Source organism: Cryobacterium sandaracinum (genome assembly GCF_004403415.1).
GTDB classification, from domain to species: Bacteria; Actinomycetota; Actinomycetes; order Actinomycetales; family Microbacteriaceae; genus Cryobacterium; species Cryobacterium sandaracinum.
In genome coordinates this window covers 56,885-114,199 of record NZ_SOGO01000038.1, presented here as the reverse complement: position 1 = coordinate 114,199, position 57,315 = coordinate 56,885, and the positions used below count along the sequence as shown (strand labels likewise).

Sequence of the window (57,315 nt, the reverse complement as noted above, 5' to 3'; positions counted from 1 at the left end):
TCCAGCAGCCAGCCGGCCGGGAGCGCGCAGCTTCCCGCGGCGACCAGCCCGGCCACCTTCTGCGGGTGGCGCGCGGCGTACTCGATGGCGTAGTAGCCGCCGAGGGAGACGCCGACCAGCAGCACCCGGCCGCCCAGAGCAGCGACGCCCTCGTCGATGGCGGCCAGGGCGCCCGCCACGGTGAACGTTTCGTCCATGCGGGCGCCGTGCCCCGGCAGATCGATCGCGAGTGCCGGATGCCCGGCCTCGCCCAGCATGGACAGCTGTCGTCGCCACATGGTGCCCGACGTGCGGATCCCGTGCACGAAAAGAACCGGGACGGCGGGTGTCATTCATTCCTCCTGGTGAGCAGCCGCACGAGAGGGTGACGGCGATACCGATGATAGACATCAGGGAGTAGCCGCACCAGATCAGCAGTGACAGCACCCGGTTCGCGTCAATCACTTCTGGCTCTTCCGTGGGTGAGTGCTCGGCCGGGCGCTGCGTCTGTGGCCAACTCAGGACATCCGTCGCACGGGTGGCCGGGCCACCGCGGACCAGTGCGGAACCGGTGCGGATGTCCGGCCTCGCCCGGTCGGATCTCCTGAATTGGCCACACTACCCGCCGAAGAGCCACGGCAGTGGTTCACGGCAGTGGTTCGCTGCGAGCCGCCGGGCGCGGCCGTTCCCGCGCGCAAGCCTGGAACGATGCGCTCCCGCGCGCAAGCCTGGAACGATGCGCGGCAACGGCGAAACCGGGACCCAGCCACCTATGGGAGAATTGTCAGACCATGTCACCGAGACCCCTCACGGCGCTTGAACCGGCCGCCACCCCGCCCGAGTTCATCCGCAATTTCTGCATCATCGCCCACATCGACCACGGCAAGTCCACGTTGGCCGACCGGATGCTGCAGATCACCGGCGTCGTCGATGACCGTTCGATGCGCGCCCAATACCTTGACCGGATGGACATCGAGCGCGAGCGCGGCATCACCATCAAAAGCCAGGCCGTTCGTATGCCGTGGGAACTCGACGGGCAGACCTACGCCCTGAACATGATCGACACCCCCGGCCACGTGGACTTCACCTACGAGGTGTCTCGCAGCCTGGCCGCGTGCGAGGGAGCAATCCTCCTCGTCGACGCCGCCCAGGGGATCGAGGCGCAGACCCTCGCCAACCTCTACCTGGCGCTGGAGAACGACCTCACCATCATCCCGGTGCTGAACAAGATCGACCTGCCGGCTGCCGACCCCGACAAGTACGCGAAGGAGCTCGCCAGCCTGATCGGTGGCAGTCCCGACGACGTGCTCCGGGTTTCCGGCAAGACCGGTGTCGGTGTCGCCGAACTCCTCGACCGCGCCACCCGCCTCATCCCGGCTCCGGTCGGCGACCCGGCCGCCCCGGCCCGCGCGATGATCTTCGACTCGGTCTACGACAGCTACCGTGGCGTCGTCACCTATGTGCGCATGATCGACGGCAAGCTGGGCCCGCGCGAGAAGATCCAGATGATGTCGACCCGTGCCACGCACGAGATCCTCGAGATCGGCGTCACCTCGCCCGAGCCCACCACCAGCAAGGGCCTCGGCGTCGGCGAGGTCGGCTACCTGATCACGGGCGTGAAGGATGTGCGCCAGTCGAAGGTCGGCGACACGGTGACCACCGCGCTCCGCCCCGCCACCGTCGCCCTGCCGGGCTACACCGAGCCGAAGCCCATGGTCTTCTCGGGCCTCTACCCGATCGACGGCAGCGACTACCCGGCCCTCCGGGAGGCCCTCGACAAGCTCAAGCTCTCCGACGCGTCCCTCGTGTACGAGCCCGAGACATCCGTCGCCCTCGGTTTCGGTTTCCGCTGTGGTTTCCTCGGGCTGCTGCACCTGGAAATCATCACCGAGCGGCTCGACCGAGAGTTCGGCCTCGACCTGATCACCACGGCGCCCAGCGTGATCTACGAGGTCACCACCGACGACAAGAAGTCTGTCACGGTCACCAACCCGAGCGAGTTCCCGAACGGGAAGATCGCCAAGGTCGAGGAGCCGATCGTGAAGGCGGCCATCCTCGCACCCAAGGACTACGTCGGCGTGATCATGGAACTCTGCCAGAGCCGCCGCGGCACCCTGCTCGGCATGGACTACCTCGGCGAGGACCGGGTCGAGATCCGCTACACGATGCCGCTCGGTGAGATCGTGTTCGACTTCTTCGACAATCTCAAGAGCCGCACCGCCGGCTACGGCTCGCTCGACTACGAACCCATCGGCTCTCAGGAGGCCGACCTGGTCAAGGTCGACATCCTGCTGCAGGGCGAACAGGTCGACGCGTTCAGCGCGATTGTGCACCGCGACAAGGCCTACGACTACGGCGTGCTGATGACGGGAAGGCTGCGCAAGCTCATCCCGCGCCAGCAGTTCGACGTGCCCATCCAGGCCGCGATCGGCGCCCGCATCATCGCCCGCGAGTCCATCAGTGCCATCCGCAAGGATGTTCTCGCCAAGTGCTACGGCGGCGACATCTCCCGCAAGCGCAAGCTGCTGGAGAAGCAGAAGGAGGGCAAGAAGCGCATGAAGATGGTCGGCCGGGTCGAGGTTCCCCAGGAGGCGTTCATCGCCGCCCTGTCCGGTGACGAGCCCCCGAAGAAGAAGTAGACGGATGCGCCGCGCCACCTTCACCGATACCGCCGTCACCTACGCGTCCATCGGCGGCACCCTCGCCCCTGACCTGCTCCGGTTCCCACCCAAGGGCTACCGGCCCCTCGAGCGCACCGTGCGCCTTGGCAGCGGTGAGGAGCGCTTCCAGCTGGCCTCGAAGTCGCTGATGACCTGGGGCGTGCAGCGGGGGAGCGGAATGACCGTCACCGACCTGCTGGACGGCACCGGCCAGCAGTACACGGGACTCGTCTTCGACGCCGACGGCCAGGCCGCCCGCGACCAGAAGCCCGAGCCGGACGAGGCCGTCTTCGCCGAGGACGGCACGCCCTACATCGTCAACGGCATGTCCGCGCACCTCACGAGCAAGTTAGGCCCCTTCACCATCGATGCCCCCGTGCGCGTGGTCTACGTGATCGATGAACCCGACCGCCTCGGCTTCGCATACGGCACCATGGCCGGGCACCCGGCCAGCGGCGAGGAATCGTTCATCGTCGACAGACGCGAGGACGACTCGGTCTGGCTGACCATCCGCGCCTTCTCCCGCCCCGGCAACTGGTTCTACCGGCTGGGCTGGCCGTTCGTGCGGCGGCAACAGGCCAAAATCACCGCTCGGTACCTACGCGCGCTGCATCCGATCGGCGCGGTCTAACCGCATGGGCAGTGCCCTTCCCCTCGGCGACTCCGCACCCAGCGACGGACTGCTGCCGGCCTCGGCCGCCGTGGGAGCAGCCCAGCGCGATTTCGGCGTCTACCTGCACGTGCCGTTCTGCCGGGTCCGCTGCGGCTACTGCGACTTCAACACCTATACCGCCACCGAGTTGCGGGGCGCAAGCCAGCATGACTATGCCGGCCAGGCGATCACCGAGGTCCAGTCGGCTGGCCGGATCCTGACTCAGTCGGGCGTGCCGGCCCGCCAGGCGGCGACCGTCTTCTTCGGCGGCGGCACCCCCACCCTGCTCCCGGCCGACGACCTGGTGCGGATGCTGGAGGCCGTGCGCTCCACCTGGGGGATCGCACCCGGCGCCGAGGTGACCACCGAGGCGAACCCCGACTCCGTCGACGCCGCTTACCTCGGCCGCCTCGCCGACTCCGGCTTCACCCGGGTGTCCTTCGGCATGCAGTCCGCGGTACCGAGCGTGCTGGCCACCCTCGAGCGCACCCACGACCCCGAGCGGGTGCCGCTTGTGGTGCAGTGGGCGCGCGAGGCCGGCCTCGACGTGTCCCTCGACCTGATCTACGGCACACCGGGGGAGACCCTCGTCGATTGGCGCACCAGCCTCGAGCACGCCATCCGGCAGGCTCCCACCCACGTCAGCGCCTACTCGCTTATCGTCGAGGAGGGCACCAAGCTGGCCCGCCAGATCAAGCGCGGCGAACTGGCCCCTGTCGATGACGACGTTCAGGCCGAGTTCTATGAGCTGGCCGACGACCTACTGTCCTCGGCAGGCTACGGCTGGTATGAGGTCAGCAACTGGGCGACGGATGACGCGCACCGCTCGCGCCACAACCTCGCCTACTGGCGCAGCCAGGACTGGTGGGGTGTGGGGCCCGGAGCCCACAGCCACATCGGTGGGGTGCGCTGGTGGAACGTCAAGCATCCGTCGGCCTACGGCGATCGGATTCGCGCCGGCGACTCACCGGCTGCCGGGCGGGAGACCCTCGATGCGGCCACTCAGGAGGTGGAGCGGGTGCTCTTGCTCACCCGAATCCGCGAGGGTATCCCCATCGACTCGCTCAGCCCGCTCAGGCGCCACGAGGTGGCGGGACTCATCGCCGACGAACTCATCGACGCGAAAGCAGCCCTCTTCGGTTCGATCGAACTGACCCTCAGAGGACGCCTCCTGGCGGATGCCGTCGTGCGCCGCCTGCTCGCCGACTGAACTCAGTTCACGAACTTGATCGACAGCGGATACGTGTAGTACTCGCCCCGGTTTGCGGCCAAGGCGGCCATGATGCCGAACACGACCATCAGAACGGAGGCAGCCAGGAGAACGAGGTAGCCGACGAGGATGATCGTCAGGACGCCGCCGACCGCGTAGGCGATCAGGAGCGTGAGCTGGAAGTTCAGTGCGGTCGCGGTGTGTGCCCGGATGAACGGGCCGCGGTCCTTGAGCACGATGTAGCCGATCAGGGCCGGCACGAAATAGAACAGAATGCCGCCGACGTGCACGAGGGTGGCCCACAGTTTTTCGTCGGCCGGGTTCATCGGGGTGGGAGCCTGGTTCGGGTTGGGCGGCGGTGGTGGGGTGGAATTGGTCATTGGTGCTCCTTCTGAAGAAAAACCGAGTGCGCCGGGCTACTTGATCAGGCGCAGGGCGAACGGGTACCGGTAGTGGTTGCCGTCCTTCGCCTGGAGGTAGCCGAGCACCGAGAAGACAACACCGAGGATGTACAGCACCCAGGCGAGACCGCCGATGACGCCGCCGATGCCGAATGTGAGGAAGCCGATAACCGTCGCAAAAAAGTTGATCGCGAAGTAGCCGATCAGAAGCGTGATCTGAAAGTTGAGCGCTTCCTTCGCCTCGACGCTGGTCAGAGGTCCGCGGTCCTTGAAGAGCAGCCACAGCACCAGGGACGGCACGAACATGAGGATCCCGCCCAGATGTGCGAGGGACGCCCATTGGCGGTCATCCGCCTCCGTCAGGGGTGCCGACGGTCCCGGGGCGGCAGGCTGGTAGGGCGGTTGCGGCGGCCGTTGGCCCTGGTACGGATCATCGGGTCCGGGACCAGTGAAATTACTCATGATCATGCCTTTCAGTGCACCGGGGAAGAGGTGCTACATGCCTAAGTTACTGCGCCCCAACATTGGGGAGCAATGGGTAAGCCCAGCCGGTCGCGGTATGATTGGCAGTCACATACCGCGAGTGCCAATCGATGCTGCACTCGCGACGCTGGGAGGAGGCGAGCGCCATGGTGTCCGATCGCAGTCTCGAAGTCCTGCGTGTGATCGTTCAGGACTATGTAGCCTCCCGCGAACCCGTCGGTTCCAAATCTATCGTCGACCGGCATTCCTTCGGGGTCTCGGCGGCCACGATCCGCAACGACATGGCCCTGCTCGAAGAGGAAGAGTTGATCGCGGCTCCGCATACCTCGTCGGGCCGCATCCCCACCGATAAGGGCTACCGCCTGTTCGTCGACCATCTCGCCGATCTGCGCCCGCTCTCGGCGGCGCAGCGCCAAGCCATCGAGACGTTCCTCGGTCAGTCGGCCGACCTTGACGAGGTGCTGGCCCGCAGCGTGCGGCTGCTCTCGCAGCTCACCCATCAGGTCGCCCTGGTGCAGTATCCGTCGCTGTCCCGCGCGAAGGTGCGCCACATCGAACTGGTGCCCCTGTCCGAGACTCGCCTCCTGTCGGTTCTGATCACGGATGCCGGACGGGTCGAGCAACGCGTCGTCGACCTGCCCCGGCCTCTGGCTGAACCCGTTCTGATCGAACTGCGCACCCGGTTGAATTCTGCTCTGGTCGGGCTGGGCATGAGCGAGGCCGCCAGCACCCTTACCGGCAGCTCTCTCACCGCCGGCTCCGGCCTCGGCCCGCTCGAGCAGCAGGAGGCGGTGGATCTGATCACCGGCACCCTGCGGGACCAGGTCGGCGCGAACAGGCAGGACCGGCTCGTGATGGCCGGCGCCGCCAACCTCGTGCGCACCGAGGAAGACTTCACCGGCAGCATTTTCCCGGTGCTCGAGGCCATCGAGGAACAGGTCGTGCTTCTGCGGCTGTTCGGCGAGATGGCCTCTGACCAGCACGGCGTGTCCGTCAGTATCGGCCGGGAGAATGCCCCGTTCGGTCTGGCCGAGACATCCGTGCTCACCAGCGGCTACTCCTCGCAGGGCGGCAACCTGGCGCGCCTCGGCGTACTCGGCCCCACTCGGATGGACTACTCGAACAACATGGCGGCCGTCCGTGCGGTCGCCCGCTACCTTTCACGCCTTCTCGGCGAGAATTGACCAGTTCCCCTCGGCCGAGAAGCCGGCGGAACACCACATTTCAGAACAGACCTAGGAGAGCCAGCTTTGGCTGACCATTACGAAGTACTCGGCGTTGCCCGCGACGCCTCGACCGACGAGATCAAGAAGGCCTACCGCAGGCTGGCCCGGCAGCTGCACCCCGACGTGAACCCGGGCGCGGATGCATCCGAGCGCTTCAAATCCGTCACGCACGCCTACGACGTGCTCAGCGACGTCAAGCAACGCGACAACTACGACCGTGGCGGCAACGGCCGCTCGGGCGGCGGCGGAGGCGCCGGTTTCGACGGCAACTTCGGCAACTTCGGCGACATTTTCGAGACCTTCTTCGGCGGCGGGGGATCCAGCCGCGGGCCTCGGTCGCGCCGTGAGCGCGGCCAGGATGCCCTGATCCGGGTCGACCTCGACCTCGATGAGATCATCTTCGGCACGCACCGGGAGCTCGAGGTCGACACGGCCATCATGTGCGCGACCTGCAGCGGCACGTGCTGCCAGCCGGGCACCGCGCCCGTCACCTGCGACATCTGCCACGGCACCGGCACCATCCAGCGCGCCGTGCGGTCGCTGCTCGGCAATGTCATGACGAGCAGCCCCTGCGGTTCCTGCCGCGGCTACGGCACGATCATCGCCACTCCCTGCGTCACCTGCCAGGGCCAGGGCCGCGTGCGAGCGCGTCGCACGGTCCCCGTCGACATCCCGGCGGGGGTCGACACGGGCCTGCGCCTGCAGATGCCCGGCAGCGGCGAGGCCGGTCCGGCCGGCGGTCCCAACGGCGACCTCTACCTTGAGATGAAGGTGCGCCACCACGACGTGTTCAGCCGTGACGGCGACGACCTGCTCTGCACCCTCGAGGTGCCGATGACGGATGCCATCCTCGGCAGATCCGCGACCGTCAAGGCGCTCGATGGCGACATCGAGGTCGAGCTCAGGCCGGGCACGCAGAGCGCCGAGATCATCACGGTCAAGGACCGCGGCGTAACCCGTCTGCGCGGGAACGGACGCGGCGACCTGAAGGTCGGCGTGCACGTGGTCACACCGACCCGTCTCGACCACAAGGAGCGGGAGCTGATCGAGGCCTTTGCGGCCCGCCACAAGGCGCCGGTTCCTGCCCTCAGCGCCTTTCAGCAGGGACTTTTCGCCAAGCTGCGCGATCGGTTTCGCGGCTAGGCGTCGATGGCACACTTCTTCATCGATGAGGCGCTCCACGCCGCCGATTGCGTGCCGGGGGCGGTCGTCGGCATCGGTGGCGCCGAGGCCCGGCACGCGGTCACCGTCAGCCGGGTGCGCCCGGGCGAGCGCCTGCAGATCGGGAACGGGGCCGGGCTCATGCTCGCCGCCACCGTCGTTGACGCAGATGCGCGGCTGCTGACCCTGCGCGTCGAGACGGTGACCGTGACCGCGCTGCTGACGCCGCGCATCCGTCTGGTCCAGGCTCTCGCCAAGGGAGACCGGGACGAACTGGCTGTGCAGGCGGCCACGGAGCTCGGCATCGACGGGGTGATCCCGTGGGCCGCATCCCGCTCCGTGACGCGCTGGGAGGGAGCCAAAATCAAGAAGGGCCGGGATCGCTGGTCCAGCATCGTGCGCGAGGCCTCGAAACAGTCGATTCGCGCGTGGCTGCCCACGGTCGGGGAACCGGCGAGCACCAAAATGCTGGCCGAGCTGGCCGGCACTACCCGGATGCTGCTGCTGGAGCCCACCGCGAGCGAACGGTTGACCTCGCAGGCGGCGCCGACCGACGACCGGGATATCCTGCTCGTCGTCGGACCCGAGGGCGGCATCTCCCCGGCCGAGCTGACCCTGCTCGAGCAGGCAGGCGCCACCCGGGTGCGCCTGGGCGACAATGTGCTGCGCACCTCCACCGCCGGCCCGGCCGCCCTCTCCATCCTGAACGTGACGCTCGGCCGCTGGTAGCGCGTGAGCTTAAGATAGAGATATGTCTTCCACCGGCCAAGAACCGTCCATCTTCACTCGCATCGCCGCGCGCGAGGTTCCGGCGACCATCGTCGCCGAAACCGAACGGATCATCGCCTTCACCGACATCGCCCCGCAGGCGCCCGTGCATGTCGTCATCACGCCGAAAACATCCGAGTACAGCAACGTGGTCGAGCTCGCGGCCGGAGACCCCGGGCTGCTGACCGAACTCATCGAGGTGGCGGATGCTGTGGCGGCCCGGCTGTCCAACGGCCAGTTTCGGCTCGTGTTCAATACCGGCGCCAGCGTCGGGCAGACCGTTTTCCACGTCCACGCTCACCTGCTCGCTCCGCAGGCCGCCGGCGGAACCCTCGGGGAGGGAACGCTTGGTTTCCGGTGAGCCCGGGCCGGGCCAGGCCGAGGTACACATCACGGTCGACGGCATTGCCATGGTGCGCCTGCTCGGCGCCGACGACCGTCTGCTCGCCGCCGTCGAGAAGGAACACCCCGGCGTCAGCGTGCACGTGCGCGGCAACGAGGTCACCCTGATCGGTGAGACCGAGCACGTCGAGGCGGCGCGTCGCCTGATCGAGGAGCTCCTGCTCATGGTGCGCGGCGGGCGTGACCTCGCCGAGTCCGAGGTGAGCACCTCCTCACGGATGCTCGACACGGACAGCTCCACGAGCCCTTCCGAACGTCTGGGCCCGGCCATCCTCAGCTCCCGCGGCAAGAGCATCCGCCCCAAGACCATCGGGCAGAAGGAATACGTGGACGCCATCGACACCGACACCATCGTGTTCGGGATCGGGCCGGCCGGAACCGGCAAGACCTACCTGGCAATGGCCAAGGCCGTGCAGGCGCTGCAGCGCAAGGAGGTCGAACGGATCATCCTCACCCGCCCGGCCGTCGAGGCCGGGGAACGACTCGGCTTCTTGCCGGGCAGCCTCACCGAGAAGATCGACCCGTACCTGCGCCCCCTGTACGACGCCCTGAACGAGATGATGGACCCGGAACTCGTGCCCAAACTGCTCGCAGCCGGAACCATCGAGGTGGCCCCGCTCGCCTATATGCGCGGCCGCACGCTCAACTCCTCCTTTGTCGTGCTCGATGAGGCGCAGAACACCACTGCCGAACAGATGAAGATGTTCCTCACCCGGTTGGGGTTCGGCTCGAAAATGGTCGTGACCGGGGACATCACTCAGATTGACCTTCCGGCGGGCTCGAGCGGGCTGCGCTTGGTGAGCCGGGTGCTCGACGGGGTCGACGACATCCGTTTCGTGCGTCTGAGCAGTGCCGACGTCGTGCGGCACTCCCTGGTCGGCCGGATCGTCGACGCCTGGACCGCATACGACGCGCAGAAGCAGGCCGAGCGCTACGAAAGCGATCAGGCGCGGGAATTCGCAGGTCGCGGACCCGGCCGCCCCAACACTCCCCGCGACCGCCTTCCGAAACGGAGATCCTCTTGAGCATCGAAATCAACAACGAATCGACTATCCCGGTCGATGAGGCCGCCATCCTGCGTCTGGCCGCCTACGCTCTGGACTCCATGCACGTGCACTCTGACGCCGAACTGGCGATCGTCCTCGTCGACGAGGGTGCGATGGAGCAGCTGCACGTGCAATGGATGGATGAGCCGGGCCCCACCGACGTGCTCAGCTTCCCGATGGACGAATTGCGCCCGGGCACCGAAGACGCCGAGACCCCGCCGGGGCTGCTCGGCGATATCGTGCTCTGCCCGCAGGTGGCCCAGGGCCAGGCCGAGACAGCCGGGCACAGCGCCCTCGAGGAACTCCTGCTGCTCACCACGCACGGCGTGCTGCACCTGCTCGGATTTGACCACGTGGAACCCGCCGAGGAGAAGGAAATGTTCGGCATCCAGCGAGACATCCTGATCGGCTTCGCCCTGCAGGAACGCCTCCGCGACCGATGATCGGGTGGTTTCTCACGGCGGCCATCCTGTTGGTCGCCTTCGGCGGCCTGATGGCCGCGGTGGACTCCGCCGTCACGAGCCAATCCCGGGCCGACATTCTTGACCTGGCCGAGAAGTCCCGTGCCAAGGGCTCCCTGACGGCGATCGCCGCCGACACCGGGGCGCACCTGAACACGATCAATTTTGTACGGATCATCGCCGAGACCACGGCGGCCGTGCTGGTGACCCTCGTCTTCGCGACCACGATCGAGGAGTTGTGGCTGGCACTGCTACTGTCCTCCCTGCTGATGACCGCGGTCTCCTTCGTGCTCGTCGGCGCCAGCCCGCGCAGCGTGGGCCGGGCCCACCCCGTGGAGTTGCTCTCCGCGACCGCCCCGCTGGTGCACTTCCTCCGGGTGCTCCTCGGCCCCATCGCCAACGCGCTTGTCGCCCTCGGCAACCGGGTCACCCCCGGGCGCACCCGGCTGGCCACGTTCACGTCGGAGGTCCAGCTGCTCAGCATGGTCGACGAGGCCACCGAGCTCGACGTCCTCGAGGAGGACGACCGGGAACTGATCCACTCGATCTTCGAGTTCAACGAGACCGTCGTGCGCGAGGTGATGATTCCGCGCACCGACATGGTCACCATCGAAGCGGACTCATCGATCGGCGCGGCGATGGGCTTGTTCCTGAGTAAGGGCTTCTCCCGGGTGCCGGTCATCGACGGCGAAGTGGATGACGTCACGGGCATCCTGTACCTGCGCGATGTGGCCAGGCTCGTCTACGAGCGGCCGCCGAACGCGGAGAGCCTCACGGTGCGGGAGCTCGAGCGACCGGCCGTCTTCGTGCCCGAGTCGAAAAAAGCCGACGCGCTGCTCCGCCAGATGCAGCTCGAGTCAAACCACCTCGCGATGGTGGTCGACGAGTATGGTGGCATCGCCGGACTGGTCACCCTTGAAGACCTGATCGAGGAACTCGTGGGAGACATCTCCGACGAGTACGACCGCGACGTTGTGGAGGTCGAGGTACTCGGCGACGGTCGCTTCCGGGTGAGCGCGCGGCTTCCGGTCGACGAGCTCGGTGAACTGTTCGACCTGGAACTGGACGACGACGAGGTTGATTCGGTGGGTGGCCTGCTGGCCAAGGCCCTCGGGCGCTTGCCGGTGGCGGGCTCGGTCGCCAGGGCGAGCGGGTTGGTCCTCACCGCCGAACGCACCGAAGGCCGCCGCAAACGAATCAGCACCGTGCTGGTTGAACGAGACCAAGCGCTGATAGACGCGCAGAACGCATTCCTCGGAGTGTCGGACGATGAGAGAGTGAACGGTCATGACTGAAGTAGAAGGATTCCGAGCGGGGTTCGTGTCGTTCGTGGGACGCCCCAACGTGGGCAAATCCACGCTGACGAACGCGCTGGTCGGGGAGAAGGTCGCGATCACGTCGTCGAAGCCGCAGACCACCCGGCGCGCCATCCGCGGCATCGTGCACCAGAAGAACGGTCAGCTGATTCTGGTCGACACCCCGGGTATCCACAAGCCGCGCACCCTGCTGGGCGAACGACTGAACAGCCTCGTGCAGTCGACGCTGTCCGGCGTGGACGTGGTGGGCCTCTGCATTCCGGCCAACGAGCCGATCGGCCCGGGCGACCGGTTCATCAACGAGCAGCTGGACAACTTTCCGCGGGCCCGCAAGGTGGCCATCGTGACCAAGATCGACATGTCCACCAAAACCAGTGTCGCCAACCAGCTCCTCGCCGTGTCACAGCTGCGTGACTGGGAGGCGATCGTGCCGATCTCGGCGACCAGCCGCATCCAGCTCGATATCCTCAGCGCAGAGCTGCTGCGCCTGCTGCCCTTGTCGGATGCCCCGCTCTACCCGGCCGACGCGGTCACCGACGAGAGCCTCGAGTCGCGCATCTCGGAGTACATCCGGGAGGCGGCGCTCGAGGGCGTCACCGACGAGCTGCCGCACTCGATCGCCGTGACGATTGACGACATCATCGAACGCGACGACCAGGAACTGGTCGAGATCTACGCGAACCTGTTCGTCGAGCGCGACAGCCAGAAGGGCATCATCATCGGCAAATCCGGCAGCCGGTTGAAGGATGTTGGTGTGCGCGCCCGCAAACAGATCGAACCGCTGGTGGGAAAGCGGGTCTTCCTCTCGCTCCGGGTCAAGGTCGCCAAGGAGTGGCAGCGCGACCCGAAACAGCTGGGCCGCCTCGGTTTCTAGCCGGCACTCCGCCAGCACCCCGAACCGCCAGCACCCCGAACGAATTCGACGGAGATTTTGCCTGTATCGGCCACGGACAGCCGGAAAACCGGCCATTTCCCGAAATTCTCCGTCGAATTCGTTCAACGCCGGATGCGATCGGGTGGCGTGACCCGATCCGCTGCCGAGGGTGCTGCCGAGGGTGGTAGCCTGCACTTATGTTTTTCGGTGAGCTGCTTCTTCGCTGCCGCGACGAGTCCTAATCTGAGGCCTCCCTCGTCGCGGAGTTCGTCGTTGGCTACCCACCATTCGCGAGGAGATCCCAGATCATGAAAAACAATCAGACCGCATCCCAGATGCCGATTCACAAGTATCGCCCGTATCAGGAGCAGTTCACGATCGAGCTGCCCGACCGCACCTGGCCGGACAAGCACATCACCGCGGCCCCGCGCTGGTGCGCCGTCGACCTGCGGGATGGCAACCAGGCGCTGATCGATCCGATGAGCCCCGAGCGCAAGCGCATCATGTTCGACATGCTCGTGCGGATGGGCTACAAGGAGATCGAGGTCGGCTTCCCGTCGGCCAGCCAGACCGACTTCGACTTCGTGCGCAGCCTGATCGACGGAAATGCCATTCCAGACGACGTGACCATCCAGGTGCTCACCCAGGCGCGCGAGCACCTGATCCGGCGCACCTACGAGTCGATCGCGGGCGCCAGGCAGGCCATCGTCCACCTCTACAACTCCACCAGCGTGCTGCAGCGCAAGGTCGTGTTCCGCGAAGACAAGCAGGGCATCATCGACATCGCGTTGGCCGGCGCGCGTCTCTGCCGCGCCGCCGAGGCATCCGTCCCCGGCACCACGGTCTACTACGAGTACTCCCCGGAGAGCTACACCGGTACCGAGCTGGGATTCGCCGTCGACGTCTGCAACCAGGTGCTGGAGGTCCTCGAGCCCACGCCGGAGCGCAAGGTCATCATCAACCTGCCCGCGACCGTCGAGATGGCCACACCCAACGTCTACGCCGACTCCATCGAGTGGATGTCCCGCCACCTCGCCCACCGCAAGAACGTGCTCATCTCCCTGCACCCGCACAACGACCGCGGCACAGCCATCGCGGCCGCGGAATTGGGCTACCTGGCCGGGGCCGACCGCATCGAAGGCTGCCTGTTCGGCAACGGGGAGCGCACGGGCAACGTCGACCTGGTGGCGTTGGGCGTCAACCTGTTCACCCAGGGCATCGACCCGCAGATCGACTTCAGCAACATCGACGAGGTCAAGCGCACCGCGGAGTACTGCAACCAGCTGCCTGTGCCCGAGCGCAGCCCCTGGGCCGGCGACCTGGTCTTCACCGCGTTCAGCGGCTCGCACCAGGACGCCATCAAGAAGGGCTTCGAGGCCATGGCAGTGGATGCCGCCACGCAGGACTGCGGCGTCGACGACCTGCTCTGGGCGGTTCCGTACCTGCCGATCGACCCGAAGGACCTCGGACGCAGCTACGAAGCCGTGATCCGGGTCAACTCCCAATCCGGCAAGGGCGGCGTGGCCTACCTGCTCAAGACCGACCACGCCCTGGACCTGCCGCGCAAGCTGCAGATCGAATTTTCCGGCGTCGTGCAGTCCAAGACCGACCAGGAGGGCGGCGAGGTCACCAGTGAGCAGATCTGGGAGATCTTCAACGACGAGTACCTGCCGGCCAGCCACACCACGCCCGACGCCAAGTGGGGTCGGTTCGAGCTGCACGCCACGCGCACCTCGAGCGACCTCTCCGGTTCGGTCGAACTGTCCGTTGACCTGCGCGACGACACGACCGTGTCCAGCGCGGTCGGCGCGGGCAACGGCCCGATCGCGGCGTTCCTCGGCGTGATGGCCGAACGCGGCATCGCCATCACCCTCTACGACTTCGCCGAGCACGCCATGTCGGCAGGCGGCGACGCCCTCGCCGCGGCCTACGTCGAACTCGACGTCAACGGCACGCGGTTCTGGGGCGTCGGCATCGACGCGGACATCTCGACCGCCTCGCTCAAGTCGGTGGTGTCGGCGGTCAACCGCGGCATCCGCGCCGAGGCCGGCAAGCGGTCTCTGGCGGACGCGACCGCCTGACCCCGGGTAGCCTCAGCCGGCACGTGAACTCAGCCGGCACGTGAACTCAGCCGGCACGTGAACTCAGCCGGCACGTGAACTCAGCCGGCACGTGAACTCAGTCGGCGCGTGAGCAGAAAATCGTCAGCCCGGCCGAGTGCCTTCCCCGGGGGAGGCGCTCGGCCGGAGCGATGGTTCTCGGCTGCGTGCTGTCAGTCCGGCTCTAGACCCGCGCCGTGTCCTTCGTCTTCGCCCGGTGCGTCGGAGCGACGTGAGTCGGGTCGGCAGTCGCCCTGGCCGGTCGTGCCTTGGGCGCAGGGGTCAGCACCATCGTGCAGTCGTCGATCGCGCCGGCGAGCAGGTCGTAGAGCTGGCCGTCCGGGTCGGGAACGCACGCTTCCGCGATGCCCTGCACGGACACCCGGATGATGGTCTCCGCCGTGCGGTCCGTGAACTTGCTCCGAGACCAGGATCCCATCGAGGCGATGAAGTCTCGCGCCCACCGTTCGGTCGCCGGTGCCGCGTCAAACGAATTGCGGATGCGCAGGGCGACGTCGTCGGGAATGGTGCCGTTGGCCTCGGTCAGGTACCGTTCGCAGTTGAGGATCCCCACGGCAAGGGCCCGTTGGTGGTCTGCACTCGTGACCGGGAGCGCGGATGTGGCCGCCCGCAGAGCGATCAGCGGGCGCACCCGGGCGTTGTCCCCGCGCAGACCGATCACCGACGGGATCAGCGGGACCAGCCGGGCCCGGGCGGTGTCCGACGTGCAGTCGTTCACCATCCGAGCGACGGAGGCGAGTAACGGATGAGTGCAGGCAGGGTGGTCACTCCAGGCCACTCCGGCGAGATAGGAGGCGAACTCCATGAAACAGGCGCCGGAACGTGGGTTTCTGTGCTTGCCTCGGGACAGGACCGGCATCAAATCCGGCATCGAATCGGGCACGTTGCCCTTCATCATGTTCATGAGGTTCCTCCAAACGACGTGAGATCTTCTTACCAGTCTGACCCGGGACGCAATGAAAGGCGAGAGCGGAATCCGTCGTTTGTGGACCAGTTTCGGGCCCGTTCGGGGCCTCAGGCGCCGCGGTTCCTGCGCCGCCGGAAGGCGACGATATTGTCGCGCCGCCACCGGGGCCAACTGCCGATCGCGCGCTGCTGCGGCAGGCTCCAGCCGTACCGCGCGGCGAGGATCCGGATGACCGTCGTCACCACGACGCAGGCGATCCCGGCGATGGTGATGGGCACCTGCAGCATGAAGAGCACCACGAGCAGGCCGCTGCCGACCCCGGCCGCGACGGCGTAGAACGAGCCGACGTGCATCACGGCGATCGGCACGTTCAGCATCATGTCCCGCAGGGCCGACCCACCCACCGCCGTGACGACCCCGACGAACAGGGCGGGGATCTCCGGCAGGCCGGCGGCGAGTGCCTTGCTCGTGCCGAGGGCGCCGAACAGCCCGATGGTCACGGCGTCGAGGGCGATGATGAACGGGCCGAGCCGGTTGAACAGGCTCTGCAGCAGCATGCCGAGCAGAGCCGCCCCCGCGCACACCGGCAGGTACCAGTTACTCTGCAGCGCGGCCGGCACGCCGCCCAGCAGTATATCGCGGAGCAAACCGCCGCCGAGCCCCACGGTGACGCCGATCAGCGCGATGCCGAGCAGGTCGAAGCGGCGGTCGGTGAAGCGGCCGGCGAACATGGCGCCCTGCACGGCTCCGATGGCCACGGCCGTGAGGTCGAGCCAGAGCGGGATGAAGAATGAGGTGGAGGGCACCCCTAATGAAACCACTGAAACGGTGGGTATCGGCGCGCTTGACGACCCCGCGCTCCCGCCAGGTGGGAGAATTCAGGGGTGCCTGTCTACCGTGATGATGTCGTCGTGCTGCGCACCCAGAAACTGGGCGAAGCCGACCGCATCGTCACCATGCTCACGCGCCAGCACGGGAAGGTGCGCGCGGTGGCCAAGGGTGTGCGCCGCACCGCGTCGAAATTCGGGGCCCGGCTCGAACCGTTCATGGTCGCCGACGTGCAGCTTTGGGAGGGGCGGAGCCTCGACGTCATCACGCAGGCGGAGTCCATCGCTTCTTACGGAGCCCTGATCACGGCCGACTACCCGAGCTACACGGCGGCCAGCGCCATGGTCGAAACCGCCGACAAACTCACCGAGGCGGAGGGTTCGCTGCAGCAGTACCTGCTGCTCGTGGGTGCCCTCCGGTCGCTCTCCCGCCGTGAGCACGGCGCCGGCCTCACCCTCGACTCCTATCTGCTCCGAGCACTGTCGATGGCCGGCTGGGCACCCAGTTTCCAGGACTGCGCACGGTGCGGAGCCCGGGGAGCCCACTCAGCGATGGTTGTGCAGGCTGGCGGGATCGTCTGCGACGATTGCGCAGCCCCTGGTTCGCCGAGGCTCGATCCGGCCACCATCACCCTGCTCGGCTCCCTCCTGACCGGCGACTGGGAGCACACCAAATCCACCCCTCCCCAGACCAGAGCCCAGGCCACCGGGGTTGTCGCCGCCTACACGCAGTGGCACCTCGGGCGCGGCCTTCGATCGTTGGAACACGTGAGTCGATGACCCCTGCGCCCTTCCTCAATCCCTTCGGCCAGAAGCCCCTGACCCACAAGGATGCGGTGCCGTTCAAACCCTTGGACTGGACGGGCCTGTACCCGCCCGCCCTGCCGAAGCAGGCCGTTCCCGAGCACGTGGCGGTCGTGATGGACGGCAACGGCCGGTGGGCGAACGCGCGCGGGCTGCCTCGGGTGGAAGGCCACAAGGCGGGGGAGGCTGCGCTTCTCGACGTCGTCGCCGGGGCCATCCAGATCGGCGTCAAACACCTGAGCGTCTACGCGTTCTCCACCGAGAACTGGAAGCGGTCACCCGACGAGGTTCGCTTCCTGATGGGATTCAACCGGGACGTCCTGCACCGCCGGCGCGATCAGCTCAACGAATGGGGGGTGCGCGTGCGGTGGGCCGGACGCAAGCCCCGGCTGTGGGCATCCGTCATCAAGGAACTGCAGTTCGCCGAACGGCTGACCACCGGGAACGACGTGCTCACCCTCACCATGTGCGTGAACTACGGCGGGCGCACCGAGATCGCGGATGCCGTGCGCGCCTTGGCTGAGGACGTGGCCGCAGGCAGGCTGAAGCCCGCCGGGATCACCGAGAAGTCGATCCAGCGGTACCTGTACACCGCGGACCTCCCCGACGTGGACCTGTTCCTGCGCAGTTCGGGGGAGCAGCGCACCAGCAACTTTCTGCTCTGGCAGAGCGCCTACGCGGAGATGGTGTTTTTGGACACCCTCTGGCCGGACTTCGGCCGTGGGGACCTGTGGCGGGCGATCGAGCTCTACGCGGCCCGTAACCGCCGCTACGGCGGCGCCGTGGACGCGCCGACCGTCTAGGCCGGGAATACAACGTGGGGCTCCATCGGTTGACCTCACAGTGAGTGAAGCCATCAAAGTAGACATCTGGTCCGACGTTCAGTGCCCCTGGTGCTACATCGGAAAGCGCAAGTTCGAGGCCGGGGCGGCCCTGTTCGACGGGAACGTCGAGGTTGAATATCACAGCTTTGAACTCGCCCCGGATACCCCGGTCGACTTCGATGGCAGCCCCGTCGACTACCTCAGTCAGCGCAAGGGCCTGCCGGTCGCCGAGGTCGAGCAGATGCTCGAGCGCGTCACCGGCATCGCCGAGAGCGTCGGGCTGCACTACGACTACGACTCCGTGCATCAGACCAACACTGTCATCTCGCACGAGCTGCTGCACTACGCGAAGGCGCACGGCCGCCAGCTCGACATGAAAGAACGACTGCTCAAGGCCTACTTCGTCGACGGCCGCCACGTCGGCCGGATCGCCGACCTCGCCGACCTCGCCGCCGAAATCGGCCTGGACCGTGACGACGTCATCCGCGCCCTGACCGCCCACGACTTCCTCGCGGATGTCAAGGCCGACGTCGCTCAGGCCAACGCCTACGGCATCCAGGGGGTGCCCTTCTTCGTCATCGACGGCAAATACGGGATCTCCGGCGCCCAGGACCCCGACACCTTCGCCCAGGCCCTCCGCCAGGCGCACACCGAAAAATCCGAGGAGAAGAACAAATGAGCGACGCACCAGATACCACCGCCCCGGTCGCCCCCGCCGAGGCCGCGTCCGTTCCCACGATCGAACTTCTCGGCCAAGCCGCGGCCGGCGGATGCTGCGGCGGCGGCTCCTGCGGCGTCTAGCCGGGTCGTCAGGTAGGCGTCCCGGCGTGGGGGAGAATTGAACGGATGACTTCCGTAACCCAGACCAGCCCGGCGAACCTCACGATCGGCCCGCTCACGCTCGACGTGCCCGTCGTTCTCGCGCCCATGGCAGGGATTACCAACACGGCGTTCCGTCGTCTGTGCCGTGAATACGGCGCAGGCCTCTATGTCAGCGAGATGATAACCTCCCGTGCGCTGGTCGAACGCACGCCGGAGTCGATGCGACTGATCAACCATCACGAGAGCGAAAAGACCCGCTCAATCCAGCTGTACGGCGTGGACCCGAAGACCGTCGCCGAGGCGGTCACCCTGCTTGTGGCCGAGGACCGGGCCGACCACATCGACCTCAACTTCGGCTGCCCGGTTCCCAAGGTCACCCGCAAGGGCGGCGGCGCCGCCCTGCCCTGGAAGCTCGGGCTCTTCCGTCAGATCGTCGAGGGTGCCGTCACCGCGGCCGGTGACGTGCCGGTTACCGTCAAGATGCGCAAGGGCATCGACTCCGATCATCTGACCTATCTGGAGGCCGGCAAGGCGGCCGAGGGCGCCGGTGTCGCGGCCATCGCCCTGCATGCCCGCACGGCCGCCGAGTACTACTCCGGCCAGGCCGACTGGTCCGCCATCGCGACCCTCAAGAAAACCGTCACCAGCGTGCCCGTGCTCGGCAACGGTGACATCTGGTCCGCCGAGGACGCCCTGCGCATGGTCGCGGAGACCGGCTGTGACGGCGTCGTCGTCGGGCGCGGCTGCCTGGGCCGCCCCTGGCTGTTTGGTGACCTCGCCGCGGCTTTCCGCGGCGGCGAGTTCGGCGCGGCGGCTGCCAGGATCCAGCCCAACCTGGGCCAGGTCGCCGACGCCTTCCGCCGCCACGCGGTGCTCTTGACCGAATTCTTCGAGAGCGAGGAGCGAGCCTGCCGGGACATCCGCAAGCATGTGGCCTGGTATTTCAAGGGCTACCCGGTCGGGGGCGACCTGCGGGCGAGCCTGGCCTCGGTCGTCTCGCTCGCGCAGCTCGACGATCTGCTGGGCACCCTCGACGGCGATCAGGACTACCCCGGCGAGGGCGCCGAGGGGCCCCGGGGTCGGGCCGGCAGCCCGAAGAAAACCTCACTTCCTGAACACTGGCTCGACTCCCAGGAGCTGGTGTCGGCGGAACGCGCCAATCTGACCGAAGGTGAAGGGGACACAAGCGGTGGCTAATGAGACCGGATACAGCAGGCACGACGAGGAACGCTGGCTGCCTGAGGAGCACGGCTCCAGGCGCAGCGATTTCGCTCGCGACCGGGCCCGGCTTTTGCACTCGAGCGCTCTGCGCCGGTTGGCCGCGAAGACCCAGGTGCTGAGCCCGGCCGCCGGTCTCGATTTCGCGCGCAACCGACTCACCCATTCTCTCGAGGTCGCCCAGGTCGGGCGCGAACTCGCTCTGCGGCTGGGCCTCGACCCGGACATCGTCGACACCGCCTGCCTGGCGCACGACATCGGCCATCCGCCCTTCGGCCACAACGGCGAGAAGGCCCTCAACACCTGGTCCGCAGACATCGGCGGCTTCGAGGGTAACGCGCAGACGCTCCGCCTGCTCACCCGACTCGAACCCAAGGTCTTCGGCCGTCACGGCCGCAGCTATGGGCTCAATCTCACCCGGGCGAGCCTCGACGCGAGCTGCAAATACCCTTGGCCGGCCGACTCGTCGGTCGCCGATCCGAGCGGCCGCGCCAAGTACGGCTTCTACCCGGACGACAGGGAGGCCTTCGAGTGGATGCGCTCCGGCGCCGCGGAGCGCCGGCGCTGCATCGAGGCGCAGGTGATGGACCTCTCCGACGACATCGCGTATTCCGTGCACGACTTCGAGGACGCCGTCGTCAACGGCTACATCGACGTCGGCCAGCTCGGCAGCCGGACCAACCACGAGTCGCTTCTGGCCACGATGACCGAGTGGACCGGCGATGGTCTCTCCGAGGAGGACCTGGCCGACGCCTTCGACCGGCTGGACTCGCTCAACGCCTGGCTTGAGACCTGGTCGGGCAGCCGCCGCGACCAAGGCCTGCTGAAGAACTTGACCAGCCAGCTGATCGGCCGCTTCAGCGGTGCCGCCGTGCGCGCCACCCGCGACGCCAACCCGGGGGGCGACCTGATTCGGTTCGGCGCCCACGTGGTCGTGCCGCGGGAGGTCGAGGCGGAGATCGCCGTGCTCAAGGGCATCGTGGCGACCTTCGTGATGACGCGACAGACCCGCAGGCCCATCTATGTGGAGCAGAGGCAGGTGCTCACCCTGTTGGCGCGCACGCTGCACGCGACGGGGGACGAACACCTCGACGCGGGATACCGGGAGGACTGGCACGCAGCCGCCGACGCCGCAGCCCGCAAACGCGTCGTCGTCGACCAGGTCGCCAGCCTTACCGACCAGTCCGCGCTGGCCTGGTACGAACGCCTTGTAAAGCACTGACCCGCGCGAACAACAGCACGGACAGCACGGGCAGCACCGCACAGAACGACGACACCACACCGAACACCGACACGGGCAGGACTAACATTCAGCTATGGCAGGCCTGATTCGACAAAACGACATCGAAGAGGTCAAGTCCCGCACCAACATCGCCGACATCGTCGGCGACTACGTGAGTCTCAAGTCCGCCGGCGTGGGATCGATGAAGGGGCTGTGCCCCTTTCACGACGAGCGCAGCCCAAGCTTCCACGTGCGCCCACAGGTCGGTTTCTACCACTGCTTCGGTTGCGGCGAGAGCGGCGACGTCTACTCCTTTCTGCAGAAAATGGACCACGTCAGTTTCAGTGAGGCCGTCGAACGGCTCGCCGGCCGGGTCGGTATCGAGTTGCACTACGAGGGCGGCGCCGGCGAGGCTCCCGACCACACCAATCGGGCCCGCCTGTACGCCGCCAACCAGGCCGCGGCCGACTTCTTCGTGGAACGCCTCGGCAGCCCCGGCGCCCTGGTCGGGCGTACCTTCCTCGGCGAACGCGGCTTCGACTCCCTCGCGGCCGCCCGGTTCGGGGTCGGCTTCGCCCCGAAAAGCTGGGACGAGCTCACCAACCACCTGCGCGCCAGGGGGTTCTCCACCGAGGAACTCACGCTGTCCGGTCTCGTTTCCAGCGGCGACCGCGGCGTGTACGACCGGTTCCGCGGCCGCCTGGTCTGGCCGATCCGGGACATCACCGGGCAGACCATCGGCTTCGGGGCGCGTCGGCTCCTCGACGACGACAAGGGACCCAAATATCTGAATACCCCCGAAACGCCGATCTACCACAAGTCCCAGGTGCTCTACGGGCTTGACCTCGCCAAACGCGACATTTCCCGAGGCCACCAGGTCGTCGTCGTGGAGGGATACACCGACGTCATGGCCTGCCACCTTGCCGGGGTGACGACCGCGGTCGCCACCTGCGGCACATCCTTCGGGGTCGATCACATCAAGGTGCTGCGTCGCGTGCTCGGCGACGACAGCGGGGTCGGCGAGGTCGTGTTCACGTTCGATCCGGATGCCGCCGGCCAGAAGGCCGCCGTGCGCGCATTCAGCGAGGAGCAGCGTTTCTCCGCCCAGACGTACGTGGCCGTCGCGCCCGAGGGACTGGACCCGTGCGACCTGCGACTGCACCGCGGCGATGACGCCGTGCGCCGACTGATCGACTCGAAAAAGCCCATGTTCGAATTCATGATCCGGCAGTTGCTCGGCCAATACAACCTCGACACGGTGGAGGGTCGCGTCGCCGCGCTTCGCGCCGCGGCGCCGATCGTCGGCGACATCCGTGACCCGACCCTGCGACCCGGTTACACGCACGAGCTGGCGCGCATGCTCGGCATGGAGCTCGGCGAGGTCGGCAAGGCCGTCTCCGCCGCTCTGTCGCGCTCCCGGAGCACCAGTACGGCCACTCCGGGAGCTCGGCCGGGGGAGAACGAGCCGGTGCCCCGGGAGCAGCCGTTCTCCATGATCGACCTGGCGACCGACCCCGTCACCCGGCTGGAACGCGACGGCCTGATGGCCATGCTGCAGCGCCCTACCGTCGTCGGGGTGGATCTGATCCAGCGCGCCGCGGCCACGAACTTCGTGAACACCTCCCTGGCAGTGGTGCGCGACGCCATCGCGGCCACCGCGCCCCACCACGACGCCGTCGACTGGCTCGACCGCATCGTCGCCGAGGTCCCGGCCACGCTGGAAAACCTGGTCAAGGAGTTGGCGATGGCTTCCCTGCCCGAACGGTCCGAACGCGAAATCGGCCGCTACGTGCGCGACATCACCGTGGCCCTGATCGACCGGGACCTGCTTCGCCAGAAGGCCGAACTGCTCGGTCGGCTCCAGCGCGCGGATGCGACCAATCGCGACGTCTATGTGGCGCTCCAGCGGGAGCTGGTGCGAGTCGAGGCCGAGCGCCGCAACCTCCGGGAGGATTAGACCGGGCTCGTCTCGCCCGGCTCCTCCTTGGTTGCAGCTCGATAAAGATGCATCGTATTGCGCCGGGACACCGCGCATTCTGTGCTACTTCTTTTCCTACAGCAATGCTGGCCGTGCACGATTCCTGCGCCCGGCATCGGTTTTCTAGAGGAAGAGGCTCACGGCTATGGCATTCTCATCCACTTCACGCGCGAGAGGGCTCAGTGCCGCCGCGGTTGTCGCGGTCGCCGCGTTGACCCTGGCGGGCTGCTCCGCCGGCGGAACCGACGACGAGACCAGCTCGGGTGGCGAAGCCATCACGATCGGCACGACCGACAAGATCACGTCGCTTGACCCGGCCGGTTCCTACGACAACGGCTCGTTCGCGGTGCAGAACCAGGTCTTCCCATTCTTGATGAACACGCCCTACGGCAGTCCGGACGTCGAGCCCGACATCGCCACGGCCGCCGCGTTCACCAGCCCCAACGAGTACACGGTCACCCTCAAGCCCGGTCTGAAGTGGGCCAACGGCAACGAACTCACCTCCTCCGACGTCAAGTTCACCTTCGACCGCCAGCTGGCGATCGCGGACGACAACGGCCCCTCCTCGCTGCTCTACAACCTGGACAGCGTCGCGGCCCCCGATGACACCACGGTTGTCTTCACCCTCAAGCAGGCGGACGACCAGATCTTCCCGCAGATCCTGTCCAGCCCGGCTGGCCCCATCGTCGACGAGGACACCTTCTCGGCCACGAAGCTCACGCCGGACCAGGACATCGTCGACGCCAACGCGTTCGCCGGCCAGTACGTCATCACCAGCTACGACTTCAACAACCTGGTCGGCTACAAGGCCAACCCGGACTACGAGGGTCTCCTGGGCGCGGCCAAGACCGACGTCGTCAACGTGAAGTACTACGCCGACGCCTCCAATCTGAAGCTCGAAGTGCAGCAGGGTGATATCGACGTGGCGTTCCGTAGCCTGTCGGCCACCGACATCGAGGACCTGCGCGGCAACGATAAGGTCAAGGTCGTCGACGGACCCGGCGGCGAACTCCGCTACATCGTCTTCAACTTCGACACCCAGCCGTTCGGCGCCAAGACCGCCGAGGCCGACCCGGCCAAGGCCCTTGCCGTGCGCCAGGCCGTGGCCGACCTGGTCGACCGCGACGAAATCGCCGAGCAGGTCTACAAGGGCACGTACACCCCGGTGTACTCCTACGTTCCCGCCGGACTGACCGGTGCCACCGAGTCCCTCAAGGGCCTCTACGGCGACGGTGAGGGTGCCCCCGACGTCGACAAGGCCGCGGCAACCCTCAAGGCCGCCGGCGTGACCGGTCCGGTAAAGCTCAACCTCCAGTACAGTAACGACCACTACGGCCCGTCGTCCGGCGACGAGTACGCCCTGGTCAAAGACCAGCTGGAAGCCTCGGGCCTCTTCACCGTCGACCTGCAGACCACCGAGTGGGTTCAGTACTCGAAGGACCGCACGACGGATGTCTACCCCATCTACCAGCTCGGTTGGTTCCCGGACTACTCTGACGCCGACAACTACCTGACCCCGTTCTTCCTCGAAGGCGGCTTCCTCAAGAACCACTACAGCGACACGGTGGTCGACGCCCTGATCCTGAAGCAGGCCGTCACCGCCGATCCCGCCGAGCGCACGAAGCTGATCGAGGAGATCCAGGACAAGGTCGCCGCGCAGCTGTCGACCGTGCCGCTGCTCCAGGGCGCCCAGGTTGCCGTCACCGGCCCCGATGTGACCGGAACCAGCGACACGCTCGACGCGTCGTTCAAGTTCCGTTACGCGGCACTGGTCAAAGGTTAGTTCGTCAACCGGTTAGCATTTTCTAATTTGAAACCCGGGGGCATCCAGCCGCTTGCGCGCTGGGTGCCCCCGTCACGTTCTAATCGCACAGTCCTATCGTTAGGCAGGAATGACCACTGTGACCACGCGCCCCCCGTCGCCCCGCGCGACGGGACGCAAGAAACGTCCCGCAACTGACGGCGGGATCGGCCGGTACATCCTGATCCGCTTTCTGCTGATCTTTCCCACCATCTTCATCCTCGTGTCCATGGTCTTCTGGCTGATGCGCACGACCGGTGACCCGATCACGGCCGCTCTCGGCGGGCGTCTCGGGCCCGAACAGCTGGCCGAGCGCATCCAGGCCGCCGGCTACGACCGGCCCATCTTCGTGCAGTACATCGAGTACCTGGGTCAGGTGTTCACCGGCAACTTCGGCACGACCATCAGCACCAACCGTCCCGTCTCCGAGATCCTGGTCACCTATGGGCTGGCCACGTTCGAGCTCGTCTTCTACGCCCTCGTCGTCGCGTTCATCGTCGGGATTCCCCTGGGCATGGTCGCCGCCTATTGGCGGGACAAATCCGCGGACGCCTTCCTCCGGGTTTTCGCGATCCTCTGCTACGCCACGCCGGTGTTCTTCTCCGGGCTGTTGTTCAAACTCGTCTTCGCCGTCTACCTCGACGTGCTTCCCGTCTCCGGGCGGGCCTCGACCGGTTCCGAGCTGCAGATGCAGCTGTTGCCGAACCAGACCGGCCTGTACACGATCGACGCCATCCTGACCGGGGACCCGACCGTGCTCGGGGACGTTCTCGAGCATGCCGTGCTCCCCGCGCTGACGCTCGGGCTGCTCACTGCGGGGGTCTTCCTCCGCCTCGTGCGCACCAACGTGATCGGAACCCTCGGCACCGATTACGTCGACGCCGCTCGCTCGCGTGGGGTGAGCGAGTTCCGCCTGGTGCGGAAGCACGCCTACCGGCCGGCCCTGATCCCGATCATCACCGTGATCGGCCTCCAGATCGCCCTGCTGCTCGGCGGCGCCGTGCTGACCGAGACCACCTTCGAATGGAAGGGCCTGGGCTTCATGCTCTCCGAGTTCCTCAAGGCCCGGGACTTCGTGGCCGTGCAGGGGATCGTCGCCCTGCTCGCCGTGATCGTCGCCCTCTCCAACTTCGTCGTCGATATCATCGCCGCACTGATCGACCCGAGAGTGAGGTACTGAGATGAGTGACGCCACCGTGATCTCCGCCCGGCAGAAGCGCAGCGTCTGGTCCCGCCTCCCCGTCGTGCACCAGCTCAGGCAGAGCATCGGACTCCAGCGCGGGATGCTGGTCGCCGGCCTGGTGATCACCACTCTCTTCGTGCTGACCGCCATTTTCGCCCCCGTGCTCGCGCCCTACGGCTTCAGCCAACTGCGCGACGCCGACGGCGCCTTCGGAGCCCAGCAGCCGCCCGGGGGCGCGCATCCGCTGGGCACCACCGTCAGCGGCTACGACGTGCTCTCCCGGGTGCTGTGGGGTGCCCAGACCGCCCTGTTCGTGATCATTGTGGCCGTCCTACTGTCGATCTTCGCCGGGGTGTTCCTCGGACTGGTGTCGGGCTATTTCGGCGGCTGGCTCGACCGGATCCTGGTGGTCGTCTCCGACGCCGTCTACGCGTTCCCATCGCTGCTTCTCGCCATCGTGATGTCGATCGTCATCTCCGGGGGCAAGTCCAACCTGATCGGCGGTGTGCTGGCGGCGGCGATCTCGATCACCGTGGTCTTCATCCCGCAGTACTTCCGAGTGATCCGCGCCGAAACGGTGCGGATCAAGGCGGAGGCCTACGTGGAATCCGCACGCGTGCTGGGTGCCGGCAGCGGCCGGATCATGTTCCGGCACGTGTTCCGCAATGCCACCCGCACCCTTCCGCTGATCTTCACCCTGAACTCGTCGGAGGCCATCCTGACCCTCGCGGGCCTCGGCTTTCTCGGGTTCGGCATTGAACCGACGGCCGCCTCCGAGTGGGGCTACGACCTCAACAAGGCCCTCTCGGACGTCACCAGCGGCATCTGGTGGACGTCACTGTTCCCCGGCCTGGCCATCGTGCTCGTCGTGCTCGGCATTACGCTGGTCGGCGAAAGCCTCAACGACCTGGCCGATCCCCGCCTGCGCGGACGCCGCGCAGTCGGCCAGTCGGCCGGGATCGTCGCGCAGACCTCGGTCGTTCCCGGTGGCACCCTCGTCGCCGGCCCCGGCGGGCTCGACGGACTGGAAGGCGCCGCAACCCATCACACCGAAGGACTCGAGGAGCGACCATGACCGACGTGCTCACCATCACCGATCTGGGCATTTCGTTCGCGACCGACGCCGGAGCCGTTCGGGCCGTTGACGGCGTCACCCTGCGGGTCGCTCCCGGCGAGGTCCTGGCCATCGTCGGCGAGAGCGGGAGCGGCAAGACCGTCACCGCCAAGACCATCCTCGGGCTGCTGCCGGAGACGGCGACCGCCTCCGGGGCCGTCATCCTCAGCAGCAAGGACGGCTCGAGCGAGAGCAACGTCATCGCGCTCAGCACAGCCCAGCTGCGGCAGGTTCGCGGCACCGACGTCTCAATGGTGTTCCAAGAACCCTCGACCGCGCTGAACCCCGTCTTCACGGTGGGTTGGCAAATCATGGAGGGCATCCGCGCGCACGGCCAGTTCAGTCGCAAGGAAGCCCGCAAGAAGGCCATCGAGGTCCTCGGGCGGGTCGGTATCCCCGACGCGGAAACCCGCGTCGACTACTACCCGCACCAGTTCTCCGGCGGCCAGAAGCAGCGCGTCGTGATCGCCATGGCCCTGGTGCTCGACCCCGGCCTGATCGTCGCCGACGAGCCGACCACGGCGCTCGACGTGACCGTGCAGGCCGAGATCCTGGACTTACTGCGCCGCTGCCGCGATGAATTCGGCACGGCGATCGTGCTCATCACCCACAACATGGGCGTGGTCGCAGACCTCGCCGACCGGGTTGCGGTGATGTACCAGGGCAAGGTCGTCGAAGAGGCGGATGCCCAAACCCTCTTCCGCTCGCCGCAGAACGACTACACGAAGAAGCTGCTCGCCGCCGTGCCTCACGTGGGCCAGGGGGTCGTGCACGCCGCCGCCCGTGCCACGGCCCGCGCGGCCGGCTGGGAGCAGCAGGCGCCGGTCGTCGTCGCCGACCAGCTCCGAATCGAATACCCCGGCCGGCTCGGCCGGTCCGGTTTCACCGCCGTCGACGGCGTGAGCTTCCTGATCCGGCCCGGTGAGGTTCTCGGTCTGGTGGGGGAGAGCGGTTCTGGCAAGACCACGATCGGGCGGGCCATCGCCGGCCTGACCCGGGTGACCGGTGGCTCTCTGACCGTGATGGGCCACGAGATGAACGGGTTCAAGGAGCGTGCGTTCCGGAAGTTCCGCAGCGACATCGGGTTCGTCTTCCAAGACCCGGCGTCGAGTTTCAACCCGCTGCTGACCATCGCCGACTGCGTCGCTGAACCGCTGGTGGTGCACGGTCGGGCGAAGAACGCCGCCCACGCTCGCCCGCGGGTCAACGAGCTCCTCGAGGCCGTGCAGCTGCCGCGTGCCTACGGCGACCGTTACCCGCACGAGCTGAGCGGCGGCCAGCGCCAGCGCGCGAGCCTGGCGCGGGCGCTCGCCCTGGAGCCGCCACTGCTGATCGCCGACGAGCCCACCAGCGCTCTCGACGTCTCCGTGCAGGCGCGGGTGCTGGAGCTGTTCGCCGAACTCCAGCGGGAGTTCGGCTTTGCCGCGCTGTTCATCAGTCATGACCTGGCTGTCGTCGACCTCGTCGCGGACCGGATCGCGGTGCTGTACCGAGGAAAACTTGTCGAGGAGGGCACCAGCGCCGAGGTTCTCGGTGCACCCAAGGATCCCTACACCCAGCGGCTCCTGGCCTCCCTGCCCGTGCCGGACCCGGCCGAGCAGGCCCTGCGCCGGGAGGGACTGCGCCGACTGCGTGAGGCAGGATAGACACATGATCCGCGGCGCCGCACCGACAAGTCCGACAAGTCCGACAAGTCCGATCTCCACCAGTGACCTGACGGTCGAGTACCCGCCGCACGGTGCCAGCGGCGCATTCACGGCCGTGCGTGGCCTTACCCTGCAGGTCGGGGTTGGCGAGGTGCTCGGACTTCTCGGGCAGAGCGGTTCGGGCAAGAGCACGCTGGCCCGGGTTCTGTCGGGCGCCGCGTTCAGCCACGGCGGCGGGGGCACCGGCGACGTTCGACCAGAGATCACCGGGGGAGAGGCGACGGTGCTCGGGTACCGGCTCCGCGGCATCCGTCGGCGCAAGCTGGCCCGGCTCACCTTCGGGGTGGGGCACCTCGCCCAGGATGCTGCCGACACGCTGCCCTCGATTCTGACGGTGGCGGAGATCGTGGCCGAGCTCGTGCTCGACCGAGACCGGCGCTACGACCGGCACATCCTCGACGAGCAAGTGGCGACCATGGTCGACGCGGTGCGGCTTCCGTTGTCGGTGCTCACCAAATTCCCCTACGAGCTGAGCAATGGTCAGCGTCAGCGGGTGGCGCTGGCCCGGGCGCTGGTATTCGGGCCGTCGGTCCTGATCGCGGACGAGCCGACGGCCGGCGTCGATGCCACCGTCCGGGACGCCGTGGTCGACCTGATCGGCGAGCTGCAGCGCGAGCGGGCCTTCTCGGCGCTGGTGATCAGTTCCGATCTCAGCGTGCTTCGCCGGGTCGCAGACCGAATCGCCGTGCTGCACCAGGGCGTGCTGGTGGGGCTGGGCACGATCGACGAGGTGTTCGACGACCCGTGGCATCCGTATGTCGCCGGCCTGGCTGCGGCTCTGATGGGGGAGGCGCCGGACGAGGAGAACGACGACGACAACTACGATTACGAGAGTGAATCCGACGAACATGTCATCGAAAACTGAATCCGTGCAACACCAGGCCGTTCTCACCGACGAGGTCACGCCCCTTCCGGCGCACCGACGACCGGCCCCCGGTCCGATCACCATCCTGCCGCGGCCGGAACCGGCCTTCTCCCGGGCGGTCGAGGCTGCCGGGGGAACCGTGACGGAGCTCTCCGGCGAGACCCGCGGACTGATCTGGCTGGACTACGGCCGGGCCGACGAGCTGCGCGCCACCCTGCACGCGTATCCCGGCATCGGGTGGGTGCAGCTCCCCTGGGCGGGCGTCGACGCCTTCAGTGGGGTGCTTGCCGGCCTGGACCGCCCGGACCTTCTCTGGACCAGCGCGAAGGGCGCGTACGCGCAGCCCGTCGCCGAACACGCCCTGGCTCTCACCCTGGCGCTGTTGCGGGTGCTGCCGAAGCGCGCTCGGGCCGAGGGCTGGAGCACGCTGTCCGAGGGGCGCTCGCTCTACGGCCTCAACGTGACCATCATCGGCGCTGGTGGGATCGCCCGTGAGCTGATCCGCCTGCTCGCGCCGTTCGGCACCCACGTCACAGTGGTGCGCCGCAGCACCGAGCCGGTGCCCGGTGCGGCTCAGACGGTGGTGACGGACGCCCTCTCCGGCGTTCTCCAGACCAGCGACGTCGTCGTCGTGGCGGCTGCGCTCACGGGCGGCACCCGCCACCTGATCGGCCGGGCCGAACTCGAGCTGATGCGGCCCGAGACCGTGCTCGTCAACATCGCCCGCGGCCCGCTCGTCGACACGGACGCTCTGGTGGCAGCGCTGGCCGCAGGAACCATCGCCGGCGCGGCCCTCGACGTGACGGATCCGGAGCCGTTGCCGCAGGGGCATCCGCTCTGGGCCGAGGCGCGGTGCTTGATCACGCCGCATTCGGCCGACACGCCCGAGATGACCGCCCCGCTCCTGGCCGAGCGGATTCGCCTGAATGTGGGTGCCTTCCTTGCGGATGGGCGGTACGTCGGGGTCGTTGACCCTCAAATCGGCTACTGACGGTTGACGCCGATTTGGCAGATCACCAACTTTTGATAAAGTAACAGAGCTGTTCAAGCGACATTCCTCGATAGCTCAATTGGCAGAGCAGCGCACTGTTAATGCGCAGGTTCTTGGTTCGAGTCCAAGTCGGGGAGCGAAAGGCCACCAAGGGCTCCACCCCTGGTGGCCTTTTTTGTATCCCGTTCACTTCCGTGCGACGCGGTCGCAGAAAAGGCGGCATCCGTGGAGTCCTGGCTCACCGTGAGCACCGTTCTGGCCGTGCTCGTCGTCGGGCTGCTCGCCCTCTGGCTGGTCACCCTTGTCCGGGCCCGGCGCGTGGTCTTCGACCGCACGGCGGCCGAACGGCTACGCATTGACCTGCAACTGTCTCTTGCCGAACAACAGGGCCGGCTCGGCATCATCCGGGATCTTCAGGACGTGGCCGTGCTGTCCGTCGCGCGGCTGATCACCCGTGCCGAAGGTGCCCGCTACACGGCCGAGAGCGACCCGTCCAGCGCCGTGCGGGTGGCGACGGCATTGGTCGACGATGGCCGGGTGGCGCTGGCCGACATGCGCCGCGTGCTGACGATCGTGCGCGAGGGTGAATCTGTCTCCGCCGCCCAGCCGGGCCTGCAGTCGGCGAAGGACCTGTTCCGAGTCATGCGTGACGCGGGCGTCACCGTGGTCTTCACCGAGTCAGGCGAGCGGTTCCCGCTCAAGCCGGGCGCCGAACTGGCCGTCATCCGTATCCTGCAGAGCGCGCTGGCCAACACCCTCACTCATGGAGGACGAGGCACGGAGGCTCGGGTCACGATCTCGTGGACTCAGGACGGGCTGCAGCTGCTGGTCGCGGATGACGGCATCCGTGCGGTGGCTCGCCGGGACAGTGCCGACGCCGCCGACTTCGCCGCGCGCACGAAGTACACGATCGACGACGACCTCAAGGCGCTGAGTGCGAACGTAGCCGGGGCAGGCATCACCCAGATGCGCGAGCGCACCGCGATGTTCGGTGGCATCTTCAACGCCGGGACCGTGCCCGGCGTCGGGTTCACGGTCACGGCCATCTTCCCGTCATTGCGCTTCCACAACGGCATCCACGGAGTGGACCTCGACCGCGGCTGATTCTTTCGCCGGGCCAGCGGATCAGGCCGGGCCTACCTGGTCAATCTTCAAGGTTGTCGACGCCGGGCATCCAGCTGAGCCCGGGCGTGCCCCAGCCACGCTTGCGGGTCACCTTGAAGGCGATCTTGGCGTAGAAGTGCTCGAGGCGATCCACGTACAGGGTGCCGTCGAGGTGGTCGTACTCGTGCTGGAAGATGCGGGCCAGCCAGTCTTCGGCGTGAATCTCGAAGGGCTTCTGCTCAAGGTCCACCGCGCGCAGGCTGGCGGAGGGGGAGCGTAGCAGCGGGAAGCGTTCGCCCGGATAAGACAGGCAGCCCTCGACGTCCTCGTTCTCGTCGGCCTCGCCCGAGGGAACCGGGGTGATCCACAGTTCCGGGTTGATGGCCGCGCCACGCCACAGGTGGCCGTCGTCATCGAGGTAGTTGTAGGTGAAGAGCCGGAGCGGCACTCCCACCTGCGGCGCCGCCAGACCGACGCCGGGCGCGGCATCCATTGTCTCGAACATGTCCCGCACGAGTTCATGCAGATCATCGTCGAAATCAGTGACGGGAAGGGCGGGGAAGTGGAGAACGGGATCTCCTGAAATTGCTATCGAACGAACGGCCATTCTTCAAGGATAACGGGCCGGTTCTCGATAGGCTCGTTTGAGTGAACCCCGACCTGACCGACCTGGCTGCGGAAATCGCAATCAATCCACGTCAGGCATTAGGGATTCCGCTCGCCCTGGTGGGTGCCGTATTCCTGTCGTTGGGAGCTCAATTCCAGCATCGCGGCGTCACGAAGGTCGAGGCCAAAACGGCTGAGGTCACCGGGGGACTCAACCCGCGCCAGTTGATGCTGCTGCTCGGTCGGCCTTCCTGGGTCTTCGGCACGATAATGCTCGGGCTGGCGATCGTTTTCCAGCTCTCCAGTCTGGCCTTCGCCCCCATCATCATGGTTCAACCGCTCGGCGCCGTCGCCCTCGTGATCACGTCCATCCTGAACTCCCGCATCACCCGGGTCCCCGTCAACCGCGCGTCGAAGATCGCGATCGCGATGTGCGTCGGCGGCGTGGCCCTTTTCGTCACAGTGGCCGCGTTCACCGCCGTGGACAAACCAGTCACCGACGGCAACCTGATCACGATCCTGATCGTGCTCGGCGTCGTGTTGTCTCTCTTCGGCGTCGCGTTCCTCAAGCTGCGTACCCAGTTCAAGGCGATGTTCTACATTGTCGGCGCCGGGGTGCTCTACGGGTTCGTCGCGACGCTGGCCAAGGTCGTCATCAACCGAACCCAGAACGGCAACTTCGAGTGGCTGACCCTGACCTGCGTCATCGGGCTTTTGCTGGCGGCGGTGCTCGGCGCCTACTTCGTGCAAAACGCTTACGCGTCCGGCCCGCCGGACCTGGTCATCGCCGGACTCACCGTGATCGATCCGCTGATCGCCGTCGGCATCGGCATCGTCGTTCTGGGCGAGATCGAACAGGCTCCGCCGTGGGCGGCTGTCGCCTTCCTCGTCGCGGGTGTCGTCGCCATCGTCGGGGTCTTCCTGTTGGCCCGGTATCACCCTCTCGCCGACGACTGACGGCGCTCCAAGCACTCCGTTGGGCGTCCGCGTGGGCGCGCCGCCCCCGGTATGGCTGTTGCAGCACCGGATTAGAATAGGGTTCTAGAAGACTTCGTCAGCGTACGCGCCGTCGAAAACATGATTTATCGCCGGATGACGAACTCCGGCTCACTTACGTTGGGACATTGTCTTTTGTCAGATTTGACCGATTTGCCGAGCGAGTCGTGCCCCCGCGAGCCGGCGAAGAAGCCTCTCCGCATCCTGATCGCGGCGGACACCTTTGCCCCCGACGTGAACGGCGCGGCCCGGTTCGCCGAGCGTCTTGCCGCCGGGATGGTGGGCCGCGGGCACGAAGTGCACATCATGGCTCCAGCCGCGTCACGCAAGTTCGGCACGTGGACCGAGGTGCATGAAGGCCAGCCGATGGTCGTGCACCGTCTGCAGAGCTGGCGCTGGTACCCGCACGATTGGCTGCGGTACGCCCTGCCGTGGTTCATTCCGCGAGAGACCCGGAAAATCCTTGATACGGTCAAGCCGGATGTCGTCCATTTCCAGTCCCACATCAACGTGGGTCGTGCCGTCACGATCGAGGCAGCGAAGCGCGGCATCCGCATCATCGGCACGAACCACTTCATGCCAGAGAACATGCTGGAATTCACCCTTGTCCCAAAGGGCCTGCACGATCGCCTCATCAAGGCCGCCTGGCGGGCTGCGAGGCGTACCTACGGCCGGGCGGAAGCGGTCACCACACCGACCCTGCGAGCCGCCCAGTTCCTGGAGCGCTACACCGGCCTCGAGGGCGTGCTGGCGATCTCATGCGGCATCGACGCCCACAACTACTCGCCGACTTTCGCGCCACGCACCGAGAACCGCATCCTTTTCGTTGGCCGCGTGACCGGCGAGAAACAGATCGACGTGCTGCTGCAGGCCGTGGTCCTGCTCTCGCCCGACCTCAATGTGAAGGTGGAGATCGTCGGTGGCGGCGACCAGAAGCGCAACCTCGAACATCTGTCGCAGACGCTCGGACTCAGTGGTCGGGTCACGTTCACGGGTTATGTGACGGATGCCGAACTGGCGACCGCCTACACCCGCTCGACGGTGTTCGCGATGCCGTCGATCGCGGAGTTGCAGAGCATCGCGACTATGGAGGCGATGGCGTCTGGATTGCCGATCGTGGCCGCCAACGCCATGGCGCTCCCACACCTCGTGCACGATGGCCAGAACGGCTACCTGTTCGAGCCCGGAAACGCTCAGGACCTCGCCGACAAGCTCACGACAGTTCTGACAGCCGCACCCGACGACCTGAACGCGCTCAAAAACAGTTCCCTCCGGCTCATCGGTGTGCACGACATCAACCGCACCCTGAACACGTTTGAGTGCCTGTATCGCGGGGAACCGGTTATCGACGCGGTCACCTCCGACGCGGCCGCCCGCGGCGCGGAGTAGGCGGGCGAGCCCGCCTTTCGAGCCTGTATCGTTGAACCCGGTGATCCACCCGATCACCACAGAATCGGTCGCACACTCGTCAGAGCAGTTGCGTCGATTGGGGCGGTAGCTCAGCTGGTTAGAGCAGCGGACTCATAATCCGTCGGCCGTGGGTTCAAGTCCCACCCGCCCTACAAAAAAACTTCACTTGATCAGGGTGTTTAGTTTCCGCAGCAGAAGCGAGATTCAGACCCATCAACTGACTTTCCTGGATTCAAATACCGGCTGCTTCGCCCGAAGTGCCTTGTGATCAGCAAATCTTGCAGTCATTGGATGGGCGAGCACTCGAGACGGGTACCGTTTATCCACCGTTTATGCCGCCACGCTGGCCTGTTCCGGTCGCTCGTTCACAAGGTGCACGGTCCAGTTGGGATGGCCTCGAGTGTCCTCGAGAGACCACGTGATGGGCCTGGGCTCGAGCGGCTGAGCTCGGAGACGAGGGAGAATTGGGAAAGTACCGAAGCTGGCGATGACGGCTTCACGGAAGGAAACACAACATGACACAGGGACTCAATACCGCCGATGGCATCACAGATGCCGCCATAGAGAGCACCACGGGACACGTTCTCCTCGACCGGGTTTTCGATGCGGTCCTCTTCGATATGGACGGCACCCTGGTCGACTCGACGCGGGCCGCGAATCGCTCGTGGTTGCGTTGGGGTGCGGAAGCGGGCCTCGGGCCCTCGTTCACCGGCGTGGAGCACGGCGTGCCGGCACGGCAGATGGTCGCCCGCCACGTCCCAGAGGACAAAATCGAATGGTCCATCGCTCGGGTCCTCGAGCTGGAGCTCGGCGACCTCGAGGGCGTCGAGATCCTGCCCGGGGCAGCGGAGCTCATGCGGTCCCTGCCCGAAAACCGCCGGGCCATCGTCACCTCCTGCTCCCGTGCGCTGTGCCTGGCCCGGCTCGAGTCCGCGGGCTTTGCCATCCCGGCGACTGTCGTGACCATGGATGACACGCCCCGCGGCAAGCCGTTCCCCGAGCCGTTCCTCAAGGCGGCTGCACGACTGGGCGCGGATCCGCGCCGGTGCGTCGTGGTCGAAGATGCCCCCACCGGCCTCGCAGCCGGCCGTGCGGCCGGCTGCCTGACGATCGGTGTCGTCGGAACGTACACGGCCGACCAGCTTGACGCTGACCTCGTGGTGCCGAGCCTCGACCGTCTGCGCATCAGAGTGCTGGACACCGGCGTCATGTTCGAGCTGCTCCCCGAGTAGTCCCAGGGCGGATATGACGGGGGCTCGTGATCGGTCGCAAGACTTAACACTTACGTTACGGTAGAGTTTGTGGGTCGGGTTGGTTGGCATTCATAGAAGCCAACAACCTGACAATTATCAAGAAGGCTCGTTCGCGCGCTCTCCAGCGATCCACGATCGCCGACGCGCTGAGCGGTCTGCAACTTTGCAAGGAGCACAGTGAATTCAAATTCCTACGTATCAACAACCACTCGCATCGACGGGGTCGGGGGCTACGTCACCCTGGCGTTCCGTCAGACTGCGGAGGCCACCGGCTATGTCAGCCACGCCGAGCCGCGGCCCCGCGTCGGCCGCTTCATCTCTGATGCGCCGAGAGTGTCCCCGATCCGGGCTTAGAGCTCACAGGGAAAAAGACGAGTGGCCCCGCCAGCTGGCGGGGCCACTCGTCTTTGTTGGGATCGGGGCTCAGTGGCCGCCGCCGAGGTTCCCGGCCAGGCGGGTGTGCATCGTGGAGCTGGCTTCGTTCATGCCCACGATGACGACGCGCTTGCCGTGGCGCTCGTACTTGTTGGTGATCGCGTCGAGTGCGGCGACGGTGGAGGCGTCCCAGATGTGGGAGTTCGACACGTCGATCACGATGCGTTCCGGGTCGTCCGCATATTCGAACTGGGTCGTCAGGTCGTTGCTCGAGGCGAAGAACAGGGCCCCGGTGACCGTGTAGCAGGCGGTGGGTACGGTTTCACCCTCGGGCAGGGTGCGTTCCACGTTGACGAAGTGGGCGACGCGGCGGGCGAAGGCGACCATGGCGACGATGACGCCCACGATGACGCCGATGGCGAGGTTGTGGGTGAGCACGATCACGATCACGGTGGAGACCATGACGCTGGTCTCGCTCTTGGGCATGCGCTTGAGGGTGCTCCAGCGGATGCTGTGCCAGTCGAAGGTGAGGTAGGCCACGATGATCATGACGGAGACCAGGGCGGCCATCGGGACGACCGCGAGCAGGTCGCCGAGTCCGAGGACCAGGACGAGCAGGAAGATGCCGGCGAGGAAGGTGGAGATGCGGGTGCGGGCGCCGGAGGCTTTCACGTTGATCATGGTTTGGCCGATCATGGCGCAGCCGCCCATGCCGCCGAAGAATCCGGAGAGCATGTTGGAGACGCCCTGGCCCCAGGCTTCGCGGGTCTTGTGCGAGTGGGTGTCGGTGACTTCGTCGACGATCTTGGCGGCCATCAGCGATTCGAGGATGCCGACCAGGGCCATGCCGAGGGCAAATGGCGCGATGATCGTGAAGGTCTCCCAGGTGAGCGGGACGTTGGGGATGAAGAGCTGGGGCAGGCTGTCGGGCAGGTCGCCCTGGTCGCCGATGGTGGGCACGTTGATCGCGATGACCACGGTGGCGATGGTCAGCACGACGATCGACACCAGCGGCGCGGGAATGACCTTGGTGATGCGGGGCATCACGACCATGATGATGATGCCGACCGCGACCAGCGGGTAGACCATGAACGGCACATTCAGGAGCTGCGGCAGCTGGGCCGTGAAGATAAGGATGGCCAGGGCGTTCACGAAGCCGACCATGACGCTGCGCGGGATGAAGCGCATGATCTTGGCCACGCCGATCACGGCCAGGATGACCTGGAAGACGCCCGCGAGGATGACGGTGGCGATGAAGTAGTCCAGCCCGTAGTCACGGGCGACCGGGGCGATGACGAGGGCGATCGCGCCGGTGGCGGCGGTTATCATCGCGGGGCGGCCGCCGAGGAAGGAGATGGACACGGCCATGACGAACGAGGAGAACAGGCCGACGCGGGGGTCGACGCCCGCGATGATCGAGAACGCGATGGCTTCGGGGATGAGGGCCATCGCCACGACGAGGCCGGCGAGTACTTCCCGGGTGAGGATGCGCGGTGTGCGCAGCGCGGTCATCACCGTCGGTTCAGCCTGGTAGCGATTGGGCGTGGGGGTTTTTTGGAGCAGGGCCATGGGGCCTCCAGTGCGTGGGTCTCTGAAAGAAACCGGGATGGGCAGAAAAAAGGGGGAGGGGGCGCCGCGATGCGCACGCCGACACTGTCACAGGCGACAATGGGGGGTGGGCTCACACCGTAGTGTCAGCCAACACTCGCAACACTACTCTAACGTTAGGGTTGGGTGTTAGTTGATGAACGAAAGGATCCCAGATGACCGCGGATACAGCGACCGGAACGATGCACATCGGCGAGCTGGCCGAGAAGACCGGATTGTCGTTGCGAACGATTCGTCACTATGACGAAATCGGCCTGCTCAAGGCGTCCGGCCGCACTGAAGGTGGGTTCCGGCTCTATACCCAGGAAGACCTGTCGCGGCTGATTTTGATTCGCCGGATGAAGCCGCTCGGGTTCTCGCTCGAGGAAATGATCGAGCTGCTGAAGGTCATCGACATACTCCAGGGCGGCGAGTCGGGCTCGGACAACCCGGAGGTGCGCGAGGAGCTGGGCAACTTCATCCGCCTCGCAGTCGAGCGGCGCGAGAAGCTGCAGCAACAGCTGAAAATGGCAGACGAGTTCCTGGACCTGCTACGCCGCCAGTAGTCACGTAGTCACGCAGTCAGGAGTGCCGTGGCGGCTTCACGAAGAGCGCCAGGACGGCCACGCTGATCGGAATCAGCGCCAGCACCATCGCCGGTACGGTGAACCCTCCGGTCGCGTCGAATCCCAGTGAGAAGGCCACCGGCCCGAACGCCGTCGACGCCAACCCGATCGACATTGCCACCCCACGGATGCTGCCGATATGCACGGTGCCGTAGAAACGAACATAGGACGCCGCCTCCATTCCGCGCAGGCTGCCGCCGGCTGCGCCGAGCACCAGGCCGTAGACGACGGCGGTCCAGCCGGATCCCACGAGTGGCAGCATCAGGAGCGTCGCCGTCAGCGTGCCCATCGCGAACACCATGATCAGTTTCGGGTTGACCCGGTCGACGAGGCTGCCGGTGAGAACGGTGGCCAGAATTCCCGTGATCGTCTGGGGGAGGAAGTTCGCCGCGGCTTCCAGCGGGCTAAGCCCCTGCTCGCCCAGGAGGGCGATCTGGTGGAAGGCGAGTCCGGTGGTCAGCATGCCCGAGGTGGCCAGGCTGGCGGCGAGGAGCCAGAACATGCCCGTTCGGATTGCCTCGGGCAGCGTCCAGGATGGACCCTGAATGGTGATCTGGGCCGTCGATGGCAGTGGCGGCGATGCCGGCGTTGGCCCGGTTGGTACCGTGCGGCGGGTTTGCCGAGGGAACGCGAAGGCAAGGGGAATCACGATCACGGCCACCGCCGCCGCCTCCCACCGCCAGGCGTTGTGGATTCCGACCAGGGCGATGAGTCGTTCCAGGCCGATCGGGGCCAGGGAGATCCCGGCTGAACCGATGGCGCTGGTCAGACCCAGGGCCAGGCCCCGCCGGTGGTGGATGGCGCGGGCGACCGCGGTCGTCGTCGCGAGAGTCAGAGCACCCTGCCCGACCATGCGCACGCCCACGAACCCGGCGGTGAGTCCACCGATCTCACCGACGAAGCTGAGCGAGAACAGGATCAGGGCGAAGGCGGCCCCGAGGGCGATGGTCACCGGGCGGGCGCCCCACCGGTCCAGGGCTCGGCCGACCACAGGTTGGGCGCTTGCGCCCAGGAGCGTTCCGATCAGGTAGCTGACGGAGATGTCGGTGCGAGAGACCCCCAGCTCGGCAATGAGCGGATCGGTGAACACCGACAGCCCGGCCGTTTGGCCGGGCGCCGTCATGACCGAGATCAATCCGGCCGCGCCCACGAGGCTCACCCAGGTCCACGGGACCCGCCGACGAGAGCGGGACGTTCCCGCCGATGCTCTGTCGCTGAGCGGCAGGTGCGAGGCTTCGGTACTGGGGGGTGCTGCGGGAGAAGACACGAGACCTTTCACGGAAGGGGGAACGCACGTCGGCGTTGTCGAGCGTATGCGACCTATTTACCTTACTCTTACGTAAGAGGAGGGTAGACGTTGTGTTCGCTCCGGGCCGCCATCGAATACGCCACTCATCCCTTACGTTACGGTAGGGTTGAGATGTGGGGGCAACTCGCCACTCGCGCTCTGGAGAGGAGCAACTCATGTTCGTTCATCCGCTGGCCCGCACCGATCAGCACCTGATCCAGGACTTCATGCTCACCAAAATCGCTTTGCTCCTGGCCCGGCACGCCGAGCGCTCGGAGTGGATCTTCGAAATGAGAGCCATGGACGAGAAGGCGCGAGAGGGCAGCTCCGGCGGCCCGGCGTTTCTATTCGTCTATACCGTCGCGCGGTACTACATCGCCGTGACGCGCACCCAGCCCGAGGCTCCGGCTGACACCGGCCGGTTAGGCAAACCCCGTTCGACGTTTGTCGATGACTTCACGGATGCTGTCGCCGCCAACGATCCGCAACGAGCCCTGTCCCTCTGGGTGACTTCACCCTTCAGCGTTAAAACCGGTGTGGCCGCACCAGCAACCCAGGAGCTCGCTTTCGGCTTCATTGATCGGCTCACCGATTCCGAGCCGGCCGTCACCGCTAACAACGTGGCGGACTTCCTCCCGGACCCGTTCGTCCCTGTTTTCCTCGGCAACGAGAAGCCTCAGCCCTAGCCCACAGGGTCCACCCGATTTTGCTACACCCATCACCAGGCACCGCCTAATGTGGGCGGCACTGAATATCAAGACCGGCACGCTGGTATGCGCCCGGCCTCGCACCAAGAAATGAGTTACTTTGACCAAGCATCAGCTCGACCTGTCCACCCCGCCGCCTCTGCCCAAGCGAGGCCTGCGCGTCACGCCCCTCGGCGGTCTCGGTGAGATCGGTCGCAACATGACCGTCTTCGAACACCAGGGCAAGCTCCTGATCGTCGACTGCGGTGTGCTCTTCCCGGAGGAGAACCAGCCCGGCATCAACGTGATCCTGCCTGACTTCTCCTCCATCCAGGACCGGCTGCAGGACATCGAGGCGATCGTGCTCACCCACGGCCACGAAGACCACATCGGCGGGGTCCCCTACCTGCTGCGCGAGCGCAAGGACATCCCGATCATCGGGTCGGAACTGACTCTGGCCTTCATCAGCGCCAAGCTCGAAGAGCACCGCATCACGCCCCGCCTGATCGAGGTCAAGGAAGGGCAGCGCCGTAAGGCTGGCCCGTTCGACCTCGAGTTCCTGGCCGTGAACCACTCCATCCCCGACGGGCTCGCCATCGCGATCCGCACCGAGGCCGGCCTGGTGCTGCACACCGGTGACTTCAAGATGGACCAGTTCCCCCTCGATCACCGCCTCACCGACCTGCCCGGATTCGCCCGGCTCGGCACCGAGGGCGTCGACCTGTTCCTGGTCGACTCGACCAACGCCGACGTGCCCGGATTCACCACCACCGAAGGCGACATCCGCCCGGCCATCGACGCCGTGTTCCGCACGGCGCCGCGCCGCATCATCGTCTCGAGTTTTGCCAGCCACGTGCACCGCATCCAGCAGGTCATCGACGCTGCCGCCCGTCACGACCGCAAGGTGGCCTTCGTCGGCCGCTCGATGGTGCGCAACATGGGCATCGCCGCGAAGCTCGGCTTCCTCGACATCCCGCAGGGACTGCTCGTGGACGCCAAAGCCCTGGAACGGATGAAGGACAACAAGGTCGTGCTCATCTGCACCGGTTCGCAGGGGGAGCCCATGGCCGCCCTGGCCCGCATGGCCAACCGTGAGCACACCATCCGGATCGGGGAGGGCGACACGGTTCTTCTGGCGAGCTCGCTGATCCCCGGCAACGAGAACTCGATCTACCGGGTCATCAACGGCCTCACCCGCTGGGGTGCCAACGTCGTGCACAAGGGCAACGCTAAGGTGCACGTCTCCGGCCACGCCTCGGCCGGCGAGCTCACCTACTGCTACAACATCGTCAAGCCCAAGAATGTCATGCCGGTGCACGGCGAATGGCGCCACCTCACCGCCAACGCGAACCTCGCCATCCGTACCGGTATCGACGAGGAACAGGTCCTGGTCGTGGAGGACGGCGTGGTCGTCGACCTCGTCGACGGCGTCGCCAAGGTCACCGGCCGAGTCGCGGCCGACCTCGTCTTCGTGCACGGGATGACCGTGGGCGGTGAGGGGTCGGATGAGGCCCTTGCCGACCGGGTCCAGCTCTCCGAAGACGGCGCCCTGACGATCCTCGGCATCCTGGATACCCGAACGGGCCTTCTCGTCGAGCCGGTGGAGTTCATCGCCCGCGGCTTCGTGCAGGATGACGAGTGGATTCGAGGTGCAACCAAGTCGATCGACGACGCCCTCGCCGCCGCGAACAAGGTCAAGACCGTCAACGGGGCCGAACTCGAGGACATCTTCACCCAGAGCGTGACCCGGTGGATGCAGCGCAAGTACCGCCGCATTCCGGTCATCACCTCCGTCGTCGTCGACGCCTAACCGGCCCGGCGTCACCAGCACGTCGAATGGGCGGCCGCGTAATGCGGCCGCCCATCTGTGCACCCGGTGAGACGTGCGCCTAGTAGTCGGTGGGAACCGCGGTGCTGCCCGTGGCGAGATCCTCGAGTGTCAGCTCGGGGTGGTCCCTGACTGTGTTGCGCAGCCGCCACGGAGTGCTGAACAGGGCTAGGAGGGTGCCGTCGGACCGCAGCAGCACCTCGACCTGGCGGTCGTGCCCGAGGATCTCGGCGCTTTCACGATCGGTGCGCCGGGCGAGTTGGTAAGGAAGTGCTTCCAGACGGATGGCGGCGCCGAAGTCGTGAGTCATGCGGTCCTCGACGACTTCGAACTGCATCGGTCCGACGGCGCCGAGCACCGGCGCCTGGTCACCGCGCAGTTCTGAACGCATGACCTGGATGACGCCCTCGTGGTCGAGTTGGTCGATGCCGCGCCGAAACTGTTTGTGTTTGCTGCTGTCTGCCGGGTGTGCCACCCGGAAATGCTCGGGTGCGAACAGGGGCATGGGTGGGAATTCAACCGGGTCCTGGTCGTAGAGGGAGTCTCCGACGCGCAAGGATGCCGCATTGATCAGGCCGACCACGTCGCCGGGCCAGGCTTCGTCGGCCGTTTTGCGTTCCTGGCCGAACATCTGCTGGGCGTACTTGGTAGCGAACGGCCGTCCGCTGGCGGCGTGGGTGACGACCATTCCCCGGTGGAAGACTCCGGAGCAGACGCGGACGAATGCGACGTGGTCGCGATGTGCGGCGTTCATCCCGGATTGGACCTTGAACACGAATCCGGAGAACGCGGCGTTGACGGGGCGGCGGCGGCCGGCGATATCGGCTCGCGCTTCGGCCGGTGGGGCGGATTCGACCAGCGTTTCCAGAAGCTGCTGCACGCCGAAGTTCAGCACGGCCGCGCAGAACAGCACGGGTGTGGTCTCCCCGGCAAGGAATCGGGCCTCGTCATGGTCCTGGCCCTCGACTCGGAGCAGACTGGATTCCTCGGACGCTGTCACCCAGGCGTCCCCTTCTGCGGTTTCCGCGTCAGCCGGGCTGAAGCGGTCTTCGACCGCGGCCGTGGCGCCACCGGGCGTGCGGGTGTACCGCACATAGTCGCCGGACCGGCGATCGAGTACCCCGCGAAAATCTCCCGAGATGCCCACCGGCCAGGTGAGCGGCGTGGGTATGAGGCCGGTACGGGCCCGGATCTCGTCCATCAGGGCGAGGGCGTCCTCGCCGGGGCGGTCCCACTTGTTGATGACGGTGATGACGGGCAAGCCGCGCTGCCGGCACACGTCGAAGAGTTTCATCGTCTGCACCTCGAGGCCTTTGCTGGCGTCGACGAGCATGACGGCGGCATCGACGGCGGAGAGCACCCGGAACGTGTCTTCGGAGAAGTCCGCGTGGCCAGGGGTGTCCACCAGGTTGATCACCGTGTCGCGATAGTCGAACTGGATCGCGGCCGAGGTGACGGAAATGCCGCGGGCCTGCTCCATGGCCATCCAGTCGGACACTGTTCCTCGTCGGCCGGCCTTGCCATGCACCGCGCCTGCCTTGTCGATCGCGTGGGCGTGCAAGAGCAGCGCCTCCGTGAGGGTGGACTTGCCGGCGTCGGGGTGGGAGATCACCGCGAACGTGCGACGGCGGAGGGCCTCGGACAGAACGTCGAGGTTGGACACCTCTGGGGGATGGATCATTGATTCTTTCCTCGGGAAGGGACGGTGACACGGCATCTGGTGCCAGGGGAGTCAGAGGGCGCGGAGCATCTCCACGAAATCGCTTGCCAAGCCGATCCGTTCACGCAGGGCGTGTTCGCGACATTCGGCGTCGGCCAGTATTGCGGCCAGCTCCCGGCGATCGGCCGGTGTTGGTGCAGAGGAGGCGGATTCGACCCGGTCCAGTATCGCCAGGTCGTCCCGGATTTCGGTTGTGCTCAGCGACAGTGCGCGCATGGCACGGATGACCCGGGCCCGGTCCAGGTCTGCGGGAGCGTAGAAACGGTATCCGCACTCGCTACGCCCGGAGGCCTGAAGCACTTTGATCTCGTCATAGTGCCGGACGGTGCGTTGAGAGAGTCCGGTCCGGTCGGCGAATTCACCGATAAGCATGACAGCCACCTCTTTTCGTGCAGAAAGAACCGCACATATCTACTCTAACGTAAGAGTAGTGTTTGTGGTTGAGACAAAGATCTGAGGACTATGAATAGTGGAACCAAGCAACATCCGTGGTCACGTTATGTGGCTCTGGGCGATTCCTTCACCGAGGGCATCGGCGATCCGGAACCGGCCAGCCTGGGCGGGTATCGGGGCTGGGCCGACCGCATCGCGGAAGTACTCAGCGCCGGCACGGACGACTTCGCCTACGCCAATCTCGCCGTTCGCGGAAAGGTGCTCCGGCAGATTGTCGACGAGCAGATCGAGCCGGTGCTCTCGTTGCGCCCGAACCTGATCACGATTTCGGCTGGCGGGAATGACGTCATCCGGCCGCGCAGTGACCCGGACGAGGTCGCGGTCCGGTGCGAGGCCGCCATCGAACGGCTCAAGCGGGACAACGCGACGATCGTCCTGTTCACCGGTCCTGACCTCGGCTTCTCCCCGGTATTTCGCGGCGTTCGCGGCAGGATCGCCATCTACAACGAGAATTTGCGGGCCATCGCGGTCAGACAGGAGTGCGTTGTCGCTGACCTGTGGGCCCTGACCGAGATTCAGGATCCCCGCATGTGGGCGCCCGACCGGCTGCACTTGAATGCCCTCGGACATCACGCGGTGGCCCGCAGCGTGCTCTCGGCTCTCAATGTCGCGAATGTACTCCAGGCCTATGACCCCGAACCGATGCCGGACGGTACCTGGCGAGGCGCCCGCACCGATGATCTCGTGTGGGCTCGCACCTATCTGGCGCCCTGGCTGCTTCGACGGGCCAGGCGGCAGTCCTCGGGTGACAATCTGCTCCCCAAACGGCCCACTGCCCTGTCCCTGAACGGGCCTCGGGCCTGAGCTGCAGTCGTCGCGGCGGTGGCCTCTAGAGCTCGAGCGCCCCGATGACCTCGCTGTAGCGGGTCTGGCCGACGTCGGTGAATCCGACGCGGTGGAAGAAGGCCTCCGGCCCGGCGGCCCCGGGTTCCCAGATCACGGTGACGCGATGGAGTCCTCGGTGGCGGGCTTCGTCGGCGAGGGCGGCGACGGCGAACGTCCCGACGCCCTGACCCTGGGCGTCCGCGTGCACGCTGATGCGCCAGAGGCACGCCCGGAATTCTTCCTCTTCGGCGTCGGGGTCGAAGTTGCCATGGATGAATCCGACGACTTGGTCTTCGTGCAACACCACTCGTTGCCAGGAAACGGTCGGATTTGTCGCTGCTGCTGCCACCGAATATGAAACGGGGGTGATGAATTGCTCCTGCCCCGGCTTCAGACTCAGGTTGTTGGCCGCAACTACGTTGCTGGCGGACAGTACTTCCAATCGCAGCTCAGTCATACGAATCGATTAGCCTTTCTGGTCTTCGTTCTCTGGTCTTCGTTCTCTGGTCTTCGTTCGCTGGTGGAACAACGGCGGTCGCATCGATGCGGGCGATGCGGCCGCCGCTGGTCGGGTGGGCGGCGTCAGCCGAGTGCCGCCATCAGATGGGTCAGGTTCGTTTCCGGTGTCGGCAGGGTCAATGTGATGACGGGGAGTCCCTGGTCCAGGAGATCCTGGGTGTCACCGGCGGCCTGGGCGGCCAGAAGCTGCTCGAACGTGAACGGGCGACCCGGGATGAAGAGATCCGTGGATCCGGTTGTTGTGATCTGCAGGAACACACCCTTCGCCGAGCCTCCTTCTTGGTAGAGGCCGGTGGAGTGCAGGAATCGAGGACCCCAGCCCAAGGTCACCGGTCGGCGTGCCTTGGTGGCCAGGCTGTCACGCAGATCTTCCAGTTGGGGGAAGGCCAGGCGGTCGGCATAGACCTGCACGGCCACATAGCCGTCGTCGCCGAGGAATGACAGCAGGGAGTCCACGGCCTCCTTCAGCGTGTGGGAGTCGTTGACGATGTCGGCGGAGCCGCGCACCTCGATTCGCTCCGAGGTCAGTGCGGGGGGCACGGGTTGAGATCCCACTTGGACAAGTGCGCGCGTCGCCATATCCGACGCGTCGATGTCGGGCTGTGCGAACGGGTTGATGCCCAGAATCCGTCCGGCCACCACGCTCGCGTACTCCCACAGGAGAACCAGGCCGCCCAGGGAACCGCTGACGATGATGTCTCCCGGCCGGGAGTCCTCGTAGCAGTCGGCGTCATCGACCAGGCGCACGATCTGCAGATCGGGCAGGTGCATGGCCTCCCGGGCGTCGAGTTCCGGTGCGTTCGGGGCGAGCGTGAACGGGAAGAGGCCTCCCGCTCGCTTGCCGATGGACTCGGTGATCAGCTGTTCGGCCCAGAGGTCAAAGCCGACGGCTCTGGTCCCGGTGACGATGAAGCCGAGTTTGTCCCTCAACGGGTTGGTGGCCGCGATTGCGGCACCGAGAATGAACCCGGGATTCTCGATCGCGTCCACGGCCAGATCTGGGGTGATCGCCTCCGCCTCGTCGAGGAGCTGCTGGATATCGGCACCGGCCAGGCCGGCCGGAACCAGCCCGATGGCCGTCAGTGCCGAGTATCGGCCGCTGACACGGGGGTCAGTGAGGAAAACGCGGTAACCCGCGCGGCGCGCGCTGCCTTCGAGCGGGGTGCCCGGGTCGGTGACGACGATGATGCGTCCTCGAGGATCGATGCCGGCATCGACAAAGGCCTTCTCGTAGGCGCGGAGTTGGCTGTCTGTTTCGATGGTTTCGCCGGACTTCGAGCAGATGACGAGGGCCGTGCTGCTCAGGCGGTCGTGGAGGGCGGCGTGCACTCGGTCGGGATCGGTGGTGTCCGGAACGGTGAGCTCGACCCCGGCGGTGCGGGCGATCATCTCCGATGCCAGGGCGGATCCGCCCATCCCGCCCAGCACGATGTGGCTGATCCCCGCGGCGGCGAGTTCATCGCGCAGGGCGAGGATCTCAGGAATGAGGGGCCGGGCGGCGGCGACTGCCGGTGTCCAGCCGAGACTGATTCGGGCGGTCGCCCCCGTGGCGGCTCCCCACAGGGTTGCATCCTGGGCGCAGAGGCGCGTGGCGACCCTATCCGCGACGAGCAGTGGGACTGCGCGTCGGACAGCCGATTCCGTGTCGCGGCTGCGGCGAATCGTGACGCTCATTTGGCTGCCTCCAGGGCCAGGCGGACGGTTTGGAGGAGGTCGTTCCAGGACGCCCTGAATTTGTTCAGGCCCTCCGCCTCGAGGTAGTCGGTCACTCCGGCATAGGAGATGCCGATGGCAGCGATCCTGTCCAGGATCTTCACGGCGGCCGGGTATGAGCCGGTGATCGTGTCACCCCGAACACTGGCATGGTCGTGGGTGGCCTCGAGTGTTCGTTCGGGCATCGTGTTCACGACATCACTGGCGGCGAGCTCGACGACGTACATCGTGTCGGGCCTGGTCGGGTCTTTGACGCCGGTTGACGCCCAGAGCGGCCGTTGTTCGTTGGCTCCGGCCGCGATCAGTCCCTGTGCGCGCTGGTCAGTGAACGATTCCTGGTAGACCTCGTATGCGAGCCTCGCGTTGGCGATTCCTGCTTGTCCCCGCAGGGCGTGGGCCTCGTCCGTGCCAATGGCGTCCAGTCGGCGGTCGATTTCCGTGTCCAGTCTGGACACGAAGAAGGATGCAACGGAGTGGATGCTGGACAGGTCCAGTCCGGCTCTCTTCGCCCTCTCCAGCCCTGCCAGGTACGCTGCGATCACCTCGCGGTAGCGGTCCAGACTGAAGATGAGGGTCACGTTGACGCTGATCCCGGCACCGATGACCGCCGTGATGGCCTCCAGCCCTGCAGCGGTAGCGGGAATCTTGATCATCACGTTGTGCCGGTCGATTCGGGACCAGAGGGCCTTTGCTTCGGCAATCGTGGCATCGGCCCGATGGGCGTTCACGGGCGCACACTCGATCGAGACCCGTCCGTCGAACCCCTGGGTCTGCACGAAGATGGGCCGGAGAATATCCGACGCCAAGGCAACATCCGTGGTCGTGATTTCAAAGACCGCATCAGCCGCGCTTGTGCCTGTGCCCGCCAAATCCTTGATCTGCTCGGCGTAAGACTCACCGTGGGCGAGGGCCGCCGCGAAGATCGTCGGGTTGGTTGTGACCCCGACCACATTGCGGGTCTTGATGAGTTCTTTCAAACTCCCGGACTGGATTCGCTCCCGCGACAGGTCATCAAGCCAGATGCTGACTCCCGCATCGGAGAGCCTTTGCGTGGGAGTCATTGTGGACGTGTGGGTCATAGCTGTTATCTCCTTGACGCTGGCAATAGTCAAGGCCAGCTGGTTTCGTCGCGGTGATCACGGCAAGGTCGTTGCCTGTTGCAAACGTGGGGGAGGGTTCAGCTTCTATCGCTACCGGATCACAGCACCCCAACTCTACACTTACGTAAGAGTATGTTTCGAAGATCAGGTCGTGGTGACGTAGACGGTGTTGGTCGACGCGCCGCCGGTGAGGGGGTTGTCGAAGGAGATGACGTGGGCGGTGGACGTCACGAATACGCTGCCCAGGCTCGCCAGGAAATCGTCGTCGGGCGGATCGTCGGACCACAGCGCGAAGATGCCCCCGACCTGGAGGTGACGCGCGAGCGCCTGCAGACCCGAGACGGTGTAGAGATCGGCATGACTGGGATCCAGCTGGTGGCGCGGCGAGTGATCGATGTCGACCAGGATCGCGTCGTAGCGTGGGGAATCGGGCGTCGGCTCAGCGCGCATCAGTGCGAAGAAGTCGTCGGCCTGCAGTCTGGTGCGTGCGTCGCCGGTGAGGGCGCTTGACGTGGGAAGCAGCCCTCGCTGGTGCCAGTCGATCACGGTGGGAAGGGCGTCGACGACGGTGAGGGCGTGCACGCGCGGGTCGGCCAGGGCCGCCAGTGCGGTGTAGCCCAGTCCGAGTCCGCCGACGAGCACGGCCAGTTCGTCGCCCTCGGTTGCGGCGAGGCCCAGGTGTGCCAGCTCTTCTTCAGCGACGGTGAAGAGGCTGGACATGAGGAACTCCTCGCCCAGCTTCACCTCGAAGACCTCGACCCCCAGCGTGGGCTCGATCCGACGCCGAAGAGTCAGGTCGCCCATCGGCGTCGGCTGCCAGTCCAGTTCCTCGAATCTCACGATCATCGGCGGCCTCTCTCTTTCGCCATGTTGTTCCCGTGCACGGTTACTCGCCGCCGAGGTTTCCGGCGAGGCGGGTGTGGATGAGGGTGCTGGCGTCGTTCAGGCCGACGAGGATCACCCGTTTGCCGTGGCGTTCGTACTTGTTGGTGATCGCGTCGAGTGCGGCGACGGTCGAGGCGTCCCAGATGTGGGAGCGGGTCATGTCGATCACGATGCGGTCGGGGTCGTCCGCGTACTCGAACTGGGTGGTGAGGTCGTTGCTGGAGGCGAAGAAGAGCTCGCCGGTGACCGTGTAGAACGCGGTGGGCACAGGCTCACCCTCGGGCAGGGTCCGCTCGACGTTGACGAAGTGGGCGACCCGGCGGGCGAAGGCGACCATGGCCACGAGCACCCCCACGATCACGCCGATCGCGAGGTTGTGGGTGAGCACGACGACCACGACGGTGGCGACCATGACCGTCGTCTCGCTCTTCGGCATCCGTTTCAGGGTGGACCAACGGATGCTGTGCCAGTCGAAGGTCAGCACGGCCACGATGATCATCACGGCGACCAGGGCGGCCATTGGGATGATCGCGACCAGGTCGCCGAGGCCGACGACGAGGATCAGCAGGAACACTCCGGCGAGGAATGTGGAGATGCGGGTGCGGGCGCCGGAGGCCTTGACGTTGATCATGGTCTGGCCGATCATGGCGCAGCCGCCCATGCCGCCGAAGATGCCCGACAGCATGTTGGCGACGCCCTGGCCCCAGGCCTCGCGGGTCTTGCGGGAGTGGGTGTCGGTGATCTCGTCGACGAGTTTCGCGGTCATCAGGGACTCGAGCAGGCCCACGAGCGCCATTGCGATGGCGTAGGGGGCGATGATCGTGAAGGTGTCCCAGGTGAGTGGAACGTTGGGGATGAATAGTTCGGGCAGGCTTTTCGGCAGTTCGCCCTGGTCGCCGACGGTGGGCACGTTGATCGCGGTGACGACGACGACCACGGTGAGCAGCACGATCGCCACGAGCGGGGCGGGAACGATCTTGGTGAGGCGGGGCATCACCACCATGATCAGCAGTCCCACGGCGACCAGCGGGTAGACCATGAACGGCACTCCGAGAAGGTGGGGGAGCTGGGCCATGAAGATCAGGATCGCGAGAGCGTTGACGAAGCCGACCATCACGCTGCGGGGGATGAACCGCATCACCTTGGCCACGCCGAGCACCCCGAGAACCACCTGGAAGACCCCGGCCAGGATGACCGTGGCGATGAAGTAGTCCATCCCGTACTCGCGGGCGACGGGGGCGATCACCAGTGCGATCGCGCCGGTCGCCGCGGTGATCATCGCCGGTCGACCGCCGAGGAACGCGATCGACACGGCCATCACGAACGAGGAGAACAGTCCGACCCGGGGATCGACGCCGGCGATGATCGAGAACGAGATCGCCTCGGGAATCAGCGCCATCGCCACGACGAGGCCGGCGAGAACCTCCCGGGTGAGCAGGCGCGGAGAGCGCAGCGCGGTCAGCACCGAAGGGTCGGCCTTATAGCGAGTGGATTTGGGCGAACTCGTGAGAACAGCCATGAGGCCTTCCGGCAGGGAACGAAGCCGGACCTGGGAGGACAGCCGACAGGGAAACGCTACCCTAACGTCAGGTTAGGGGTGCTCAGGGGGGTGGCATTCCTACGCCACTAGCTGGACCTGGAACCGTCAACCTAACACATACGTTAGGGTTGAGTTGCGACGTTCGGACGTCTCTGATGCGCCTCCACGCCGCGCTCAGCCACGCCGGGATCAGTCCTGATCCGATCAGTTGACGCGATACGCATCCGGAGTGCACCTCCGCAGGAGAAACACATGACAGACACCCTTACCACCGACGAGGCAGCCGAACATCGTTACCTCGCGAAGACGCTCGAGCTTTTGGAGTCGGCGCACGCGAACATGGTCGATTCGATCGACCGCACGGCCATCTCGATCGGTCAACAGAAGCGCCAGATGTGGGAGCATCAGCGCGATATGGATCACGCGGAGAAGGCGAATGCCCGCATGGAGGTCTCAACGACGATCACGGTCGGCAATTACGCGGTCAAATTACGTGACTCTCTCGAGCGGCTGAGAAACTCGCCCTACTTCGGGCGGGTCGACTTTCTACGCACGGACACGGATGTCTCACGGCCGTATTACATCGGCGTGCACGGTTTCTGGGACCCCGAGACGCAAGACCTCCGGGTGCACGATTGGCGTGCACCGGTTTCGAGTCTCTACTACGACTACGAGACCGGTTCGGCGTCGTTCCTCGCGCCTGAGGGGGTCGCCGAGGGCGAGATCACGGGCAAGCGCCAGTACAAGATCGAGGGCGGACAGCTGCAATATCAGCTCGAGAGCTCGATCAATATCGGTGACGAGGTGCTGCAGCGCGAGCTCAGCGAGTCAGCCGATGACAAGATGCGCAACATCGTCGCGACGATCCAGCGTGAGCAGAACGCGGTGATCCGCAACGAGACGGCCACTGTGCTCATCCTGCAGGGCGTTGCGGGCTCCGGCAAGACCTCCATCGCACTGCACCGGTTGGCGTTTCTGCTCTACCGGTTCAAGGACACCCTGTCGTCCAGCAACGTCATGATCCTGTCTCCGAACAAGGTCTTCGCCGACTACATCGCCGACGTCCTCCCCGAGCTGGGCGAGGAGCAGGTCGCGGAGATCGACCTGGACCGCATCGCCGCGCGCTTCCTCACCAAGGTCGTGCAGCACCAGACTTTCAGCGAGCAGGTCAGCGGCCTCCTCGACGACGTCGACCAGGCTGCCGCCGATCGGATGCGAGCCAAAGCGACCCCGGAGTTCGTCGAGGCCCTGAACGAGTGGATCGCCGCCCGGGCAGAGGACTTCATGCCCGATGGGATTCTGCAGCATTCAGAGCGGGTGACCGCCGACTGGGTCGCAGAGACCTACGCGAGCGGACACACCTCTCCCGTTTTCACCCGACTGGATCGGGTTGCCGACAGTGCTATCCACCTGATGAAGCAGCGCGTGCTCGACCGAGACGGCAAATGGAGTGCCACCGACTCGACCGGTGTTCGCAAGCAGGTTCGCGCAATGTTCCCCTTCAGAGACGCTCTCGCGCTGTACCGGGCGTTCTTCGATCAGCCATCGCGTCTCGGACAATTCAAGATGCTCGATCGGAAGCGCATCGAGCACTCGGACGTTGCACCGTTGATCTTCACGATCATTGCGACGGCACGCCATGACAGCTACGAAGACATCCGTCACCTGCTCGTCGATGAGATGCAGGACTACACCCCCATCCAATACGCGGTCCTGCGGAAGCTGTTCGCCTGCAACATGACGATCCTCGGCGATTCCAACCAGTCCGTGAACCCGTTCAGCTCTTCGAACCTCGAGACGATTTTCAGCATCTTTCCCGAAGCCGACTGCCTCGAGCTCTGCAAGAGCTACCGCTCGACCACCGAGATCACCGAATTCGCTCAGAACATCTCCCGCAACGACAAGCTCATTCCCATTGAACGCCATGGCCAGCCGCCGCAGCTCGTCGGCTGTGACACTCCACAGGACGAGACCGCGCTCATTCTCGACATCATCGCGGCGCACGAGCGAAGCGAATACCGATCGCTCGGGATCGTCTGCAAAACTCTCGACCAGGCCGAGCAGCTCTATCGAGCCGTCGCTGCGGAGGGGATCGAACTCACCCTCCTCGATTACGACAGCAAGACCTTCACCGGTGGGATCATCATCACCTCGGCCCACATCGCCAAGGGACTCGAGTTCGACGTGGTCATCGTCCCGCACGTCAATGACGCCGTCTATGCCACCGATATCGACCGCAGCATGCTCTACATCGCGTGCACGCGCGCCATGCATCAGCTCCACCTCACTCACACCGGCACTGCATCGACGTTCCTACAATTCGAGCGTGAGCGAAGCGGATCGTACTGAACCGGTAGAGCCCTGCCCTGTCAGGACGTTCAAGTGATCGAAACTAAGCGGCAGTCGGTTTACTCTTCTCTCTGGGGCATGAAGGGCCTCATCGGCCGCCGGTAAGCGATCTCGTCCTCAAGACTCTGAGGGCACCACGGGAAGCTCGAGTCCGCAGTTCCAAAACAAAATTGCGGGCTGCTCGCGGTAAAAGCTCGACACCGACACCGACACCGACACCGATCCAGCATCCAAGGTTATCTGAGACGCGAATCGCGGGGCCATTCGCACGTACACGGCCGTGAGGATGCGCAGGAAGTGGCCATGCGCGACCAGGGCGACATCCCCGTCGGCCAACTTCCGGCACCGCGGCCAAGATCCTCTCCTCGAGCAGTGGCGGAACATCCGTGAGTCCTGTGTGTTTGCCATCCCTCGACCACTCCGTCTCGCCGTGACGAAGGAGAAGCAGCCTCCCCGACGGGTTATCCGGAGTGGGGTATTCGGTTAGTGGATCGCCAGTGAGCACACGGCATCAGTAATACCGAATCCACTCCGGGAGGGTCAAGTTCTGTTTGGTGGTGTTTCGTTGTTGGTCAGGGGGCGACCTCGAGCGCCCTCGACCTTGTTGCAGTACAATGCAACACAGGAGGACTAAGATGTCGACAACGATTGCAGACACGCGCCGGGCAGTCGGGTGGACGGTTCGTGATCTCGCTGAGAATCTGGGTGTTGCTCCCAGTACAGTCACGCGGATGGAACAGTCCGAGCGGGACGACCGGATTCAGCTCGGAACGCTCAAGCGTGCCCTGGCTGTGATGGGGCGCCGTCCTCGCATGGAGGTCGTTAACACTCGTCGTGAGGAGAGGGTGACGATGGAACTGCATCGCGTTCTCGCGAACAAGCTCAGGACCGATCCGCAGGCTGTGCTTGATGTGGTGCCGGACAACCTCGCTCGCCTTCGGGCTCGGCTTCGTTCCCCGATCGGGCAGAAGTGGGTGGATCGTTGGACCGAGCTTGTGGATGGTCCCGTGGACCTACTCATCCTGGGCATGCTCGCGGACACTCCGGAAGGGCGAGAACTCCGACAGAACTCGCCGTTCGCTGGCGCTCTCACTCAGGGCGAGCGGGTCGCAGCAATCGAGCGGGCTAACCAGGAATGAAACGCAGGGAACTCGAGGAGGCGATCCGGCAAGTGACCAGGGTCACTGAGCAACGCGAGGTACTCGTCATCGGCAGCCAGGCCATCCTCGGAGTGGTCGCAGTTTCACATGGACCACGGCTTCTACGTGCAGGGTGTCAACGTCACGACCGCGGTGCTCCCGAATGGCTGGGAGACCCGCACGGTTCAGCTGGCACCAGACGGTCCCAACGGCGCACTGGCCCGATGCCTCGATCCACACGACCTGTGTGCCGCGAAGCTGGTTCGCGGTGACGAAAAGGACCTGGAGTTTGTGGATGCGCTAGTCGAAGCCGGGCTCATCGATCCCGTCTCCCTCGTGCGGATCTGCAAGAAGCTCCCGGTCACCGATACCCGACGCAACATTACGATCCAGCGCGCGCAGGACTTCTTGTCTGGATAGTTCGTCATGGACTATAGATCCCTGAAGAATGGAGCGCCGGTGCCGAGGCCTCGTGTGCCGGCATCCCTGGACTCCGTCGCCGCCCTTATCTCAAAGATTTAGGGACGATTGATGGAAAAACCGCCCGAAGGAACCATCAACGCGGCGTTGGTCGCGATCAACCGATCGGGTAGCCCATGACGGTCACGAAGAACCACTCTGCGGTCTCCGGTTGCGGATCATCGGCAGACTTGATGCGCGCACGTTTATGCACCGTTTATTGCCTCGAGACCGGCCTAGGTGGGTCGAAGTGGGTCGATACAATTGGCTCAGAAATTGCAAGGAACTACCGGTCAGGTCGAGATCACTCGAGGTCACGACGCTCGGGTCGAGACGTTCAGCGGGGTCGTCGGAAACCGTCGGTCCTGGGTTCAAGTCCCAGCCGCCCTACTTTAAAATAACCGCTGATCGGGATTTATTTTTATTACAATGGGTCTTTCGCCTAGTCGGATTGCACCCACCTCCGCTCTAGACTCCGGTCTAGGTTTGAGCTCCGGGCAGAACTCCGTTACGCGTCCCTTCGCTTTGGGTACGCAGTGGACGTCCCGTGTCTCCGAGGCTGTCATTTTCCGTTCACGATTGCACAATGTGAGTTCACGCCTGCACAGCTCGTCCGTCTGCTGCGGAGCTGCCCGGCGGGCAACTCGTCGCGGGATACATGCGCGGCAGCACCCTTCCTGTGCGCGGCATTTGCCGCCGGTTTCACTGAGGGAGACCGCCAGGCGCAGTGGTGCTACCCAAAAAACGGCGGCTGGGGAGCTGTCGGCGGCTCGACCTAGGGTGCGCGGCATGGCAATGGCCTATGCATTCATCGATGAGCAGGGCAGACGGCACGGAGAGAGCAACCCGAAACCGCCTCACCGCACATTCGTTTACGTGCCGACTACTGGACGGTTCGCCGGCCAGGGCCTGGTTATGCACGCCTCCTCGTGGGACGGAAACGTGAGCGGTGCGTGGTTAGAAGTCGTGCATCGCGGTGGCTGCTTTGCAACCATGGAAGTTGAGGCCCTTCTAGATATGGGCCCGACTCCTGGCGAAGTCGATTACCGCGCCCGTTAGGGGATCGTCGCACCGACATTCCCCGGCGGGAACGTGTCCGGTCGGCTTTGGGCGCTCGTCCACGCAGATATTGGCCTTACCCGGTCCTTGTGCCGAGGACGGGAGAGGTGATTTGCTCTGATCACGTCTGTATCGACGTCAAGTGGTGTCGTCGAAGACATGGCAGGGGGTATTTGTAATGATCTTTGATAGGAAACGAAAAGCATGGGGTGCGGTGGCCGTCGGTTCGGCCGGCGCGCTTCTGGTACTCGGAAGCGCCTTGCCAGCGTCGGCGAGCTCCTCAACTACGGCTGCTGACCCGATCCAGACCTATGAGCCAGACACTTCACTGGTCAGCGCATCTGAGCAGGCCGAGGCAGAGAGTGTCGTTGCGGTGTTCGTCGCGGAGAATCCCGTTCCGGAGCACACGCCCGGATCGTCGGACTCAGACTTCGCGGCGTATAACGACGAGCTCGAAACCTACTGGAACACAGTGCCCTGGGAGTCGGTCATGGAGCAGTGGGGTTGTACTCTGACCGAAACCCCCACCGTAAGCGTGCAGACGACAGGGTTCGGCACAGAAACCGTTGTTCTTGAAGAGGGACACATCTGTGGCGACAATGCGATTGCAGCACCCGCTGCGGGCATTGTCGAGTCGCGTTCAGTCATCCTGGACGATGAAGGCATTGCCTTCGCCGATTCGACTCTGCCGTCTGACGGCGGAGTATCAACTCAGGGAACCGGTTACGGCACGAACGTCACACTCTTGTCAACGCCGACCGAAAACAGGACCAT

At 65.7% G+C, this 57,315-nt stretch carries 54 protein-coding genes, 2 tRNA genes and 1 pseudogene (2 of these 57 only partly in view); 40 read left to right on the top strand and 17 right to left on the bottom strand.

Features of this window, described 5'->3' with window-relative positions:
- Positions 1-332, bottom strand: partial view of an alpha/beta fold hydrolase gene (locus E3T25_RS14300; protein WP_134375026.1) — the beginning only. It extends 415 nt beyond the left edge of the window; 332 of the gene's 747 nt are visible here — the first part of the coding sequence; it begins with the start codon at positions 330-332; its stop codon lies beyond the left edge, outside the window.
- 438 nt (positions 333-770) lie between these two features.
- Between E3T25_RS14300 and lepA the strand changes: the two genes are divergently transcribed.
- The 3 genes from lepA to hemW are packed head-to-tail and all read left to right on the top strand — an operon-like array spanning position 771 to position 4,501.
- On the top strand, positions 771-2,618 hold the full coding sequence (gene lepA / locus E3T25_RS14295; RefSeq protein ID WP_104100001.1) for a translation elongation factor 4: 1,848 nt from the start codon (positions 771-773) through the stop codon (positions 2,616-2,618).
- A gap of 4 nt (positions 2,619-2,622) precedes the next feature.
- A complete protein-coding gene (locus tag E3T25_RS14290) occupies positions 2,623-3,270 on the top strand; it encodes a DUF1990 family protein (RefSeq protein WP_104100000.1) in 648 nt (215 codons plus the stop codon).
- A 4-nt stretch (positions 3,271-3,274) separates the two neighbouring features.
- Positions 3,275-4,501, top strand: a complete 1,227-nt coding sequence (gene hemW / locus E3T25_RS14285) for a radical SAM family heme chaperone HemW (protein ID WP_134375025.1) — start codon at positions 3,275-3,277, stop codon at positions 4,499-4,501.
- A 2-nt stretch (positions 4,502-4,503) separates the two neighbouring features.
- Here the strand turns inward: hemW and E3T25_RS14280 are convergent, their stop codons facing one another.
- Both E3T25_RS14280 and E3T25_RS14275 read right to left on the bottom strand, forming a co-directional pair.
- A complete protein-coding gene (locus tag E3T25_RS14280; RefSeq protein ID WP_241977423.1) occupies positions 4,504-4,881 on the bottom strand; it encodes a DUF4870 domain-containing protein in 378 nt (125 codons plus the stop codon).
- Between the two features lie 36 nt (positions 4,882-4,917).
- Positions 4,918-5,364, bottom strand: coding sequence for a DUF4870 domain-containing protein (locus E3T25_RS14275; protein WP_104169704.1), 447 nt, complete (start codon positions 5,362-5,364; stop codon positions 4,918-4,920).
- Between the two features lie 167 nt (positions 5,365-5,531).
- On the opposite strand from E3T25_RS14275, the gene hrcA reads away from it, so the two are divergent.
- From hrcA to leuA, 9 genes are all read left to right on the top strand, one after another.
- Complete coding sequence (hrcA, locus tag E3T25_RS14270; RefSeq protein WP_134375024.1) at positions 5,532-6,569, top strand: heat-inducible transcriptional repressor HrcA; 1,038 nt, start codon at positions 5,532-5,534, stop codon at positions 6,567-6,569.
- A gap of 66 nt (positions 6,570-6,635) precedes the next feature.
- A complete protein-coding gene (gene dnaJ, locus E3T25_RS14265; protein WP_104099997.1) occupies positions 6,636-7,754 on the top strand; it encodes a molecular chaperone DnaJ in 1,119 nt (372 codons plus the stop codon).
- A 6-nt stretch (positions 7,755-7,760) separates the two neighbouring features.
- Entirely contained in the window at positions 7,761-8,501 is a 741-nt protein-coding gene (locus E3T25_RS14260; protein WP_134375022.1) for a 16S rRNA (uracil(1498)-N(3))-methyltransferase, read from the top strand.
- A gap of 22 nt (positions 8,502-8,523) precedes the next feature.
- A complete protein-coding gene (locus E3T25_RS14255) occupies positions 8,524-8,901 on the top strand; it encodes an HIT domain-containing protein (protein WP_104099995.1) in 378 nt (125 codons plus the stop codon).
- A gap of 49 nt (positions 8,902-8,950) precedes the next feature.
- The gene (locus E3T25_RS14250) at positions 8,951-9,967 is read left to right on the top strand and encodes a PhoH family protein (RefSeq protein WP_104100031.1); all 1,017 of its coding nucleotides are present in this window, start codon (positions 8,951-8,953) and stop codon (positions 9,965-9,967) included.
- Positions 9,964-10,431, top strand: a complete 468-nt coding sequence (gene ybeY / locus E3T25_RS14245; RefSeq protein ID WP_104099994.1) for an rRNA maturation RNase YbeY — start codon at positions 9,964-9,966, stop codon at positions 10,429-10,431. Before E3T25_RS14250 ends, ybeY begins: the two co-directional genes overlap by 4 nt.
- Entirely contained in the window at positions 10,428-11,744 is a 1,317-nt protein-coding gene (locus E3T25_RS14240; RefSeq protein WP_134375020.1) for a hemolysin family protein, read from the top strand. Before ybeY ends, E3T25_RS14240 begins: the two co-directional genes overlap by 4 nt.
- Positions 11,737-12,639 (top strand): GTPase Era, encoded by a 903-nt coding sequence (gene era, locus E3T25_RS14235; protein WP_134375018.1) that lies wholly within the window; start codon positions 11,737-11,739, stop codon positions 12,637-12,639. Before E3T25_RS14240 ends, era begins: the two co-directional genes overlap by 8 nt.
- 308 nt (positions 12,640-12,947) lie before the next feature.
- Positions 12,948-14,720, top strand: a complete 1,773-nt coding sequence (gene leuA / locus E3T25_RS14230; RefSeq protein ID WP_134375016.1) for a 2-isopropylmalate synthase — start codon at positions 12,948-12,950, stop codon at positions 14,718-14,720.
- 202 nt (positions 14,721-14,922) lie between these two features.
- Here the strand turns inward: leuA and E3T25_RS14225 are convergent, their stop codons facing one another.
- A complete protein-coding gene (locus E3T25_RS14225; protein WP_174843955.1) occupies positions 14,923-15,663 on the bottom strand; it encodes a hypothetical protein in 741 nt (246 codons plus the stop codon).
- A gap of 110 nt (positions 15,664-15,773) precedes the next feature.
- Positions 15,774-16,472, bottom strand: coding sequence for a trimeric intracellular cation channel family protein (locus E3T25_RS14220; RefSeq protein WP_241980904.1), 699 nt, complete (start codon positions 16,470-16,472; stop codon positions 15,774-15,776).
- A 78-nt stretch (positions 16,473-16,550) separates the two neighbouring features.
- On the opposite strand from E3T25_RS14220, the gene recO reads away from it, so the two are divergent.
- The 15 genes from recO to E3T25_RS14150 all read left to right on the top strand — a co-directional run bounded on the left by recO (position 16,551) and on the right by E3T25_RS14150 (position 32,125).
- Positions 16,551-17,273, top strand: a complete 723-nt coding sequence (gene recO / locus E3T25_RS14215) for a DNA repair protein RecO (protein ID WP_104099989.1) — start codon at positions 16,551-16,553, stop codon at positions 17,271-17,273.
- Positions 17,270-18,100, top strand: a complete 831-nt coding sequence (locus tag E3T25_RS14210; RefSeq protein ID WP_104099988.1) for an isoprenyl transferase — start codon at positions 17,270-17,272, stop codon at positions 18,098-18,100. The genes recO and E3T25_RS14210 overlap by 4 nt, the downstream gene beginning before the upstream one ends.
- 40 nt (positions 18,101-18,140) lie before the next feature.
- Entirely contained in the window at positions 18,141-18,800 is a 660-nt protein-coding gene (locus E3T25_RS14205) for a DsbA family oxidoreductase (RefSeq protein ID WP_134343376.1), read from the top strand.
- A complete protein-coding gene (locus E3T25_RS17720) occupies positions 18,797-18,922 on the top strand; it encodes a hypothetical protein (RefSeq protein ID WP_255409015.1) in 126 nt (41 codons plus the stop codon). Before E3T25_RS14205 ends, E3T25_RS17720 begins: the two co-directional genes overlap by 4 nt.
- 45 nt (positions 18,923-18,967) lie before the next feature.
- On the top strand, positions 18,968-20,140 hold the full coding sequence (dusB, locus tag E3T25_RS14200; protein ID WP_104099986.1) for a tRNA dihydrouridine synthase DusB: 1,173 nt from the start codon (positions 18,968-18,970) through the stop codon (positions 20,138-20,140).
- Positions 20,133-21,383: a deoxyguanosinetriphosphate triphosphohydrolase gene (locus tag E3T25_RS14195; RefSeq protein WP_174843953.1), complete on the top strand. Its 1,251-nt coding sequence runs from the start codon at positions 20,133-20,135 to the stop codon at positions 21,381-21,383. Before dusB ends, E3T25_RS14195 begins: the two co-directional genes overlap by 8 nt.
- Before the next feature lie 94 nt (positions 21,384-21,477).
- Positions 21,478-23,340: a DNA primase gene (gene dnaG / locus E3T25_RS14190; protein WP_134375012.1), complete on the top strand. Its 1,863-nt coding sequence runs from the start codon at positions 21,478-21,480 to the stop codon at positions 23,338-23,340.
- A gap of 166 nt (positions 23,341-23,506) precedes the next feature.
- The gene (locus tag E3T25_RS14185; RefSeq protein ID WP_134343379.1) at positions 23,507-25,144 is read left to right on the top strand and encodes an ABC transporter substrate-binding protein; all 1,638 of its coding nucleotides are present in this window, start codon (positions 23,507-23,509) and stop codon (positions 25,142-25,144) included.
- 109 nt (positions 25,145-25,253) lie between these two features.
- The gene (locus tag E3T25_RS14180) at positions 25,254-26,342 is read left to right on the top strand and encodes an ABC transporter permease (RefSeq protein ID WP_104099982.1); all 1,089 of its coding nucleotides are present in this window, start codon (positions 25,254-25,256) and stop codon (positions 26,340-26,342) included.
- A gap of 1 nt (position 26,343) precedes the next feature.
- On the top strand, positions 26,344-27,420 hold the full coding sequence (locus tag E3T25_RS14175) for an ABC transporter permease (protein WP_134375010.1): 1,077 nt from the start codon (positions 26,344-26,346) through the stop codon (positions 27,418-27,420).
- Positions 27,417-29,105, top strand: a complete 1,689-nt coding sequence (locus tag E3T25_RS14170; protein WP_134375008.1) for an ABC transporter ATP-binding protein — start codon at positions 27,417-27,419, stop codon at positions 29,103-29,105. The genes E3T25_RS14175 and E3T25_RS14170 overlap by 4 nt, the downstream gene beginning before the upstream one ends.
- 4 nt (positions 29,106-29,109) lie before the next feature.
- Positions 29,110-30,030, top strand: coding sequence for an ATP-binding cassette domain-containing protein (locus E3T25_RS14165; RefSeq protein ID WP_134375006.1), 921 nt, complete (start codon positions 29,110-29,112; stop codon positions 30,028-30,030).
- A gap of 82 nt (positions 30,031-30,112) precedes the next feature.
- Positions 30,113-31,021, top strand: coding sequence for a D-isomer specific 2-hydroxyacid dehydrogenase family protein (locus E3T25_RS14160; protein ID WP_370247802.1), 909 nt, complete (start codon positions 30,113-30,115; stop codon positions 31,019-31,021).
- A gap of 64 nt (positions 31,022-31,085) precedes the next feature.
- A tRNA-Asn gene (locus tag E3T25_RS14155) sits at positions 31,086-31,158 on the top strand.
- A gap of 88 nt (positions 31,159-31,246) precedes the next feature.
- On the top strand, positions 31,247-32,125 hold the full coding sequence (locus E3T25_RS14150) for a sensor histidine kinase (protein ID WP_134343382.1): 879 nt from the start codon (positions 31,247-31,249) through the stop codon (positions 32,123-32,125).
- A 40-nt stretch (positions 32,126-32,165) separates the two neighbouring features.
- Here E3T25_RS14150 and def read toward each other — a convergent pair whose 3' ends face one another.
- Positions 32,166-32,732 (bottom strand): peptide deformylase, encoded by a 567-nt coding sequence (gene def, locus E3T25_RS14145; RefSeq protein WP_104099976.1) that lies wholly within the window; start codon positions 32,730-32,732, stop codon positions 32,166-32,168.
- Between the two features lie 41 nt (positions 32,733-32,773).
- On the opposite strand from def, the gene E3T25_RS14140 reads away from it, so the two are divergent.
- The 5 genes from E3T25_RS14140 (at position 32,774) to E3T25_RS16915 (ending at position 36,744) form a co-directional block, all read left to right on the top strand.
- On the top strand, positions 32,774-33,688 hold the full coding sequence (locus E3T25_RS14140; protein ID WP_134375004.1) for a DMT family transporter: 915 nt from the start codon (positions 32,774-32,776) through the stop codon (positions 33,686-33,688).
- 183 nt (positions 33,689-33,871) lie between these two features.
- Entirely contained in the window at positions 33,872-35,116 is a 1,245-nt protein-coding gene (locus E3T25_RS14135; RefSeq protein ID WP_420898248.1) for a glycosyltransferase, read from the top strand.
- 99 nt (positions 35,117-35,215) lie between these two features.
- Positions 35,216-35,289: transfer RNA gene (locus tag E3T25_RS14130), tRNA-Ile, on the top strand.
- A 363-nt stretch (positions 35,290-35,652) separates the two neighbouring features.
- Positions 35,653-36,369 carry an HAD family hydrolase gene (locus tag E3T25_RS14125; RefSeq protein WP_134375000.1) on the top strand — a complete coding sequence of 239 codons (717 nt, stop codon included), beginning with the start codon at positions 35,653-35,655 and terminating at the stop codon, positions 36,367-36,369.
- Between the two features lie 198 nt (positions 36,370-36,567).
- Positions 36,568-36,744 (top strand): hypothetical protein, encoded by a 177-nt coding sequence (locus tag E3T25_RS16915; RefSeq protein ID WP_166785024.1) that lies wholly within the window; start codon positions 36,568-36,570, stop codon positions 36,742-36,744.
- Positions 36,745-36,813: 69 nt separating this feature from the next.
- Here the strand turns inward: E3T25_RS16915 and E3T25_RS14120 are convergent, their stop codons facing one another.
- Complete coding sequence (locus E3T25_RS14120) at positions 36,814-38,334, bottom strand: SulP family inorganic anion transporter (RefSeq protein WP_134374998.1); 1,521 nt, start codon at positions 38,332-38,334, stop codon at positions 36,814-36,816.
- 221 nt (positions 38,335-38,555) lie between these two features.
- Here E3T25_RS14120 and E3T25_RS14115 point away from each other — a divergent pair, with 221 nt between their 5' ends.
- Positions 38,556-38,918: a MerR family transcriptional regulator gene (locus E3T25_RS14115; protein WP_241980903.1), complete on the top strand. Its 363-nt coding sequence runs from the start codon at positions 38,556-38,558 to the stop codon at positions 38,916-38,918.
- A gap of 16 nt (positions 38,919-38,934) precedes the next feature.
- On the opposite strand, the gene E3T25_RS14110 is transcribed toward E3T25_RS14115, so the two are convergent.
- Positions 38,935-40,137 (bottom strand): MFS transporter, encoded by a 1,203-nt coding sequence (locus E3T25_RS14110; protein ID WP_241980902.1) that lies wholly within the window; start codon positions 40,135-40,137, stop codon positions 38,935-38,937.
- Positions 40,138-40,442: 305 nt separating this feature from the next.
- On the opposite strand from E3T25_RS14110, the gene E3T25_RS14105 reads away from it, so the two are divergent.
- A complete protein-coding gene (locus tag E3T25_RS14105; RefSeq protein ID WP_134374994.1) occupies positions 40,443-40,952 on the top strand; it encodes a hypothetical protein in 510 nt (169 codons plus the stop codon).
- Between the two features lie 121 nt (positions 40,953-41,073).
- The gene (locus E3T25_RS14100; protein ID WP_198412885.1) at positions 41,074-42,762 is read left to right on the top strand and encodes a ribonuclease J; all 1,689 of its coding nucleotides are present in this window, start codon (positions 41,074-41,076) and stop codon (positions 42,760-42,762) included.
- A gap of 79 nt (positions 42,763-42,841) precedes the next feature.
- Here E3T25_RS14100 and E3T25_RS14095 read toward each other — a convergent pair whose 3' ends face one another.
- Both E3T25_RS14095 and E3T25_RS14090 read right to left on the bottom strand, forming a co-directional pair.
- Entirely contained in the window at positions 42,842-44,461 is a 1,620-nt protein-coding gene (locus E3T25_RS14095; RefSeq protein ID WP_134374992.1) for a peptide chain release factor 3, read from the bottom strand.
- 51 nt (positions 44,462-44,512) lie between these two features.
- Positions 44,513-44,872 carry a helix-turn-helix domain-containing protein gene (locus E3T25_RS14090; protein ID WP_134374990.1) on the bottom strand — a complete coding sequence of 120 codons (360 nt, stop codon included), beginning with the start codon at positions 44,870-44,872 and terminating at the stop codon, positions 44,513-44,515.
- 90 nt (positions 44,873-44,962) lie between these two features.
- Between E3T25_RS14090 and E3T25_RS14085 the strand changes: the two genes are divergently transcribed.
- Positions 44,963-45,757, top strand: coding sequence for an SGNH/GDSL hydrolase family protein (locus E3T25_RS14085; RefSeq protein ID WP_134374988.1), 795 nt, complete (start codon positions 44,963-44,965; stop codon positions 45,755-45,757).
- 25 nt (positions 45,758-45,782) lie between these two features.
- Here the strand turns inward: E3T25_RS14085 and E3T25_RS14080 are convergent, their stop codons facing one another.
- The 5 genes from E3T25_RS14080 to E3T25_RS14060 all read right to left on the bottom strand — a co-directional run bounded on the left by E3T25_RS14080 (position 45,783) and on the right by E3T25_RS14060 (position 51,514).
- Positions 45,783-46,235, bottom strand: coding sequence for a GNAT family N-acetyltransferase (locus E3T25_RS14080; RefSeq protein WP_134374986.1), 453 nt, complete (start codon positions 46,233-46,235; stop codon positions 45,783-45,785).
- Between the two features lie 125 nt (positions 46,236-46,360).
- Complete coding sequence (locus E3T25_RS14075) at positions 46,361-47,971, bottom strand: glucose-6-phosphate isomerase (RefSeq protein WP_134374984.1); 1,611 nt, start codon at positions 47,969-47,971, stop codon at positions 46,361-46,363.
- Complete coding sequence (gene tal, locus E3T25_RS14070) at positions 47,968-49,089, bottom strand: transaldolase (RefSeq protein WP_134374983.1); 1,122 nt, start codon at positions 49,087-49,089, stop codon at positions 47,968-47,970. Before tal ends, E3T25_RS14075 begins: the two co-directional genes overlap by 4 nt.
- 165 nt (positions 49,090-49,254) lie before the next feature.
- A complete protein-coding gene (locus E3T25_RS14065; protein WP_134374981.1) occupies positions 49,255-49,956 on the bottom strand; it encodes a spermine/spermidine synthase domain-containing protein in 702 nt (233 codons plus the stop codon).
- Positions 49,957-49,996: 40 nt separating this feature from the next.
- The gene (locus E3T25_RS14060) at positions 49,997-51,514 is read right to left on the bottom strand and encodes a SulP family inorganic anion transporter (protein ID WP_134374979.1); all 1,518 of its coding nucleotides are present in this window, start codon (positions 51,512-51,514) and stop codon (positions 49,997-49,999) included.
- Between the two features lie 273 nt (positions 51,515-51,787).
- Between E3T25_RS14060 and E3T25_RS14055 the strand changes: the two genes are divergently transcribed.
- Positions 51,788-53,884, top strand: coding sequence for a HelD family protein (locus E3T25_RS14055; RefSeq protein WP_134374977.1), 2,097 nt, complete (start codon positions 51,788-51,790; stop codon positions 53,882-53,884).
- 117 nt (positions 53,885-54,001) lie between these two features.
- Here the strand turns inward: E3T25_RS14055 and E3T25_RS17560 are convergent, their stop codons facing one another.
- A complete protein-coding gene (locus E3T25_RS17560) occupies positions 54,002-54,268 on the bottom strand; it encodes a histidine phosphatase family protein (RefSeq protein ID WP_241980906.1) in 267 nt (88 codons plus the stop codon).
- Positions 54,269-54,287: 19 nt separating this feature from the next.
- Positions 54,288-54,389 (bottom strand): annotated as a pseudogene (locus tag E3T25_RS17995) (histidine phosphatase family protein); the annotation flags it as partial.
- 109 nt (positions 54,390-54,498) lie between these two features.
- On the opposite strand from E3T25_RS17995, the gene E3T25_RS14045 reads away from it, so the two are divergent.
- The 3 genes from E3T25_RS14045 to E3T25_RS14035 form a co-directional block, all read left to right on the top strand.
- Positions 54,499-55,023 carry a helix-turn-helix domain-containing protein gene (locus E3T25_RS14045; protein ID WP_134374973.1) on the top strand — a complete coding sequence of 175 codons (525 nt, stop codon included), beginning with the start codon at positions 54,499-54,501 and terminating at the stop codon, positions 55,021-55,023.
- A 108-nt stretch (positions 55,024-55,131) separates the two neighbouring features.
- Positions 55,132-55,443 carry a hypothetical protein gene (locus tag E3T25_RS14040; protein WP_134374971.1) on the top strand — a complete coding sequence of 104 codons (312 nt, stop codon included), beginning with the start codon at positions 55,132-55,134 and terminating at the stop codon, positions 55,441-55,443.
- A gap of 1,276 nt (positions 55,444-56,719) precedes the next feature.
- Positions 56,720-57,315 carry the 5' portion of a hypothetical protein gene (locus tag E3T25_RS14035; RefSeq protein WP_166785026.1) on the top strand. Its footprint extends 13 nt past the window's final position, so 596 of the gene's 609 nt are visible here — the first part of the coding sequence; it begins with the start codon at positions 56,720-56,722; its stop codon lies off the right edge, out of view.

Excerpts from the sequence above, each read along its gene's own strand:
- E3T25_RS14280 (WP_241977423.1), bottom strand. The coding sequence starts at position 4,881 with ATGACCAATTCCACCCCACCACCGCCGCCCAACCCGAACCAGGCTCCC.
- era (WP_134375018.1), top strand. The coding sequence starts at position 11,737 with ATGACTGAAGTAGAAGGATTCCGAGCGGGGTTCGTGTCGTTCGTGGGA.
- E3T25_RS14250 (WP_104100031.1), top strand. The coding sequence starts at position 8,951 with ATGGTGCGCCTGCTCGGCGCCGACGACCGTCTGCTCGCCGCCGTCGAG.
- E3T25_RS14095 (WP_134374992.1), bottom strand. The coding sequence starts at position 44,461 with ATGATCCATCCCCCAGAGGTGTCCAACCTCGACGTTCTGTCCGAGGCC.
- E3T25_RS14170 (WP_134375008.1), top strand. The coding sequence starts at position 27,417 with ATGACCGACGTGCTCACCATCACCGATCTGGGCATTTCGTTCGCGACC.
- E3T25_RS17720 (WP_255409015.1), top strand. The coding sequence starts at position 18,797 with ATGAGCGACGCACCAGATACCACCGCCCCGGTCGCCCCCGCCGAGGCC.
- E3T25_RS14260 (WP_134375022.1), top strand. The coding sequence starts at position 7,761 with ATGGCACACTTCTTCATCGATGAGGCGCTCCACGCCGCCGATTGCGTG.
- E3T25_RS14065 (WP_134374981.1), bottom strand. The coding sequence starts at position 49,956 with ATGATCGTGAGATTCGAGGAACTGGACTGGCAGCCGACGCCGATGGGC.
- dnaG (WP_134375012.1), top strand. The coding sequence starts at position 21,478 with ATGGCAGGCCTGATTCGACAAAACGACATCGAAGAGGTCAAGTCCCGC.
- E3T25_RS14085 (WP_134374988.1), top strand. The coding sequence starts at position 44,963 with ATGAATAGTGGAACCAAGCAACATCCGTGGTCACGTTATGTGGCTCTG.
- E3T25_RS14045 (WP_134374973.1), top strand. The coding sequence starts at position 54,499 with ATGCAACACAGGAGGACTAAGATGTCGACAACGATTGCAGACACGCGC.
- E3T25_RS14185 (WP_134343379.1), top strand. The coding sequence starts at position 23,507 with ATGGCATTCTCATCCACTTCACGCGCGAGAGGGCTCAGTGCCGCCGCG.
- E3T25_RS14125 (WP_134375000.1), top strand. The coding sequence starts at position 35,653 with ATGACACAGGGACTCAATACCGCCGATGGCATCACAGATGCCGCCATA.
- E3T25_RS14175 (WP_134375010.1), top strand. The coding sequence starts at position 26,344 with ATGAGTGACGCCACCGTGATCTCCGCCCGGCAGAAGCGCAGCGTCTGG.
- E3T25_RS14055 (WP_134374977.1), top strand. The coding sequence starts at position 51,788 with ATGACAGACACCCTTACCACCGACGAGGCAGCCGAACATCGTTACCTC.
- E3T25_RS14120 (WP_134374998.1), bottom strand. The coding sequence starts at position 38,334 with ATGGCCCTGCTCCAAAAAACCCCCACGCCCAATCGCTACCAGGCTGAA.
- E3T25_RS14255 (WP_104099995.1), top strand. The coding sequence starts at position 8,524 with ATGTCTTCCACCGGCCAAGAACCGTCCATCTTCACTCGCATCGCCGCG.
- E3T25_RS14240 (WP_134375020.1), top strand. The coding sequence starts at position 10,428 with ATGATCGGGTGGTTTCTCACGGCGGCCATCCTGTTGGTCGCCTTCGGC.
- def (WP_104099976.1), bottom strand. The coding sequence starts at position 32,732 with ATGGCCGTTCGTTCGATAGCAATTTCAGGAGATCCCGTTCTCCACTTC.
- E3T25_RS14225 (WP_174843955.1), bottom strand. The coding sequence starts at position 15,663 with ATGAACATGATGAAGGGCAACGTGCCCGATTCGATGCCGGATTTGATG.
- hrcA (WP_134375024.1), top strand. The coding sequence starts at position 5,532 with ATGGTGTCCGATCGCAGTCTCGAAGTCCTGCGTGTGATCGTTCAGGAC.
- E3T25_RS14090 (WP_134374990.1), bottom strand. The coding sequence starts at position 44,872 with ATGCTTATCGGTGAATTCGCCGACCGGACCGGACTCTCTCAACGCACC.
- E3T25_RS14180 (WP_104099982.1), top strand. The coding sequence starts at position 25,254 with ATGACCACTGTGACCACGCGCCCCCCGTCGCCCCGCGCGACGGGACGC.
- dusB (WP_104099986.1), top strand. The coding sequence starts at position 18,968 with ATGACTTCCGTAACCCAGACCAGCCCGGCGAACCTCACGATCGGCCCG.
- E3T25_RS14080 (WP_134374986.1), bottom strand. The coding sequence starts at position 46,235 with ATGACTGAGCTGCGATTGGAAGTACTGTCCGCCAGCAACGTAGTTGCG.
- lepA (WP_104100001.1), top strand. The coding sequence starts at position 771 with ATGTCACCGAGACCCCTCACGGCGCTTGAACCGGCCGCCACCCCGCCC.
- E3T25_RS14290 (WP_104100000.1), top strand. The coding sequence starts at position 2,623 with ATGCGCCGCGCCACCTTCACCGATACCGCCGTCACCTACGCGTCCATC.
- E3T25_RS17560 (WP_241980906.1), bottom strand. The coding sequence starts at position 54,268 with ATGTTCCGCCACTGCTCGAGGAGAGGATCTTGGCCGCGGTGCCGGAAG.
- tal (WP_134374983.1), bottom strand. The coding sequence starts at position 49,089 with ATGACCCACACGTCCACAATGACTCCCACGCAAAGGCTCTCCGATGCG.
- E3T25_RS14275 (WP_104169704.1), bottom strand. The coding sequence starts at position 5,364 with ATGAGTAATTTCACTGGTCCCGGACCCGATGATCCGTACCAGGGCCAA.
- E3T25_RS14115 (WP_241980903.1), top strand. The coding sequence starts at position 38,556 with ATGCACATCGGCGAGCTGGCCGAGAAGACCGGATTGTCGTTGCGAACG.
- E3T25_RS14165 (WP_134375006.1), top strand. The coding sequence starts at position 29,110 with ATGATCCGCGGCGCCGCACCGACAAGTCCGACAAGTCCGACAAGTCCG.
- E3T25_RS14060 (WP_134374979.1), bottom strand. The coding sequence starts at position 51,514 with ATGGCTGTTCTCACGAGTTCGCCCAAATCCACTCGCTATAAGGCCGAC.
- E3T25_RS14210 (WP_104099988.1), top strand. The coding sequence starts at position 17,270 with ATGACCCCTGCGCCCTTCCTCAATCCCTTCGGCCAGAAGCCCCTGACC.
- hemW (WP_134375025.1), top strand. The coding sequence starts at position 3,275 with ATGGGCAGTGCCCTTCCCCTCGGCGACTCCGCACCCAGCGACGGACTG.
- leuA (WP_134375016.1), top strand. The coding sequence starts at position 12,948 with ATGAAAAACAATCAGACCGCATCCCAGATGCCGATTCACAAGTATCGC.
- E3T25_RS14105 (WP_134374994.1), top strand. The coding sequence starts at position 40,443 with ATGTTCGTTCATCCGCTGGCCCGCACCGATCAGCACCTGATCCAGGAC.
- E3T25_RS14040 (WP_134374971.1), top strand. The coding sequence starts at position 55,132 with ATGGACCACGGCTTCTACGTGCAGGGTGTCAACGTCACGACCGCGGTG.
- E3T25_RS14075 (WP_134374984.1), bottom strand. The coding sequence starts at position 47,971 with ATGAGCGTCACGATTCGCCGCAGCCGCGACACGGAATCGGCTGTCCGA.